At 73.0% G+C, this 55,851-nt stretch carries 51 protein-coding genes and 1 pseudogene (2 of these 52 cut by a window edge); 24 read left to right on the plus strand and 28 right to left on the minus strand.

Annotated features, from left to right (window positions below):
* On the minus strand, positions 1–179 hold the 5' portion of the coding sequence (locus tag ACFYVL_RS02510) for an FAD-dependent monooxygenase (RefSeq protein ID WP_389240903.1). Its footprint begins 982 nt before the window's first position; 179 of the gene's 1,161 nt are visible here — the first part of the coding sequence; the start codon lies at positions 177–179; the stop codon falls past the left edge of the window.
* Positions 180–252: 73 nt separating this feature from the next.
* Between ACFYVL_RS02510 and ACFYVL_RS02515 the strand changes: the two genes are divergently transcribed.
* Together ACFYVL_RS02515 and ACFYVL_RS02520 are read left to right on the plus strand one after the other, a co-directional pair.
* Complete coding sequence (locus ACFYVL_RS02515) at positions 253–810, plus strand: TetR/AcrR family transcriptional regulator (protein WP_389240904.1); 558 nt, start codon at positions 253–255, stop codon at positions 808–810.
* Positions 811–1,313: 503 nt separating this feature from the next.
* Positions 1,314–1,505 carry a hypothetical protein gene (locus ACFYVL_RS02520; protein WP_389240905.1) on the plus strand — a complete coding sequence of 64 codons (192 nt, stop codon included), beginning with the start codon at positions 1,314–1,316 and terminating at the stop codon, positions 1,503–1,505.
* A gap of 107 nt (positions 1,506–1,612) precedes the next feature.
* On the opposite strand, the gene ACFYVL_RS02525 is transcribed toward ACFYVL_RS02520, so the two are convergent.
* Positions 1,613–2,191, minus strand: coding sequence for a dihydrofolate reductase family protein (locus ACFYVL_RS02525; RefSeq protein WP_389240906.1), 579 nt, complete (start codon positions 2,189–2,191; stop codon positions 1,613–1,615).
* A gap of 402 nt (positions 2,192–2,593) precedes the next feature.
* Between ACFYVL_RS02525 and ACFYVL_RS02530 the strand changes: the two genes are divergently transcribed.
* Positions 2,594–3,043 carry an SRPBCC family protein gene (locus ACFYVL_RS02530; RefSeq protein ID WP_389240907.1) on the plus strand — a complete coding sequence of 150 codons (450 nt, stop codon included), beginning with the start codon at positions 2,594–2,596 and terminating at the stop codon, positions 3,041–3,043.
* Positions 3,044–3,142: 99 nt separating this feature from the next.
* Here ACFYVL_RS02530 and ACFYVL_RS02535 read toward each other — a convergent pair whose 3' ends face one another.
* Positions 3,143–3,904: a class I SAM-dependent methyltransferase gene (locus tag ACFYVL_RS02535; RefSeq protein WP_389240908.1), complete on the minus strand. Its 762-nt coding sequence runs from the start codon at positions 3,902–3,904 to the stop codon at positions 3,143–3,145.
* Positions 3,905–4,569: 665 nt separating this feature from the next.
* Between ACFYVL_RS02535 and rho the strand changes: the two genes are divergently transcribed.
* Positions 4,570–5,718, plus strand: a complete 1,149-nt coding sequence (gene rho, locus ACFYVL_RS02540; protein ID WP_389240909.1) for a transcription termination factor Rho — start codon at positions 4,570–4,572, stop codon at positions 5,716–5,718.
* A gap of 121 nt (positions 5,719–5,839) precedes the next feature.
* On the opposite strand, the gene ACFYVL_RS02545 is transcribed toward rho, so the two are convergent.
* From ACFYVL_RS02545 to ACFYVL_RS02555, 3 genes are all read right to left on the minus strand, one after another.
* Positions 5,840–6,148: a MiAMP1 family antimicrobial peptide gene (locus tag ACFYVL_RS02545; RefSeq protein ID WP_389240910.1), complete on the minus strand. Its 309-nt coding sequence runs from the start codon at positions 6,146–6,148 to the stop codon at positions 5,840–5,842.
* A 226-nt stretch (positions 6,149–6,374) separates the two neighbouring features.
* Complete coding sequence (locus ACFYVL_RS02550; protein WP_389240911.1) at positions 6,375–7,100, minus strand: DUF4232 domain-containing protein; 726 nt, start codon at positions 7,098–7,100, stop codon at positions 6,375–6,377.
* 317 nt (positions 7,101–7,417) lie between these two features.
* Complete coding sequence (locus tag ACFYVL_RS02555; protein WP_389240912.1) at positions 7,418–7,807, minus strand: VOC family protein; 390 nt, start codon at positions 7,805–7,807, stop codon at positions 7,418–7,420.
* Between the two features lie 86 nt (positions 7,808–7,893).
* On the opposite strand from ACFYVL_RS02555, the gene ACFYVL_RS02560 reads away from it, so the two are divergent.
* Positions 7,894–8,355, plus strand: coding sequence for a MarR family winged helix-turn-helix transcriptional regulator (locus ACFYVL_RS02560; RefSeq protein ID WP_389240913.1), 462 nt, complete (start codon positions 7,894–7,896; stop codon positions 8,353–8,355).
* A 19-nt stretch (positions 8,356–8,374) separates the two neighbouring features.
* On the opposite strand, the gene ACFYVL_RS02565 is transcribed toward ACFYVL_RS02560, so the two are convergent.
* From ACFYVL_RS02565 to ACFYVL_RS02580, 4 genes are all read right to left on the minus strand, one after another.
* Positions 8,375–9,322, minus strand: a complete 948-nt coding sequence (locus ACFYVL_RS02565) for an SDR family NAD(P)-dependent oxidoreductase (protein WP_389240914.1) — start codon at positions 9,320–9,322, stop codon at positions 8,375–8,377.
* A gap of 142 nt (positions 9,323–9,464) precedes the next feature.
* Positions 9,465–10,001: a hypothetical protein gene (locus ACFYVL_RS02570; RefSeq protein WP_389240915.1), complete on the minus strand. Its 537-nt coding sequence runs from the start codon at positions 9,999–10,001 to the stop codon at positions 9,465–9,467.
* Between the two features lie 101 nt (positions 10,002–10,102).
* On the minus strand, positions 10,103–10,612 hold the full coding sequence (locus ACFYVL_RS02575; RefSeq protein ID WP_389240916.1) for a carboxymuconolactone decarboxylase family protein: 510 nt from the start codon (positions 10,610–10,612) through the stop codon (positions 10,103–10,105).
* A gap of 244 nt (positions 10,613–10,856) precedes the next feature.
* Complete coding sequence (locus ACFYVL_RS02580; protein WP_389240917.1) at positions 10,857–12,656, minus strand: alpha/beta hydrolase; 1,800 nt, start codon at positions 12,654–12,656, stop codon at positions 10,857–10,859.
* A gap of 540 nt (positions 12,657–13,196) precedes the next feature.
* Between ACFYVL_RS02580 and ACFYVL_RS02585 the strand changes: the two genes are divergently transcribed.
* Both ACFYVL_RS02585 and ACFYVL_RS02590 read left to right on the plus strand, forming a co-directional pair.
* The gene (locus tag ACFYVL_RS02585; protein ID WP_389240918.1) at positions 13,197–13,745 is read left to right on the plus strand and encodes a TetR/AcrR family transcriptional regulator; all 549 of its coding nucleotides are present in this window, start codon (positions 13,197–13,199) and stop codon (positions 13,743–13,745) included.
* A gap of 334 nt (positions 13,746–14,079) precedes the next feature.
* Entirely contained in the window at positions 14,080–16,380 is a 2,301-nt protein-coding gene (locus ACFYVL_RS02590) for an MMPL family transporter (protein WP_389240919.1), read from the plus strand.
* A 661-nt stretch (positions 16,381–17,041) separates the two neighbouring features.
* Here the strand turns inward: ACFYVL_RS02590 and ACFYVL_RS02595 are convergent.
* The 3 genes from ACFYVL_RS02595 to ACFYVL_RS02605 form a co-directional block, all read right to left on the minus strand.
* Positions 17,042–19,198: a TerD family protein gene (locus tag ACFYVL_RS02595; protein WP_389240920.1), complete on the minus strand. Its 2,157-nt coding sequence runs from the start codon at positions 19,196–19,198 to the stop codon at positions 17,042–17,044.
* 199 nt (positions 19,199–19,397) lie between these two features.
* Complete coding sequence (locus ACFYVL_RS02600) at positions 19,398–19,988, minus strand: hypothetical protein (protein WP_389240921.1); 591 nt, start codon at positions 19,986–19,988, stop codon at positions 19,398–19,400.
* A gap of 122 nt (positions 19,989–20,110) precedes the next feature.
* The gene (locus ACFYVL_RS02605) at positions 20,111–21,130 is read right to left on the minus strand and encodes an alpha/beta hydrolase family protein (RefSeq protein WP_389240922.1); all 1,020 of its coding nucleotides are present in this window, start codon (positions 21,128–21,130) and stop codon (positions 20,111–20,113) included.
* A 163-nt stretch (positions 21,131–21,293) separates the two neighbouring features.
* Between ACFYVL_RS02605 and ACFYVL_RS02610 the strand changes: the two genes are divergently transcribed.
* Positions 21,294–21,887 carry a TetR/AcrR family transcriptional regulator gene (locus tag ACFYVL_RS02610; protein WP_389240923.1) on the plus strand — a complete coding sequence of 198 codons (594 nt, stop codon included), beginning with the start codon at positions 21,294–21,296 and terminating at the stop codon, positions 21,885–21,887.
* 426 nt (positions 21,888–22,313) lie between these two features.
* The gene (locus tag ACFYVL_RS02615) at positions 22,314–23,426 is read left to right on the plus strand and encodes a PhlD (RefSeq protein WP_389240924.1); all 1,113 of its coding nucleotides are present in this window, start codon (positions 22,314–22,316) and stop codon (positions 23,424–23,426) included.
* A 63-nt stretch (positions 23,427–23,489) separates the two neighbouring features.
* Here the strand turns inward: ACFYVL_RS02615 and ACFYVL_RS02620 are convergent, their stop codons facing one another.
* From ACFYVL_RS02620 to ACFYVL_RS02635, 4 genes and pseudogenes are all read right to left on the minus strand, one after another.
* Positions 23,490–23,909 (minus strand): PLDc N-terminal domain-containing protein, encoded by a 420-nt coding sequence (locus ACFYVL_RS02620; protein WP_389240925.1) that lies wholly within the window; start codon positions 23,907–23,909, stop codon positions 23,490–23,492.
* 97 nt (positions 23,910–24,006) lie between these two features.
* Positions 24,007–24,585 (minus strand): DUF1269 domain-containing protein, encoded by a 579-nt coding sequence (locus ACFYVL_RS02625; RefSeq protein ID WP_389240926.1) that lies wholly within the window; start codon positions 24,583–24,585, stop codon positions 24,007–24,009.
* Between the two features lie 108 nt (positions 24,586–24,693).
* Positions 24,694–24,978: a hypothetical protein gene (locus ACFYVL_RS02630; RefSeq protein WP_389240927.1), complete on the minus strand. Its 285-nt coding sequence runs from the start codon at positions 24,976–24,978 to the stop codon at positions 24,694–24,696.
* 152 nt (positions 24,979–25,130) lie between these two features.
* Positions 25,131–25,517 (minus strand): annotated as a pseudogene (locus ACFYVL_RS02635) (DUF1622 domain-containing protein); the annotation flags it as partial.
* 681 nt (positions 25,518–26,198) lie between these two features.
* Here ACFYVL_RS02635 and ACFYVL_RS02640 point away from each other — a divergent pair.
* The 5 genes from ACFYVL_RS02640 to ACFYVL_RS02660 all read left to right on the plus strand — a co-directional run bounded on the left by ACFYVL_RS02640 (position 26,199) and on the right by ACFYVL_RS02660 (position 32,671).
* On the plus strand, positions 26,199–27,890 hold the full coding sequence (locus ACFYVL_RS02640) for an FAD-dependent oxidoreductase (RefSeq protein ID WP_389240928.1): 1,692 nt from the start codon (positions 26,199–26,201) through the stop codon (positions 27,888–27,890).
* Positions 27,891–27,973: 83 nt separating this feature from the next.
* The gene (locus tag ACFYVL_RS02645; RefSeq protein WP_389240929.1) at positions 27,974–28,543 is read left to right on the plus strand and encodes a rhodanese-like domain-containing protein; all 570 of its coding nucleotides are present in this window, start codon (positions 27,974–27,976) and stop codon (positions 28,541–28,543) included.
* 113 nt (positions 28,544–28,656) lie between these two features.
* Positions 28,657–28,929, plus strand: a complete 273-nt coding sequence (locus tag ACFYVL_RS02650; RefSeq protein ID WP_389240930.1) for a metal-sensitive transcriptional regulator — start codon at positions 28,657–28,659, stop codon at positions 28,927–28,929.
* 288 nt (positions 28,930–29,217) lie between these two features.
* Positions 29,218–32,133 (plus strand): nitrite reductase large subunit NirB, encoded by a 2,916-nt coding sequence (gene nirB, locus ACFYVL_RS02655; protein WP_389240931.1) that lies wholly within the window; start codon positions 29,218–29,220, stop codon positions 32,131–32,133.
* A 109-nt stretch (positions 32,134–32,242) separates the two neighbouring features.
* Positions 32,243–32,671, plus strand: a complete 429-nt coding sequence (locus tag ACFYVL_RS02660) for a DUF4259 domain-containing protein (RefSeq protein ID WP_389241302.1) — start codon at positions 32,243–32,245, stop codon at positions 32,669–32,671.
* Positions 32,672–32,741: 70 nt separating this feature from the next.
* Here ACFYVL_RS02660 and lysA read toward each other — a convergent pair whose 3' ends face one another.
* A complete protein-coding gene (lysA, locus tag ACFYVL_RS02665; RefSeq protein WP_389240932.1) occupies positions 32,742–34,076 on the minus strand; it encodes a diaminopimelate decarboxylase in 1,335 nt (444 codons plus the stop codon).
* On the minus strand, positions 34,073–34,483 hold the full coding sequence (locus tag ACFYVL_RS02670; protein ID WP_389240933.1) for an SAV_915 family protein: 411 nt from the start codon (positions 34,481–34,483) through the stop codon (positions 34,073–34,075). The genes lysA and ACFYVL_RS02670 overlap by 4 nt, the downstream gene beginning before the upstream one ends.
* Positions 34,484–34,919: 436 nt before the next feature.
* Between ACFYVL_RS02670 and ACFYVL_RS02675 the strand changes: the two genes are divergently transcribed.
* Positions 34,920–35,801: an aldo/keto reductase gene (locus ACFYVL_RS02675; RefSeq protein WP_389240934.1), complete on the plus strand. Its 882-nt coding sequence runs from the start codon at positions 34,920–34,922 to the stop codon at positions 35,799–35,801.
* A gap of 77 nt (positions 35,802–35,878) precedes the next feature.
* Entirely contained in the window at positions 35,879–36,115 is a 237-nt protein-coding gene (locus ACFYVL_RS02680; RefSeq protein ID WP_389241303.1) for a DUF6086 family protein, read from the plus strand.
* A 103-nt stretch (positions 36,116–36,218) separates the two neighbouring features.
* On the opposite strand, the gene ACFYVL_RS02685 is transcribed toward ACFYVL_RS02680, so the two are convergent.
* The 3 genes from ACFYVL_RS02685 to ACFYVL_RS02695 all read right to left on the minus strand — a co-directional run bounded on the left by ACFYVL_RS02685 (position 36,219) and on the right by ACFYVL_RS02695 (position 39,190).
* Positions 36,219–37,148: a DUF4436 domain-containing protein gene (locus tag ACFYVL_RS02685; RefSeq protein WP_389240935.1), complete on the minus strand. Its 930-nt coding sequence runs from the start codon at positions 37,146–37,148 to the stop codon at positions 36,219–36,221.
* Between the two features lie 2 nt (positions 37,149–37,150).
* Positions 37,151–38,314: an agmatine/peptidylarginine deiminase gene (locus ACFYVL_RS02690; protein ID WP_389240936.1), complete on the minus strand. Its 1,164-nt coding sequence runs from the start codon at positions 38,312–38,314 to the stop codon at positions 37,151–37,153.
* A 219-nt stretch (positions 38,315–38,533) separates the two neighbouring features.
* Complete coding sequence (locus tag ACFYVL_RS02695; protein WP_389240937.1) at positions 38,534–39,190, minus strand: TetR/AcrR family transcriptional regulator; 657 nt, start codon at positions 39,188–39,190, stop codon at positions 38,534–38,536.
* A 192-nt stretch (positions 39,191–39,382) separates the two neighbouring features.
* Here ACFYVL_RS02695 and ACFYVL_RS02700 point away from each other — a divergent pair, with 192 nt between their 5' ends.
* The 8 genes from ACFYVL_RS02700 (at position 39,383) to ACFYVL_RS02735 (ending at position 47,983) form a co-directional block, all read left to right on the plus strand.
* On the plus strand, positions 39,383–39,964 hold the full coding sequence (locus ACFYVL_RS02700; RefSeq protein WP_389240938.1) for a TetR/AcrR family transcriptional regulator: 582 nt from the start codon (positions 39,383–39,385) through the stop codon (positions 39,962–39,964).
* A gap of 332 nt (positions 39,965–40,296) precedes the next feature.
* Entirely contained in the window at positions 40,297–41,310 is a 1,014-nt protein-coding gene (locus ACFYVL_RS02705; protein WP_389240939.1) for an agmatine/peptidylarginine deiminase, read from the plus strand.
* A gap of 90 nt (positions 41,311–41,400) precedes the next feature.
* Positions 41,401–43,176 (plus strand): ABC transporter substrate-binding protein, encoded by a 1,776-nt coding sequence (locus ACFYVL_RS02710; protein WP_389240940.1) that lies wholly within the window; start codon positions 41,401–41,403, stop codon positions 43,174–43,176.
* Entirely contained in the window at positions 43,173–44,141 is a 969-nt protein-coding gene (locus tag ACFYVL_RS02715; protein ID WP_389240941.1) for an ABC transporter permease, read from the plus strand. Before ACFYVL_RS02710 ends, ACFYVL_RS02715 begins: the two co-directional genes overlap by 4 nt.
* Positions 44,138–44,998, plus strand: a complete 861-nt coding sequence (locus tag ACFYVL_RS02720) for an ABC transporter permease (RefSeq protein ID WP_389240942.1) — start codon at positions 44,138–44,140, stop codon at positions 44,996–44,998. The genes ACFYVL_RS02715 and ACFYVL_RS02720 overlap by 4 nt, the downstream gene beginning before the upstream one ends.
* Positions 44,995–46,002: an ABC transporter ATP-binding protein gene (locus tag ACFYVL_RS02725; protein ID WP_389240943.1), complete on the plus strand. Its 1,008-nt coding sequence runs from the start codon at positions 44,995–44,997 to the stop codon at positions 46,000–46,002. The genes ACFYVL_RS02720 and ACFYVL_RS02725 overlap by 4 nt, the downstream gene beginning before the upstream one ends.
* Complete coding sequence (locus ACFYVL_RS02730; protein ID WP_389240944.1) at positions 45,995–46,825, plus strand: ABC transporter ATP-binding protein; 831 nt, start codon at positions 45,995–45,997, stop codon at positions 46,823–46,825. The genes ACFYVL_RS02725 and ACFYVL_RS02730 overlap by 8 nt, the downstream gene beginning before the upstream one ends.
* The gene (locus ACFYVL_RS02735; RefSeq protein WP_389240945.1) at positions 46,826–47,983 is read left to right on the plus strand and encodes an agmatine/peptidylarginine deiminase; all 1,158 of its coding nucleotides are present in this window, start codon (positions 46,826–46,828) and stop codon (positions 47,981–47,983) included.
* An 11-nt stretch (positions 47,984–47,994) separates the two neighbouring features.
* Here the strand turns inward: ACFYVL_RS02735 and hemG are convergent, their stop codons facing one another.
* The 6 genes from hemG to ACFYVL_RS02765 all read right to left on the minus strand — a co-directional run.
* Positions 47,995–49,377 carry a protoporphyrinogen oxidase gene (gene hemG, locus ACFYVL_RS02740; protein WP_389240946.1) on the minus strand — a complete coding sequence of 461 codons (1,383 nt, stop codon included), beginning with the start codon at positions 49,375–49,377 and terminating at the stop codon, positions 47,995–47,997.
* Positions 49,365–50,621 carry a TIGR04053 family radical SAM/SPASM domain-containing protein gene (locus ACFYVL_RS02745; protein ID WP_389240947.1) on the minus strand — a complete coding sequence of 419 codons (1,257 nt, stop codon included), beginning with the start codon at positions 50,619–50,621 and terminating at the stop codon, positions 49,365–49,367. Before ACFYVL_RS02745 ends, hemG begins: the two co-directional genes overlap by 13 nt.
* On the minus strand, positions 50,618–51,343 hold the full coding sequence (narI, locus tag ACFYVL_RS02750; RefSeq protein ID WP_389240948.1) for a respiratory nitrate reductase subunit gamma: 726 nt from the start codon (positions 51,341–51,343) through the stop codon (positions 50,618–50,620). The genes ACFYVL_RS02745 and narI overlap by 4 nt, the downstream gene beginning before the upstream one ends.
* Positions 51,343–52,026 (minus strand): nitrate reductase molybdenum cofactor assembly chaperone, encoded by a 684-nt coding sequence (gene narJ / locus ACFYVL_RS02755; RefSeq protein ID WP_389241304.1) that lies wholly within the window; start codon positions 52,024–52,026, stop codon positions 51,343–51,345. Before narJ ends, narI begins: the two co-directional genes overlap by 1 nt.
* 68 nt (positions 52,027–52,094) lie before the next feature.
* Positions 52,095–53,648 carry a nitrate reductase subunit beta gene (narH, locus tag ACFYVL_RS02760; protein WP_389240949.1) on the minus strand — a complete coding sequence of 518 codons (1,554 nt, stop codon included), beginning with the start codon at positions 53,646–53,648 and terminating at the stop codon, positions 52,095–52,097.
* Between the two features lies 1 nt (position 53,649).
* Positions 53,650–55,851 carry the 3' portion of a nitrate reductase subunit alpha gene (locus ACFYVL_RS02765; RefSeq protein WP_389240950.1) on the minus strand. Its footprint extends 1,440 nt past the window's final position, so the window shows 2,202 of its 3,642 coding nt (coding positions 1,441–3,642); its start codon lies beyond the right edge, outside the window; it ends in the stop codon at positions 53,650–53,652.

Below are 55,851 nucleotides of genomic sequence, written 5' to 3' on the forward strand. Positions count from 1 at the left end.
CCGACGCCCAGTTCGTCCAGGGCGCGCAGCCCGTTGGCGGCCAGCGAGATGCCCGCTCCGGCGTCCGCGAGGGTGGCCGCGCGCTCGACGACCGTCACGTGCCAGCCGATGCGGTGCAGGCCGATCGCGGCGGCAAGCCCGCCGATGCCGCCGCCGATCACTGTTGCCGAACTGCCCACGCCACGGCCCCTCTCCTTCTACACCTGTAGAAGAAGACCCTAGCCGAGGTTCTACAGGTGTAGAAAGGGAGGCATGGTTTCGGATCGGCGCACCCTCCTCGCGGACACGGCCCTCGACGTACTGGCCGACGAGGGGATCCGCGGGCTGACCCACCGCGCGGTCGACCGCCGTGCGGCGCTGCCGTCCGGCACCACCTCGGCGTACTTCCGCACTCGGGCCGCGCTGCTCACCGGGCTGGTGACCCGGCTGGTCCAGCTCGACCAGGCGGAGTTGCACGCGGCGGCCGGGAGCGCCCCGCCGCTGCGTACCGTCGAGGACCTGGTGGATGGCCTGGTGCTGCTCGCCCGGCAGCGGCTCTCCGGGGAGGGGCGCCGGCGCTCCCTGGCGCGCTACGCCTGCGCGGTCGAGAGCGTGCGTGCCCCGGAGCTGCGCGCGATCCTCCTGCCCCGCGAGAACGCCGGGCGCGCGGCGGTCCGGCACTTCCTCGCCGAGCGGGGTGTGGCGGATGCCGAGAACCGTACGCACACCCTGCTGACCTGCGTCGACGGTCTGGTCTTCGACCGGCTGGTGAGTGGCGGCGACGTCCCGCGCGAAGCCTTCGACGGCCTGATCGCCGCCGCCCTGCGGTAGCCGCGCCCACGACCGCCCCGGCCGGTCACTGCCGGGAAATCGACCGCCGCGGCCCGTTCACTGCCGGGGGATCCGGCAGGACTCCGCCCCTTCCTGCCCCGGTGTCGGAGGCGTCTTCTTCGGCCGGGCCGGGCCGACGAAGGTGGGCTCCTTGCGCGTCGCCCCGGGGTCCGGCCGGAACCACCCCCGTCCGCGGGACATCGGCGCGTCGCACGCCGCACCGCGGGGAAACAACCAGTGGGGAAATGCCTATTGGAACCCCAACCCGTCGACAACGCGGAGGAGTTGACTTGCGAAGAATGGCCGGATACCCGCCCTGCGGCTGGTCCCGTGGCGCACTCGTCGGACAGGAGGGCCGTACGGGTACGGAGAGGAAAGGCCGCCCGAGGTGCGTACGGACGTGCGAACACCGGCACCACGGGCACCCGCACACGGGTGGCGTACCCGGAGGGAGGGAGGGGCAGCCGGGTGACAGGCCGCGAGCGGAGTTGCAGGTTCGGGGGATGAAACGTTTCTCCAGCGATGTCCAGGACCGGATCAACGCCATCATCGAAGCGGTCGCCACCGACGATGTAGAGAACCTGAACGCGCTGATCGACGCCTTCCTCCAGGACGCGGACCTGGACGCGCTGTTCGCCCTGCGGGCCGCCCTGGAGGACTCGCTCCACCCCGGAAGCGCGGGGCCGGAGCTCTGATGCCGGGCGCGCTGGCCCGCAGGGCGAGGAGGGACTCACCCCCCGGCGGGCACGGAAGGCGGCCCCCTCCCCCGGCCGGTGCGGGCGGAGGGGGCCGGACGGCGGCCTCAGACGTGCAGGGTGGGCCGGTAGACGAGCTCCTGGATGTGGCCGTCGAGCGTGCGGTGTTCCAGCAGTTCGAGATCGAAGTCGGGCGCGCCCTGGAAGAGCGGGGCCAGCCCGCTCTTCCCCGTGATCACCGGGAAGAGGGTGACCTGGACGCGGTCCACCAGGCCCGCGGCCATCAGCGCCCGGTTCATCGCCAGGCTGCCGTGCGAGCGCAGCGGCACCTCGGACTCCTCCTTGAGCGCGGCGACGACCTCCACCGCGTCACCGGGCACGACGGTGGCGTCCGGCCAGTCGATGGGTGCCCGCAGCGTGCTCGACACCACCGTGGCCGGCAGGTTCCGCATGCGCGTGACCCACGCGTCGCGCACGTCGTCCTCCTCGGTGCTCGCCGCGAGCATCTGCGCGAACAGCCGGTACGTCCGGGCGCCGATGACCATCCGCTGCTCCTCCTCGTACTGCTTGAGGCGGTGTGCGAGGAGTTCGGGGCCCTGCTTGCCCCAGTAGCCGGTCCAGTTCCCGCCGGCGCCGCCGTAGCCGTCGAGGCTGGAGAAGACGTCGAAGGTGTAGGTGGCGGTCATGCTGTTCCCCTCGGTCGCGGTGGGAGGCGCGCGGCCCCGTGGACCCCGTGGATCACGGGGAACACAGAAATCCCATGGAGCGCTGCCTCGTGGAGCACCTTGCCCAGGGAAGACTGCCGCCGGCGCCAGAACTCATCGCCGCACCCGCCGCCGCCCGCTCCCACGCCGTACGCGGGCGGCTCCGTGCGCCCGGACGGGCACGGATGCGACACGCGGCCCGCCCTCGTACCGGAATTTCCCGGAAGTGTGTGTAAACCGGGCACACACGGTGACCCGACGCCTGCGCAACGCCCCGGCCAGGCCCCCGAACCACCGCACACCGGCGTCCGGCACCGGCCGCCGACACCGGCCCCACCGGCTCCAGAGGCCCCACCGGCCGACCGACACCGCTCCGGAGGATCCATGACAGTCAGGCACCAGCTCATCCGTCGCTCTCCGCGCGCCCTGTGGGAGGTGCTGAACGACGCCTCCCGCTACCACGAGTGGGTCGTGGGGACGCGCTCCCCGCACTCGGGCGAGGGCGTCTGGCCGGCCCGCGGAGCCACCCTGCGCTACACGGTGCGGTGGGGGCCGAAGGCGTTCGAGGCGTACACGGTCGTACGCCGCCACCAGGCGCCGCGCGCCCTGGAGCTGGAGACGCACAGCGGTCCGCTGGGCGCCGCGCGCATCGCGTTCGACATCCGGCCCTGGGGCGAGCACACCCTCGTCCTCCTGGACGAGCACCCGCTGCGCGGGGCGGGCAGTGCTCTGCACCGCGGTGCGGTGGACGCGCTGCGGCAGGTACGGCACCGCCGCATGCTGGCGCGGCTCGCACGGGTGGTGGAGGGGTCGGTTCCGGCACGCGGGGCATGAGCGCGCCGTCCGCGCGCCCACCCGGCCCGCGACGCCTCACTCCCCCTCAAGGAGCCGCACTCCCCCTTGAGGAACCGTTCACCGTCCCCGCCGCCCTCCTCAGCGGCCGGTCGCCACCAGCAGCCGGCAGCGCGGGGAGCCGTCCGGGCGGCGGCCGAGTTCGTCCAGTGCGTACAGCTGGACGTCGAAGCCGGCGGTGGACAGTTCCGCCGTGACGTCGCCGAGGCGGAAGCCCCGGTAGTACATGACGAACGGGGGCCGCCACAGCGCGTTGCGCACCCGCATCGCGGCGTCGAAGCCGAGCATGGCGAGGTGGCCGCGCGAGCCGGGCGCGGCCGGGGCAGGCAGCGGGAAGGCGAACCTGCCGCCGGGCCGCAGCACCGCCCGGACCTGGGAGAAGAGCGCGGGGCGCTGGGCGGGCAGGAAGTGCCCGAAGGCACCGAAGCTCACCACCAGGTCGAAGGCCGGACCGAAGGGCAGCGCGAGCGCGTCCCCGCGCACCCAGTGCGCGGGGACGGCCGACCCGGCTGCGGCAGCCGGAGCCTGGGACGGCGGCCGTACGGGACCCTGCGCCCGGCGGGCCACTTCCAGCATCCCGGCGCTGATGTCCACCCCCGCCACCCGCTCCCGGCACACCTCCTGGAGCACGGCCGCCCCGGCACCGGTGCCGCAGCACAGATCGAGCCCCGTACCGAAGGGACCGAGGTCCCGCAGCACCCGGGTCACCGGAGCGAGAACCGCTTCGGGAGTACGGAAAGGGGTGTGGTCGAACTTCGGGGCGAGCAGGTCGTAGCCGCGCTCGACGGAGGACAGCGCCTGAACGGCCAGTTCTCGGAAGGTGGGTCCCTGGGGTGCGAACATCGCGCCCAGCATAGGCCGCGCGGAGGCCCGGAGACGGCGGGACCGCAGCCGCGCTGCCGCCGAGACGCGTCGAGGGCACGCCGCCGGGCCGGGCTCCGGAACGGTGGGCGCGGCGCCGATGGTGCCCCGGGGCGCTGGGGCCGCAAGCCCCGGCACCACCCCGCGGCAGCTCCCGCAGTCCCCGCACAGCCGTGCCGGTGCACCCCGGTGCCCTGTCCCGCGCCCCTCGTCACCGCACCGCTCCACACCGCTCCACACCGCTCCGCGATCGGGTCGGTACCGTGCGTCCGGTTCGTGTGCTACATTGCTGACAGCACTCGCGTACGCCCCATCTGTGGCGCCGGTGCTCGTCTCCGCTCCGGAAGTCTTCCGGACGCACGTTCATCCTCATGACCGTTCCTCGGTCGCCGGTGAACACATCGCTTTCCGGTTCTGCCCTCGGCTTCCCGGAGCGTCGCACTTCCGAAGTTTCTCGCGCAGCGGTCGTCTCCGCTGCTTCCTTTCGGCACCCGGGCTTCCGGCCGGTCTCGTACGAGTACCAGCCCCCGGGTCCGTCGGCGGTCGCGGGCCCTTCTGCCCGCCCCGCGGGGCCACCGTGCCCCGCCGTGCTGCCGCCCCTCCCCCTCACTTCTTCGTATCCACGTCCTCGAAAGGACCGGTCCACCATGACCGCCACACTCGAAAACCCCCGAAGCACCGCCCCCGCCGACCGCACGGTGGAAGCCATGGGCATCCTCGACCTGGCGGGAGGGGGCGGCCACGGCTTCCTGCGCGGGCCCGCTCTCCTGGCCACGCCCCGCGACGTACAGGTGCCCGCCGCACTGATACGTCAACTCGGTCTGCGCAAGGGCGACTTGGTGAGCGGGGTGTGCGGGAGGCCGCAGGCGCTCGCCCAGGTCGACCTCGTCAACGGCGCCCCGCCGGACGCCGTGCGGCGGCGGCCCCACTTCCGCGATCTGACACCGCTGCACCCGCGTGAGCGGCTGCACCTGGAGAGCCCCGGCGGCGGGCTCGGTCCGCGCGTGGTCGATCTCGTCGCCCCCGTCGGCAAGGGGCAGCGCGGACTGATCGTCGCTCCGCCGAAGACCGGAAAGACGGTACTGCTCCAGCAGCTCGCCGCCTCCGTCACCGCCAACCACCCCGAGACGCACCTCATGGTGGTGCTCCTGGACGAACGGCCCGAGGAGGTCACCGACATGCGCCGCAGCGTGCGGGGCGAGGTGTACGCGTCGACGTTCGACCGGCCCGCCAAGGAGCACATCGCGCTCGCGGAACTCGCCGTGGAGCGCGCCAAGCGGCTGGTCGAGACGGGCCGTGACGTCGTGATCCTGCTCGACTCGCTGACCCGGCTGTGCCGGGCGCACAACAACGCGGCCTCGTCCGGCGGACGCACGCTCAGCGGCGGTGTCGACGCCTCCGCACTGCAGGGGCCGAAGCGGCTGTTCGGCGCGGCCCGGCTCACCGAGGAGGCGGGTTCGCTGACGATCCTGGCAACCGCCCTGGTGGAGACGGGCTCGCGGGCCGACGACTACTACTTCGAGGAGCTGAAGAGCACCGGCAACATGGAACTGCGGCTGGACCGCTCGCTCGCGGACCGGCGCGTCTTCCCCGCCGTCGACATCTCCCCCTCGGGCACCCGACGCGAGGAACTCCTCATGCCCCCTGCCGAGTTGGCCGCCGTGCGCGGTCTGCGCCGGGCCCTGCAGTCGCGCGAGGGCCAGTCCACCCTGGAGGCCGTCCTGACGAAACTGCGGCACACCCCCGACAACGCCGCCTTCCTGCGGCAGGTCCACTCCACGGTGCCGGGTTCCTGAGGACCGGAGGTTCCGCCGCGCGTCGGTCAGGGGTGCGGCGGGAGAGCCGGGCCGGGCGCACCGGAGGGGCGGCCCCGGCGACACCTGCCGGAACCGCCCCTCCGTACACCGCGAGCCGCCGTCAGCAGACGATGAAGATGCTCTGCCAGCCCACCGGGGTGCGCTGCTCGGCGCCGTCGTCCGACGGGAGGGTGAAGTGCGCGACGCCCTGGCCGTTGGGCTGGTTGTACATGCGGCCGGACTGGCCGTCGCCGTACCACTTGTACGAGCCGTGGTAGGGGATGTTGGAGACGCCGCAGGAGGAGATGACCACGCTGCGGCCGGAGAAGCCCTCGCCCTCGTAGGCGACGTACTGGGAGGCGGTGGCCGTGCCCGCGGTGGCGACGACCGCCATGAGGGCGGAGGCGATGGTCAGGGGGATGCGCTTCACGCTGGTACTCCGAACGTAGATCGGCAAGTGCACACAGAGCGTCACCTGTTGTCACGTACCGTATACAACGCGGGAGTGGATCACGAAACGAACACGAACGGATCCCGGCACCCCCTGGTGGGGCTGCCGGGATCCGCTGCGGTGTCCGCCCGCGCCCCGTCGAGGGGGCGGGACTTCTACGGGTCCGTCAAGTTGCTTGCGATGCGAGCGAGTTGAGGTACGACGGTCAGCGTGCGCCGCCCTGGCCCGCGCTGCCGATCGGGCCGACCGTCACCGGCGCACCGGAGCCGTCGGTGACCGGCAGGGTGGCCGCACCGGGCCACTTCAGGGTGACCGACTTGGTCTCGTCCGGCGGGGTCACCACCAGTCCGGTGATGCGGACGCCGGAGCCGCCCGACTTGTTGGCCGGGTAGTGGATGCCGAAGGCCACCGTCTCACCGCTCTTGAGGGTGCCCGGCACGACCGGCTCGCTGCTGCGCTTCGCGGACAGCGCACCCTGGTTCGTCTTCAGGTCGACGCCGGCGAACCCGGAGATCGCGCACTCCTCGCCGCCCCCGTTCTTCAGCTCCACCGCCACGGTGTTCTCCGCGTCGCCGCCGATCGTGGCGTCCATCGCCTTGAACTCCAGCGCGTCGGTACGGCACTTCTCGACCTTCTTGCCCCCCTGGGCGCCGGAGGAGCCCGAATCCTGGCCGCCGGAACCCTTGCCCGCGGAGCCCTGACCCGCCGAGCCCTGACCGGCGGAGTCCTTGCCGGCCGAGTCCTTGCCCGCGGAGTCCTTCCCGCCGTCCTGGCCCGCACTGCCCGCTTCCGAACCGCCGCCCGAAGAGGCCGCGGTGGCCGGGGCCGACGGGTTGTCCTGCGCGGCGCCGTCGTTGCCGTTCTGACAGGCAGTGAGCGAGAGACCGGCGGCGACCGCCAGGGCGGCGAAGGTGAGCTTGTGAACGCGCATGGCTTCTTCCTCGGGGTTGTGGGGGGAATGCCGAACTACTCGGAAAGAGCGAGTACGAGTCGGTAGTTGGCCGTTGTCGATCGATACGAGTCGGTATCGGCGAGCACTTCTGATCAACAAGACCGGTTCGCACCGGCCCACCGTTCCGCCCAACCAGCCCCTAATACATCCCTGTTACACGCGCGACCGGGGCATCGCGCCCGCAAGTGCGCCGCCACAGTGGATCTCCCCCTTCCCCGCACCCGGTCGGCGCGCGTGCCGACCGGGACAGAGCCGTGACCCGGTGGGGCTTGACCGCGCACAGTGCGGTCGGCCGGTCAGGCGCCGTGGGCGGTGAGCACATAGCCCTCGGGGCCCTCGAAGGAGAACATCGGCCCGAACGGGCTCTCCGTGATCGGCGTGAGGATCTTCGTCCCCGCCGCGACGAGCTGGTCGTGGAGCTGCTGCGCGTCGGAGGTGCGGAACCACATGACCACGCCGAGGCCGGGTCGCACGGCGCCACCGAGGTCGGTGCCCGGGATGGGCTCGCGAAGGGCGAACGGGGTCGGCCGGGTGTCGAACACGACCGCGTGGGGCGGCGAGACCTCGGCCCGGCGCAGCCCCAGGTGCTGTTCGCAGAAGGCCGCCGCGGCCTCCAGGTCGCGCACTTGCAGGGCCACGAAGTCGGGGCCGTCGATGGTGGCGGGACGGTCGGTGGCGTCGGACATGGAGCTTCCTCGTTCCTTGCGGCAATGTCAGGACTTTGACATGACTGAGGCTAGGGGTGCGAGGTCTCATATGTCAAAATGCTGACATGGAAGAGCATGTGTCGCCCGAGCCGCCCCATCCCGCGAAGGACGTCACCCAGCACGTGGGGTACCTGCTCAAACGTGCCCAGTCCGCGTTGCGCGGGGCCATGGACAAGGTGCTGCGCGAGCACGGGCTGACCGTGCCGCAGTACTCCACGCTCGAACTCCTCGCGCTGCACCCCGGCATGTCCAACGCCGACCTCGCCCGCGCCACCTTCGTCACCCGGCAGTCCGGCAACGTCGTACTGCGGGGCCTTCAGGACGCGGGCCTGATCTCCCGCCCCGCCACCGCCGAGCACGGCCGCGCGCGCCCCGCCCGACTCACCGAGGAGGGGCGCGCGCGCCTGGCCGCGGTCCAGGCCGCCGTCTACGCCGTGGAGCAGCGGATGGTGGACGCGGTCCCGGCGCAGCGCCTGGGAGCGTTCCTCACCGACCTCGAACGGGTGGCCCGAGCCTTGGAGGAATGACCCGCGCCCGCCCTGCCGGTCAGCGGCCGAGGAGCGGATCGACGCCGGTCAGCGCGCTGCTGACGGCCCACAGCCGGGCGGCGACGGCCCGGTCGGCCATGTGGGCGGGGACCGGTTCGCGCCGCGGTGCGCCGCGCAGGCCGAAGACGCGCGGCCCCCACAGCTGGCCGCCCGCCACCTCCGGGTCCAGGACGGCACGGACGACCGGCCAGGCTCCGGCGTCCTTGCCCTGCACCAGGAGCCCGGCGGGCGCCGCACGCAGACGTGCGCCGGGGCCGGCCACGTGCACCGGCGGGCGGGACGGGGTGAGGGAGTCCAGCGCGCCGCCGGGGTGGGCCACCACACTGAGCACCGTGCTGCCGGCGGCGCGCAGCCTGCGGTCGAGTTCGAAGCCGAAGCTCATCTGTGCCAGCTTCGACCTGCCGTAGGTCCGCTTGGGGCGGTAGTCCCGGCGCGACTGCGGGTCGTCCAGGTCGAGCCGCTCCGAGCGGGCCGCGAAGCTGCCCACGGTCACGACGCGGGCGGCCGGGGCCGCGGACAGCAGCGGGGCCAGCCACCGGGTGAGCGCGAAGTGGCCGAGGTGGTTGGTGCCGAACATCAGCTCGTGGCCGTCCCCGGTCTCCAGGCGCGGCGGGTCGTCGAGCGCGACGCCCGCGTTGTGGACCACCGCGTCGAGACGGTCGACGTCCAGTTCGCCCACGGCCGCCTCCAGCGACGGCAGGTCGGCGAGGTCCAGCCGCAGGTGCTGTACGCGGGCGCCGGGGACGCGCATGCGGATCGTGGCCGCCGCGGCGTCGGCCTTCGCGGGGTCCCGGCTGCCGAGTACGACGACGGCGCCGGTACCGGCCAGCTGTTCCGCGACGAAGTAGCCGATTCCGGCGTTGCCCCCGGTGACCAGGAATGTCCTGCCCTCGGCGGACGGCAGCCGGTGGACGTCCCACGGACGGCTCTGGGATACGGAAGACACGGTGGCGGGCTCCTTGCGCTCGGGGGCGGCGTGCTCATGGGGAGCAGGCCGCCGCCCTCAACGTCGCAGCCGCCACCGACAGACCGCCGACAGCGCGCGCCCGCCGCCGACGGGCCGCCGACAGGCCGCCCGGCGGCGCCGACTACACCTTCCGGCACCAGACTTCGGCGTCCGCGAGGGCCGCCGAGGAGTAGAGGGGGTCCGGCGTGATCAGCGGCAGGCCCTCGACGCGGTGCCCGTCGACCGTGATCGATCCGGTGCGGCACGGCATCCACACCGTGGAGAGCACGTTCGGCTCGCCGCCGAGGTCGTACGCCTCGTTGCGGGCCGGCCGGCGGTCCAGCGGTTCGGCCACCTCCACCACGATCCCGTCGCCCGCGGCCCGCATGCCGGAGTTGAGGTCGAGGGTCAGATCGACCGGTGAGGCCGTCAGTTCGGGCTCGTGCCAGGGCAGACCGGCCGTGACGTCGGCGAAGTACCGGTTGAAGGAGGTCGCCAGCCACAGGCCCAGCTCGGGGTCGGAGGCGACCACCCGGACCTGCTGGGGGTCGCCGTACACAAGGGCACGACCGGGGCCGTGCTCCGACCAGTCCACCCGCCAGACCGACGCGTAGGCGACCGGCTGCCCGCCGTTGTACAGGGTGACGAACGGATTGGCGCCCATCAAGCGAACCTGCATGTGCCGACCCTAGCCCTCGGGCGGTCGGCGCGGGCCGGATCGCATCCACTGGGGTTCGGCGCGGGCCCGATCGGGCCCGCCGGGCGCCGTCGCGTACCCGGTCAGTCCCACTGGGGGTCGGCGAGGGACTCGACCGGTGCGGGCTTGCCGATCACCGCCAGGGCGATGAAGAAGCCGATCTGGCCGATCGCGACGGTCAGGGTCGCCAGGGCCTTCTCGTCGTAGTGCGCGGCGACCCGCGCGTACAGCTCGTCGGTGACCCGCTCCCGGCCGGACGGCGCGGGCGTGAGGGTGGCTTCCACGAGGGCGAGCGCGGCGCGTTCGGCCTCGGTGAAGCACTTGGCGTCCTGCCAGGAGGAGACCGCGGTGATGCGCTCCTCGGACACGCCCCCCTTGCGCAGGAAGCCGGTGTTGAGGACGGTCAGGTAGGTGTTGTGCACGATCTGTCCGGCGCGCAGGTGCACCAGGTTCATCGTGGTGCGCGGCACCGACCGGTTGCCGGTGGCCCGGAAGAGCGCGGCGCTGATCTCGTTCAACTCCGGTACGAAACCGGCCGGGTTGGGCATCCGGGAGATCGAGGTACGGGTGGCGGTGGTCGTGGTCCGTGTCATGGCCGGGCTCCTGTTCGCGGGGCGGCGCCTTCGGTGCGCCGCCGTCATCGGTTTGACGGAGCGCGGCGCGACGATGTGACGGCTTCACGGGATTTCTTTTCCGCGGGGTGCCCGCGCGGTGGTGGGAGGACGCGGAGGAGGACACGGAGGAAGTCGTACGCGGGGGCAGGGCGGCCCCCTCCGCCGGCCTCTCCGACGCCTCCGTCACCTGTCCGTCGCCTCTCCGTTGTCCATCGCCTCTCCGTCAGCCTCCGCGTCTGGCGTCCTGCGCCTTCTTCAGCCGTGCCGTGTCCGCGTCCGTCCAGCCCTGCGGCGGGACGACCGCGGCCCAGCCCTCGACCGCGTTGGTCCCGTAGCGGTGGCCGTGCGGCGGCGGGGCGTCGAAGGACACCGCCAGGTCCACCGTGACCTGCCAGAACGTCGCCAGCGGAACCCAGTCGATCTCGTCCGTGACGTCCGGGCCCAGCGGGTCGCGCAACCAGGCGGGGCGGGAGAAGAGCAGGTCGGGTGTCCACCAGACCACCGGGTCGGAGGCGTTCTGGAGGTAGACGACCCGGGGGCGGTCCCACGGTCCGGTGGGCCTGGCCAGGTCCTCGCGGGGGAACTGCGCGACCCGGACGTGGCGGCCCCGGTCGTACTCGGGGCGCCAGACGGGGCTGCCCTCGTCGCGTCCGGCCGCGATCTCCCGCCGGATCGGGCTCGCGTGCGGCGGTCCGACCAGGAGCGCGCCGTCGGTGCCGGCCAGCAGGTCGTCGAGGTTCCCGAAGCTCGCCTCGACGGCGTACGCCCCCAGGCTCTCGCCCGACACCACCAGCTTCGGCCGGGAATCGGCGGGCAGCGTCGCCCACTTGGCGTGGACGGCCTCGTACAGGGCGCGGGAGGCGCGGGCCGCCTTCTCCTTGTCGACGAGGAAGGAGATCCAGGACGGGAGGTACGAGTACTGGACCGCGGCGATCGCCGTGTCACCGCCGTACATGTACTCCAGCGGCTCGACCACCCAGCGGTCCACCCATCCGCTGCCGGTGGTGCCGACCAGGGCGATCACCCGCCGGTCGAAGGCCCCGGTGCGCTCCAGTTCGCGTACGGCGATGTCGGCGGCGGCCCGGAAGTCCTCCGGTCCGACGGCCTCGCCGACGTACACCCGCACCGGTTCCTCGGCGGGGCGTCCGGTGAACGCGGCGATGTCCTGCCGGGTCGGGGTCTCGCTGATGAACTTGCGCCCCTCCGCGCCCAGTTCCTTCCAGCGGACCAGCGAGCGCGGGCTGCCGGAGAGGGCGGCGGAGTCCGGGGGCCGCTCGTGGTCCGCCATGCTCAGGTTCACGGTGCGGGAAATGCGGTCGACGGCGCCGATGAACCCGCGTTCGTACAGCACGTTCTTGGAGAAGACGACGACGAGGAGCGTGGTCGCCAGCAGGCCCGCGGTGTACGCGACCGGCTGCGGCACCCAGCGGGCGCACCAGCGGATGAGGGTACGGGCGAGCAGCCGCACGCTCCGCGCGACGAGCACCAGGAGCGTGCACACCACGATCGCGATCAGCATGATCATCGGGGTGTGCCAGACCAGCGAGGGCTCCAGCCCCTGGAGGGTGCGCAGCCTGCGCTGGGCGTGGGCGCTCCAGGAGACGGCGGCCGTCGACACGACGAGGGCGGCCGGGTAGTAGACCTGCCAGCAGCGGACCCGCGCACGGTCGGAGAACCGCCGCGCGACGACGGGGCGCAGCAGCCGTCCCGCGACGGCCCCGAGCGCGTAGCCCGTCGCCGCCGTGATGCCGCCGATCAGCCCCTGGAAGTACCAGGGCCGGGGCAGCAGCGAGGGCGTGAGGGAGAACCAGAAGAAGGCCGTGGCGGACAGGACACCGGCCAGGGTGGGCCAGCGGCGCACGACCCAGGACGCGTCCGGCGCCTCCCAGAAGGGCCGGCGGGCCCAGCGGGTCAGGGTGCCGAGGAAGGCAGCGGAGGGCGGCGGGGTGGGGCTCTGGCGGGAACCCGGCGTGGGCCGAGGGGGCTGGGGTGCCGACTGCGGGGCGGAGTACGAGGAGGGCATTGTGGGGCGATGCTCGCATATCGACCGAGCAGATCGGGGGGTGGGGCGGGGTCCGCGCGTCCGGGTGGGGGGTGCGCGGGTGCGGGCGGGGGGCGTGTGCGGGCGGGGGTGCGCGTGCACGGGCAGGGGCGGGATGGGCGCGGGTCGGGGTGAGGTGGGTGCGGGCCGGGGAGAGGCGGGCGCGGGGGGGGGCGCACTCCTACGGGGCGGGCGCCCGGCGGCGCGGCGAGTGCCCGCACTCCGCCCTGTTGCTCACTCCGGAATCCGACGCACCACCTGCGCTCACCTCACTGCCTAACGCACCACCCGCGCTCACGCCGATGCCCGACGCACGACCCGCACTCACCTCGCGATACCCGACGCACCACCCGCGCTCACACCGATGCCCGACGCATCGCCCGCACTCACGCCGATATCCACCACACCTCTTGTCCGGATCTGCCCGTACCCGGGATTCGGTCACCCACTCGATGACGCACCTCACACCGATTCCCTGTCCGATCGGTCAGTTCTGACCGATCGGACAGTTACGGTGGAGGAATGGCACGCCCAGCGTCCGCGATGCGCGGACAGATCCTCGACTCAGCGCTCCGGCTGTTCGCCACGAGTGGCTTCAACGGCACCTCCCTGCACGCCATCGCCGTCGACGCGGGCTGCTCGAAGGCGTCGTTGATCTACCACTTCAGTACGAAGGAAGCGATCCTCACCGAGTTGCTCACGCCCGCGGGAGAAGGGCTGGCCGCCCTCGACGCGCGGCTGGCCGGTCTGTCCGAGGAGCAGCAGGTGGAGGAGGCCGTCACCGGATACGTGGACCTCGCCCTGCGCTACCGGCGCGAGGTGAAGATCCTCTTCGAGGACACTCCGACGATGATCTGCAACCCCGCGATGGGCGACATCACGGCATTGGCGGAGCGTCTCATCGAGGCCATGAGTGGCGGATCGGGGGACGCGAGACGGATCGTCAGCGCGCACATGGTGCTCGGGGCGGTGTTCGTCACCTGTGCCAGTGAGATCGACGTACCCGACGAACTGCTGCGGGACGAACTGGTCGAGGGCGCGCTGCGCACGCTCGGCCACCGCGCGGGGTAGCCGCCCGCGGTGGCCGCGCGGGGGCGGTCACGGCGGTGTCCGGCCGGGCTCGCGGTACGGGAGACAGGCCACCCGTACCGGATACCGGAAGGGCCGCACCGGCTACCGGGCGCCACCCGGTCCCGTACCGGAGGAACCGCCCTCACCCGGCGCGGCACACCCCGCACCCCGCGACCCCCACGCCCCCCCGCACACACGACCCACCGGCGTCCTTCCCACCTCCCCGGCGAAACGGGCGCCTCCCCCGAACCGACCTGCGAACCGACCCGCGAACCGACCTTCGAACCGACCTCCAGATCGATCTTCGAACCGACCGAGGAGACACACCCTCCGCATGGCTTCCCTGCTCTACCGGCTCGGCCGGTTCTCGTTCCGCCGCCGCGGTCGCATAGCCGCCGGCTGGCTGGTCCTGCTCGCCCTGCTCGGCACTCTGGCACTCGTCTTCCAGGGGCCGACGACCGACAAGTTCACCATGCCCGGCACCGAGTCACAGCGTGCCCTGACCGCCCTCAAGGAGGAGTTCCCCGAGGCCAGCGGTACCACCGGCACCGTCGTGGTGGCGGCTCCCGAGGGTGAGAAGCTGACTCCCGCCCGGGTCGCCCCGATCGTGCGCGACGCCGCGGCGGTGCCCGGCGTACTGGGCGCGATCGACCCCTTCCAGGCGAAGTCCCTCTCGCCCGACCTCCGCTACGCCCTGGTCCAGGTGCAGTTCGACAAGAGCGCCGAGGACGTCACGGACGACCAGCGCGCCGCGTTCGAGAAGGCCGGTGCGTCCGCGAAGGGCCTGACCGTCGAGCACGGCGGCGAGGTGATGACGGCCAAGGTCGAGGTGGGTTCCACCGAGGCGATCGGCGTCGCGGTCGCCGCGGTCGTACTCGTCGTCACCTTCGGCTCCCTGGTCGCCGCCGGAATGACCCTCCTGAACGCGCTGATCGGCGTCGCCGCGGGCATGGCCGGGCTGTTCGCGCTGAGCAGCACCGTCGAGCTGACCAGCACCGCCCCGGTCCTCGCGCTGATGCTGGGCCTGGCGGTCGGCATCGACTACTCCCTCTTCATCACCTCCCGCTACCGGCAGTACCTCGCCGAGGGCATGGACGGCGAGGAGGCCGTCGGCCGGGCCACCGGAACAGCCGGCTCCGCGGTTGTCTTCGCGGGTGCCACGGTGGTCATCGCCCTGGTGGGCCTGTCGGTGGTCGGGATTCCGTTCCTGAGCGTGATGGGTCTGGCCGCCGCCGGGACCGTGCTGGTGGCCGTCCTGGTCGCGCTCACCCTGCTGCCCGCCGCGCTCGGCTTCGCGGGCGACCGGGTGCTGCCGCGCCGCCTCCGGAAGGAGCGCAGGCAGGGCAACGGCGAGGCCGCGACCGGAGCGCAGGCCCCGACCGCCACGGCCAGGACGTCGGCAGGAGCGGACAAGGCCGGAACGAACGGGACCGGAACGTACGGGACCGGTACCGACAGGACCGGGGCGGACAAGGCCCGCGAGCCGTTCGGCTTCCGCTGGGGCCGGTTCGTAGCCAAGCTGCGCATCCCGCTGCTGCTCGTCGGCATCGTGGGTCTCGGCGCGCTCGCGCTGCCGGCCCAGAACATGCGGCTCGCCCTGCCCGACGCGGGCACCGCCGCCGTCGACTCCTCGGCCCGCAAGGCGTACGACCTGACCAGCGAGGGGTTCGGCCCCGGCTTCAACGGACGGCTGCTCGCCGTCGTCACGTCCGACGACCCGACGCAGACCAAGGAGGCGACCACCCAGGCCGCCGGCCTCATCCAGAAGACGGAGGGTGTCCTCGCGGTCGCCCCGCCGCAGTTCAACAAGGAGGGCACCACCGCGCTGCTCGCCGTCATCCCGAAGGACGGCCCGACGGCCGTGGCCACCGAGAACGCGGTCCACGACATCCGCGACAAGGTGGAGCAGGTCAAGGGCGCGGACATCGCGCTGACGGGCGTCACCGCGCTCGGCATCGACGTGTCGGAGAAGCTCGCCGACGCCATGCCCATCTACCTCGCACTCGTCGTCGGCCTGTCCGTGCTGCTGCTCATGCTGGTGTTCCGCTCGGTGCTGGTGCCGCTGAAGGCGGCGCTGGGCTTCCTGCTCACCGTCGGCGCGACGTTCGGCATCACGGTGGCGATCTTCCAGGAGGGCCACCTCGCGGAGTTCCTCGGGATCGACACCCCGGGGCCGCTGGTCAGCTTCCTGCCGATCCTGCTGATCGGCATCCTCTTCGGGCTGGCGATGGACTACGAGGTCTTCCTCGTCTCCCGCATGCGCGAGGACTTCGTGCACGGCACCCCGGCACGGGACGCCGTGGTGGCCGGCGTCGGGCACAACGCGCGGGTGGTGAGCGCTGCCGCGCTCATCATGACCGCGGTGTTCGGCGGGTTCGTCCTGCTGGACGACCCGATCATCAAGTCGATCGGGTTCGCACTGGCGGTGGGTGTGGTCGTCGACGCGTTCGTCGTACGCATGACGCTCGTACCGGCCGTGATGACCCTGCTCGGCCGGGCCGCCTGGTGGCTGCCGCGACCGCTGGAGAAGGCCCTGCCGGACCTGGACATCGAGGGCGCGAGCCTGGACGCGCACGGCGCGGACCGGGACGGCCTGGACAAGGACGGCCGGGAGCGCGACTCGGTGCCCGCCTGATCGGCCCCGTACGGCCCGGCTGCGGTACGGAGCCCGGAAGTACGTGACCCAGCACCAGCGAACCCAGAAGGGGGGCGACCGGAATTCTCCGGTCGCCCCCCTTCTGGGTCTTGGCCACTTCACGTACGGGCCCACCGCGCCGACGCGGGAAGGGCCCCGGCCGGTTCACGAAACCGGCCTCTGGGCCAGCAGGTTTCGCGTTCTCCACCAGGCGTGCCAGCCCCGTCGCGGGGCTCGGGCCGAGGACGTGCGCGACAGCGCGGCGCAGCGGCTCGTGTGCAGGTGGCGGAGACTCTCGTGGTGCAGAGTGTTCATTTTTGATGTGCTCCTGACATGACGCACCGCCTGCCCGAGGGCAGACGCGAGCGCCTGGAAACGATCTTTGGGAAGGAGCCCACCGTAGGCAGGGCGCGGAGAGCGGCGCGAGGGAATTAATCCGGCCAGAGGATTTCCGGACGCCCGCAGCTGGAGGGGGAGTTCACCCGCAAAAGGGTCCGCCGGGGCCGCTCCTGCGACATCGACCGGCCTCGACGTCCACCGTCACGGCGGGTTCACCGTCCGTGTCACGCCACCGCAGCGACCCACGCCCACTCAGGTTGACGGGCACGCCGCACGGGGCGGCGTGCCCGTCAGGAGGCTGTCGGCCTCTCGTACCGAATTCCTAGGCCGGTACCCGGCCGGCCGCCGGCGCGGCCTTCGCGCGTCCGCCCGCGCTCCGCGTCACCTTGTCCACCACGCTCACGTAGAAGTGGGCGACGGCAGCATCCACGGAGCGAATGAATCCGGTTTCGGCGTTGCCGCGCGTGCTGCCCACCCCCTTGGAGAGGGACAGCCGGAAACCCACGATCGAGGCGGCGTCCTTGGGCAGCAGGTCGCCCGGCTCCCGCCGCAGCTTCTCCATGGTGCCGCGAGGGCCCGTGCCCTCACCGTCGACGAGCGTCTGCACATGGAGATCCGCCGGAGCGTCCTCCAACTGCTTGACCAGACGCTTCGCCCAGCTCAACGGGTAGCCCTGCTCCGGAGCGGGCACGTCGACAGAGGTACGCAGCCTGCCGAGCCTCAGGTCGGCCGTCAGGGAGAGGATGCCGACGGCTCCCTCAACCCGGATCTCCGCCTGCAAGCGCCCGTCCTCACAGAACCGGTCGGCCAGTTCGACCCGTCGCGCCTGGGGGTCGGCACCCCGCTTGGCACGCTGAACCGGGATGACCTTGACCCCGAGTTCGCCGCCGAGCCGCAGACAGACCTGCCGGACGAGCCGCTCCCAGCTCTCCACCACGTGGACGGTGCGGGCATCGCCCGGACACAGGGTCTCCTCGTCGATGCCCTTGCGCACCGGCACCCAGGAGGAGCCCATGTTCTGGAATCCGTGGCAGCCGGAGTTCTCGTGCTGGAGGTAGTGCAGAAGTTCCTGGAGGAGCCAGGCGTGCGCTTCGTGACGTACGCCCTCGTGCCGGATCAGCATCTGCGCCTGGTGCGCCACTTCGGCCCAGGAGAGGTGCCACAGGGCGACCTTGTTCTTGCGCCGGCCGTCGATCTTCACGTCGACGAGCGGGCTGCCTTCGAGCGCGACGTCGTTGGAGAGGGTGATGACTGCCTCGTACCCGCGCCGGGCGGCGATGTCGGCGTACGCCTGAATCTGCTCGCTCTTGAGCGGGTTCCCGTTGGTCTTCGTCTCCACCAGTGCGGTCCACAGCTTTCCGGCCCGCTCGACGCGAATGACCCCGTCGGGACGCTTCGGGCTGTCGCCGTGCGGCAGTGACACCTCGGTGAAGGTCTCCATACGGCCCGCGGGAGCACCGAAGCCGGCCGTCAGTCTGCGTCCGAGTTCCGGCACCTGGGCCATGACGGAGAGCAGGACGGAGGTCGCCCGCATCTCGCGCTCGCGGTCGCTCTTGAGCGTGGAGGCGGGGAAGAGACGCGAGGGCCGCCAGGCGTCGTTCTCGGCCAGCGACGGTTTGGCGACCTTGGGAAGAGTGACCTTCTTCTTGGCGGTACGCAGACGTCGCGGCGGAGCGGCAGCAGCGCCCGGAGCGGCAGCCGTGGCGGCGGTGTCCGGGGCAACGGCCTCTGCGGAGGCGGTCTCCGAAGGCGCCGTTCCGTGGGCACCGCGCGGCGGTTCCGGTGCTGCCGCCTGGGCGGGAACGGCCGGCAGGGGCGACTCCGGCAGTACGGCCGGGCGCGGCACGGAGGCTGCCTCGGGCGATCCCGGTGCCGCTGCCTGGTCCGCCTCTGCGCGAGTTCCCTCGTCGTCGGGCCCCTCTCCCTGGTCGTCGTCCTCCTCGATGTCGATCCCGTAGTCGGTGGCCAGCCCGGCCAGCCCGGTGTCGTATCCCTGGCCCACCGCGCGGAACTTCCATTCCTCGCCCCTGCGGTAGACCTCGCCGAAGACGAACGCGCTCTCGGTGGTGGCGTCGGTGATGGCGAAGCGAAGGATCTTCTCCCCCGCGCCGTCGGCGAGTTCGAGTCCGAGGCTCTCGAACTCACCGAATTCCGCCCGCTGATGACGACTGGCCGCGACGACCAGACGGGCCACGTCGGCGGGGATCGCGGAGAGGGAGAGCTGGATGCGGTCCTCGGTGCCGTCGTCGGTCGGGGTGAGACCGAGGAGTTGGACGCTGCCGTCCGCCGCGGCCGGGTTGTTGTAGAAGTAGAAGTCGTCGTTGCTGCGTACCTTGCCGTCCTCGCCGAGCAGGAGAACGGACACGTCCGCATCGCCCTCTCCGCTGCTGCTGTTCCAGCGCAGGCTCACGGCGATGGACTCGTGGTCTTCCGTCAGCGCGGAGAGCGGAACGTTGGCGCCTTTGGTGATGTCGTGCACGAGGTTCCCCCCACGGGACTGGAAAACCGCGCCCCTCGCAGGGCACGGCGGTATGAGAATGTGCGTGGAGCCAGATGAGAGCTCCTCCCCAAGGAGCGTGCAGGGAGCCTAGCCCGGTCCATCGGCGCTCGGGGGCGAAACGCCTGACGGACCCCGTCCCGCTCACACGTCCCGGTGGGTGAATGGCACCTCTCCGGCGTCAGACGCCGGGTGGCAGGATCTCGGTGATCGTGGCCGTGCCGACTGCGGGGCGGCCCTCGTGCATGGTGATCGTGTCGCCCGGTTTCAGGTCGCGTTTTCTCCAGTGCTCGGGACGCAGGGGTGCCAGGCGGATGTCGGCGGTTTCGCCGGGGCCGAGTTCCCGGGCGGATTCGACCCAGATCACGGCGACGTGGAGGGCCTGTTCGGCGTTGGGCTCCCCCGGCGCCAGGTCCCACAGGGGGCGGAGTCTGCCGTCGCCGGCGAAGGGGGTCCGCCGTCCGCCCTCTTCCGTGCTCCGCAGGGTCAGTCGCGCGCGGACCGTGCCGTGGACGGTCTCCTGGCGGCGCCACTCGCACCAGCGGCGCGTGCGGCCGAGTGCCATCTGCCGTGCTGCTTCGGCCAGCATTTCCCAGCAGGACTCGGGGAGTCGGCAGACGTCCGCGACGTCGAGGAGGAGGGCGAGCGCCGTCTCCCACTCCTGGTGCTCGATGTACTCGTCGACGTCGTCGGCCGTCGCGCCGCTCTCTGCCACCGCGCTGCGGGGCAGCAGGTCAGCGGCGTGCCGCAGGAGTGTGAACGCATCGTCCATGGAGAGGACGGTAGGCGCACGGAGTACGGCCCCGGAGCCGCGGGGTGCCGGGGCGTGTGCCGAACGGGTGCGGCGGTGTTCGGCGGCAGTCCGGTTGCCAGGGCTCGGTTGCTTGGAATCGGTTACTTGGACTCGATGCGTCCCAGTGGGGCCGGGGAGGCGGCCAGTTCTTCGTGGGCGCGCTGCCAGGCGGGGTCCTTCGGGTGGAGGGCGCTGCGCAGGTATGCGCAGGTCAGCCGGGCGACCGTGGTGACGCGTTCGGGGTTCTCGTCCGTGGTCTCGGCGACGTCGTACCCGGAGATGCCGCCGAGGCAGTGTTCCGCGCCGAACAGGGTGAGGAGGGACTTGGGGCCCGGCGCGAGGGTGTAGGGGTCGGCGTGCCAGTCCGGTCCCCGGACGGTCAGGAAGGCGGAGTCGTCCTTGTCGCCGGCGACCACCAGCGCGGGCGTCGTCATCCGGGAGAAGTCCGTGGTGAGGAGGAAGGGGTAGTTCTCGGCGGTGAAGTCGGTGAGGGCGTCGCCGCCCCTGCCGGTCGCGGCGAGCAGGACTCCCGCCTTGATCCGGGGGTCGGCGAGGGCCACCTCCGTGCCGTCGTGCGGGTCGGTGAGCCTCGCGCCCAGCAGCAGGCTCGCGGTGTGGCCGCCCATCGAGTGCCCCGCCACGGCGACCCTGCTCCGGTCCAGGCGCCCGCGGAGCTGGGGCACTGCGTCCTCGATCGCGTCCAGCTCGTCGAGGACGCGCGACATGTCCTGCGCCCTCGTCCGCCAGTGACGCGGCCCTCCCGGAGTGTCGTCCGTGTCGGGGGCCGGGGCCGTCGGCGCCTTGAGGGACGCGGAGTCCAGGTGGGTCGGCTGGATCACGACGAAGCCGTGTGCCGCCCAGTAGTGGGCGAGGGGGGCGTAGCCGTTCAGCGAGGAGAGGTGGTGGGAGTGGCCGAGGCCGTGGGAGAGCAGGACCACCGGCAGGTCGCTGCCGGTGGTCGGCGCGGAGACCCGTACCTCCAGGTCCACGGCACGGCCGGGGGCGGGCAGCCGCACCGGACTGACCGAGAGGACGGGGGCGGGCCGGGGCCCGGCCGGGGCGGAGGGTGCCTCGGCCGGAAGGACTGCGTGGGGGTTGTCCGGGTACGTGGGTTCAGTCATGGCGGGATGTCCCTTCATCGGCCTCCGCCGCCCGCCGCGGTCGTCCGCGGGGCAGCGGGGCAGTACGGAGCGACCGGCTCGGCTATCCTGAAACGGATCGCTGCTCCATTTAATATATGGAGCACTGTTCCGTTTAGTCAACGGACATTGGAAGGAGAGCGTGGTGTCCACTGCGGACCAGCCCGGAGGAGAGCGGCTCAAGGGCAAGCGGGCCGATGCCCTGCGCAACCGGCAGACGGTGCTCGCCGCGGCCGCCGAGGTGTTCGTCACCTCCGGCGTCGATGCGCCGATCCGCCGGATCGCGGCACAGGCGGGCGTCGGGATGGCCACGATCTACCGCCACTACCCGACCCGGGCGGACCTCGTCACCGCCGTCTACCGCCACCAGATCGAGGCGTGCGCCGAAGCCGGCCCGAAGCTGCTGGCCGAGGCCGGCTCGCCGTTCGACGCGCTCCGCCGGTGGATCGACCTCTTCGTCGACTTCCTGGTCACCAAGCACGGGCTGGCCGACGCGCTCCAGTCGGACAGCGAACGGTTCGCGGCACTGCACAGCCAGTTCCTGGACCGCCTGATGCCGGTCTGCGCCCAGCTGCTGGACGCGGCGGCCGAATCGGGTGAGATCGAGCCCGGCACCGAGCCCTACGAGCTGATGCGCGGCATCGGCAACCTCTGCGTCGGCAGCGACAACGACCCGCGGTACGAACCGCGCAGGCTGATCGCACTGCTCCTCCAGGGGCTGCGGAGGCCGGCCGGCTGACGGCGGAATGCGGCCTGGGCGCGCGTACCCGGGGCCGGGCGTCCGGAGCAAGCGTCCTGGGTGCGCACCCAGGTGTCCGTCCCGGGTGCGCGTTCCGGGTGCACATTCCGGGGTGCGCGTCCCGGATGCGCGTTCCGGGTACGCGTTCCGGGTGCGCGCCCAGGCGCCCGTCCCGGGTACGGGACCCAAGCGCCCGTTCCGGGTGCCCGTCCCGGCCGCGCGGCCCCGGCAGGGGCGTCCGGCCCGCGCCCCTGGTGCACGCTCGCGGCCGGGACGCGAGCCCGGAACGGGCACCCCATCGAGCCCTGGCACACCGCCCCCCGCCCCGGACTCGCCCCTTCCGCCCGGACGTGCGGACTCCGTATGATTTTGTGGTCAACTCGCCACATTCATAAGCCAGTTGGCCTCGTTCCTTCACGTAGGTTTGTGCCACCCCCGCATGTCATCCGCCCCTTCCACAAGTGGGAGCAGTACATGTCCGGCGCCTACGTCACCCGTCCCGCCGTCGTCCTGGCCGACCATCGCATCACCACCGAGGAGATCCTCGACGACCTCCGCCTCCAGTTCGCCGACCACCCCCGCCTCGGCGCGTTCCTGCGGGTCGTCGCGAACTGCGGGGTGGACGCCCGGCACTTCACCCGCCCCCTGGACCACCCCAGCCTCAGCGCTTCGGCCACCGTCTCCGAGCGCACCCGTACCGCCTTCGAGGACGCCCTCGCCATGGCGGAACGGGCGTCCCGTACCGTCCTCGCCGAGCACCGCGTCGACCCGTGGGACGTCGACGCCGTCATCACCAGCCACACCACCAGCTGGGGCCTGCCCCACATGGACGTACGCCTCGCGAACGCGCTGGGCCTGCGCCCGGACGTGCGTCACCTCGCGATGACGACCCTGGCCTGCGTCGGCGGCGCCCAGTCGTTGATCCGGGCGGCCGACCTGGTCGCCGCGCACCCCGGCAGCACCGTTCTGGTCGTCGTCACCGAGGCGATATCCAGCGTCTGCGCCAACCCGCACGACACCTCGATCGAGGCGATCATCTACCGGGCGCTGTTCGGGGATTCGGCCGGTGCGGTCCTGGTCACCGACCGGCCGCTCGGGACCGGGCTGCGCATCGAGGACAGCTGGGAGCACACCCTCCCGGAGTCCACCGACCGCTACTACGGGCGGCTGGAGCACACCGGCCTCCACTTCAGGAGCACGAAGGCGGCGGTCCGGGCCGCCGGGGACGTGCTGCCGCACCTGCGGGACTGGCTGGGCGCCCCCGAGGTACTGGACTGGGCGGTCATCCACCCGGGCAGTCCCCGCATCATCACGGACGTGGCCGACGGGCTGGGCCTCGGCCACCAGGACACCCATCACTCGCGCACGTCCCTCGCGGAGAACGGCAACCTCGGCGGGATCGCGGTGCTCGACGTCCTGCGCCGCACCCACGACGCACCGCCCGCGGACAACTCCCCCGGGGTGCTGACCGCGTTCGGTCCCGGCTTCTCCACCGCGGCTCTGCGCGGCACGTGGACGAAGGCGGCGGCCGGCCGGTGAGAACGGCGCCGCGGGCCGGGGCGGCCCGGCCCGCGGCGCCCGCGGCCGTTGCCGCCCCCGCGTTCAGGACAGGACGTTGCTCTTGGCCCGCTGGTACTCCTCCTCGGAGATGTCGCCGTGCTCCCGGAGCCGGGACAGTTTCGTCAGCTCGTCGGCCTGGCTGGCTTGGGGCGTCTCGCTCGCCGCGGTCCGCCGTACGTAGTCGTCGAACGCCTCCTGCTGCGCCTGCGCCGCGCCCATTTCGCGCCGGCCCATGCTGCGGCCGCGGACGAGGACGTACACGAAAACGCCGAGGAAGGGCAGCAGCACCACGAAGAGGATCCAGGCCGCCTTGACCCATCCGTTCAGCTCGTGGTCGCGGAAGAGGTCGCTGATGATGCGGAACAGCAGGAAGAACCACAGGACCCACATGAACAGCCAGAACGTGGTCCAGAAGACGCCGAGCAGCGGATAGTCGTACGCGAGGGTGACGGAATCGCTCACAATCCTCTCCTTCCTCGCGCCGTTCGGCCGGAACGGCGCGGCCGGGTGGGCCTGCGGCGTGCGCGGGAACGCGGTGGCTGCGCCGCGCACGGCCGCCTCAGCGGTCGGTGTCCTTCGCCGACCTCTTGGTCTGCTTGGCCGACCTCTCGGTCTCCTTCACCGACTTCTCCGCCAGTTCCGCGTCGCGCTCCGCGGCGATGGCGAGCAGTTCGGCGGCGACGGGCGCGAGTACTTCCTCGGTGAGGAACCCCTCGGCCACGGGCACACCGCCCTGTTCGCGGATCGCGCGGCGCAGCTTCCGCGCCCAGCGGTGTTCGAGCAGCAGGAAACCGGTCGTGGTGCCCGGCTCCAGTGCGTCGGCGATCTCCCGGACGTCGTCGGCGTCGAGGCCGAAGGCACGTCCCGGGGCCAGTGACGGGACCGCCGCTTCCACGTCCCGCAGGCTTCCCGGGCTCAGTCCGAGCAATGCGCTGACCGTCTCGCCCATGCCTTCCATCTGGTAGCCGACGGAGACGAGGTCGCCATCGGTCTGCTTGTGCACGACCAGCAGGTCCAGCACGAGGATCTGGCCCGTGACCATGAGCTCTTCCAGCTCCTCGACGATCCGCCCCTCGAACTTCGTCTCCGGTCCGAACGCGATGGTCAGCATCTGGATGGGGCCGGTCTCGGTCGTCATTGCGGCCTCCTTCTGCCTCTGGGAGTTACCGTCATTGAGCGACGTGCCGGACCGGACGGCATCCCCCGCAGGGGGTGAGTGGGGCAGGGCCCTCGGACGGTACGACCGTCAACGGCCCGCCCGTCCGCAGGAGTCGGCTCTGCCTCGGGCACCCCGGTCAGGCCCGGCGAGGGCCGGGCCGAGAATCCCGCGCAGCGCGACCACCGCGGCTGCCAGGGCGACGGCGTACCAGGAGGGCTGCCCGGCCAGCCGGAGCAGGGCGGCGGCGGTGAGGAAGTCCAGCAGTACGGCCAGGGCCCGGCGCACGGTGCGGGTCAGGCGCCAGGCCGCCGCCGCGGCGACGGCGCCGAGTACGGCGACCAGTACGGCCGCCGTCTGCGGCCAGGTACTCATCCGGGCAGTCCCTCGGTGCCGTGGTCGCCCCGGGGGCCGTCGGTGCCGGGCGGGCTGTCCGGGCTGTCCGGGCTTCGCGGGGCGTGGGTGCCGGGCGGGCTGTCCGTGCCGTGGGGGCCATGAGTGCCGTGGGTGCCGTGGGGGCCGTGCGGGGGTGCCGTCTCGCCGCGTTCGATCTCGGCCCGTTCCTGGGCGATCTCGCGTCCGAGGAAGTAGTTCAGCGCGGTCCGGATGGCCGCGATGGCCGCCAGCTGGCCGATCTCGACGAAACTCGGTGCGACCGCCGTGCGCAGCACGTCACCGGCGAGCTGGAACTCCAGGCCGAGGACGAGGTACCGCCCCAGGTTCAGCCGGATCCGGTTGAACTCCGCCACCTTGCCGCGCCCGCGTGCACCCGCCCGCAGGAACTGCGCGAACGCCCACACCGCACCGACGAAGATGATCACCGCGCCCGCGCACTCGACCAGCCGGACCAGCAGCCCGATCACTTCGTGCAGGGTCGACTCGGGCAGAACTTCCGCCAACGCCAACAGGGTCATGCGGTCGCCGATACCCCCGGGCACGGTGGGCGACGCGCCTCGCGCACCGGGTTGCCGCCCCGGGGGACGATTTCCGGCAACGCGGCGAGGCCGCCGGGGCGCGGCGCGATGGAGGCGGATCCTCCGGGTCGAGGCGCGGCGGTGGACGCGGATCCTCCGGGTCGAGGTGCGGCGCGGCGCGGCGGAGGCGGATTTCCCGGCCAGGGCATCCCGCGGTGAAGGCGTCGCGTCCCCCCGGCCACGCCCGGTGGCGTCGGTCGCCCGTACCCCGGGCCACCGCGGGTGATCTCGTGCCGGCGGACTGTCGGCGGCCGACGGCAGGAGTCGGCGTGCCGTTAGTGATCTGTCGTCTCCTGCCCGGAGATTGGAGCCCGTCGGGGCCGGGACGGACGCTCCGCCGCTCCGGCCGACTCCCGCACCACGGCCGTCCGCCGACGCGGCGCACCCGGCGCGAACCGCCCCCGGTGTCTGCCCGGCACGGGCCACGACCACCCAGCAGATGCAGTCACCGTGAGGGCTCGCCGACCCGGCCCGCTCTCCCCTCCGAGAGCCCCGCAGCTCCCTCACAGCACTCCGGCCGTCCCCTTCCCGTGTGCCTCCGCCGCATTCCGCCATACCCCCACCCGTATGCTTCAATACCCCTGGGGGTAAATTGGCAGCAGTGGTATTCCAGGAGGAGTCATGAAGGTCGTCATCGTGGGAGGTGTGGCCGGCGGAATGTCGGCGGCCACCCGGCTGCGCCGCCTCAAGGACGACGCGGAGATCGTCGTCCTTGAACGCGGCGCCCACGTGAGCTACGCGAACTGCGGGCTGCCCTACTACCTCGGCGGGGTCATCGAGGAGCGCGACCGGCTCCTCGTGCAGACGCCGGAGGCGCTGCGGGCCCGGTTCGAGCTGGACGTGCGGGTGCGCAGCGAGGTCGTGGCGATCGACCGGGCGGCGCGCACCGTCCGGGTCCGCGACCTGGACGGCGGACGGGAGTACGACGAGACGTACGACCGGCTCGTCCTCAGCCCCGGCGCCCGGCCCTTCGTGCCCGAGCTGCCCGGAGTCTCCCGGGCCCGTACGCTGCGCGACGTCACCGACGTGGACCGGGTCGCCGCCGATCTGGACGCAGGTGCCCGGACGGCGGTGGTGGTCGGGGGCGGTTTCATCGGCGTGGAGGCCGCCGAGAACCTGCGCGAGCGCGGCCTCGCGGTGACGCTGGTCGAACTGGCCGACCAGGTGCTGCCGCCGCTGGACCCGGAGATGGCCGCCCCGGTCGCCGACGAGCTGCGGGCCCATGGCGTACGGATCGAACTCGGCGCCGAACTGGCCGCCGTCGGTACGGACGACGTCACACTGGCCGACGGCCGTACGCTGCCCGCCGACCTCGTCCTCATGGCCATCGGCGTACGCCCGGACACCCGTCTCGCCTCCGACGCCGGACTGGTGCTCGGAGTGCGCGGCGGCATCGCCGTCGACGACCGGCAGCGCACCAGCGACCCATACGTGTACGCGGTCGGCGACGCGGCGGAGAAGCGGGACGCGCTGTCCGGCGAGCCCACGCTGATCCCGTTGGCCAACCTCGCCAACCGGCACGGCCGCCTGGTCGCCGACGCCCTCGCGGGCCGCCCGGTCAGGGCGCGCGAAGCGGCCGGCACCGCCGTCGTCAAGGTCTTCGGGCGCACCGCCGCAGCGACCGGGTGGAACGAGAAGCGGCTGCGCGGCGCCGGACGCCCCTACCAGGCCGTACACCTGCACCCGGGCTCGCACGCCAGCTACTACCCGGGCGCGTCACCGATCGCACTCAAGCTCCTCTTCGACCCCACCGACCTGCGCATCCTGGGTGCCCAGGCGGTCGGTGCCGCCGGTGTGGACAAGCGCATCGACGTGATCGCCACGGCGATGGCGGGCGGGCTGAGCGCGGCGGACCTGGCCGACCTGGAACTGGCCTACGCCCCTCCGTACGGCTCGGCCAAGGATCCGGTGAACATGGCCGGAACGATCGCCGAGAACCTCGCCACCGGCATCAGCGTCTCCGTGCAGTGGCACGAGGTGGCGGGGCTGGTCGCCGACGGTGCCGCCCTGATCGACGTACGGGGCAGGGACGAGCACGCCCGGGGCGCGATCCCCGGCGCGCTGAACATCCCCGTCGACGAACTGCGCGCTCGGATCGCAGAGGTCCCCGCCGGCCGGCCGCTCGTCGTGCACTGCCAGGTGGGACTGCGCGGGCACACCGCCGCCCGGCTCCTCACCCAGCTCACCGGCCGGCCGGTCGCCAACCTCGACGGGGGCTACGCGACCTGGGCCGCCACGGCGGACGCCCGGCCGCACGCCGCCGGGCCCGTACAACCCCGTACCCCCGTCGAAGCCGCGCCCCGCGCCGCCTGACCTGCCCCGACCCGCCCGAGCGCACCCACCACCCGCCACCCGCTCGATCACCATCACGCTCACGAAAGAGAAGTGCACCTCGTATGAACGCCCCGCTCGACCCCGCCCAGTTGGAGTCCCGGATCGCCGACGGCGCTCTTGTCGTCGATGTCCGCTCCGCCGACGAGTACGCCCAGGGCCACGTCCCCGGCGCCGTCAACGTCCCCCTCGACTCCGTGGCGCACCTGCTGCCCGAACTGCGCGAGGCCGCCGAGCGGCGCGGGCTGGCCGTGGTCTGCGCCTCCGGGGTCCGTTCCAGGACCGCCTGCGAGCAGCTCGACAGGGCGGGCGTCGCGGCGGGCGCCCTGGAGGGCGGCACCGCCGCGTGGCAGGCGGCCGGTCTGCCCGTCGAGCGCTCCGAGCGTCCCGCGCGGCGCGGTGTGTGGGCCATGGACCGCCAGGTCCGCTTCACCGCGGGCGCCCTGGTACTGACCGGCCTCACCCTGGGCGGACGGATGCCCCGCGCCCGGCTGCTGTCCGCCGGGATCGCCGCCGGGCTCGTCTACTCGGGCGTCAGCGGCAGTTGCGGCATGGCCGCCGCCCTGGCCAAACTGCCGCACAACCGCCCCCGCCCGCAGAACCTGGACGCCACCCGCGCCGCACTGCGTGCCTGACACCCCGCACACTGGACGTGGTCCCGGGCCGCGTGCCCTGCGGACCACGTCCGACCCCGCACTTCCCACCCACCGCGTCCCCTCCCACGACGACGAGAACAGGAGCCGCCGTCATGGCCGCCCAGAACAACGAAGAGACGATGGCCGCCGTCCTGAACCGGCTGCGCCGCGCCCAGGGCCAACTCACCGGCGTCATCGCGATGATCGAGGCGGGGCGGGACTGCAAGGACGTGGTGACTCAGCTCGCCGCGGTCTCCCGGGCCCTGGACCGGGCCGGATTCAAGATCATCGCCAGTGGGATGCGCGAGTGCCTCGCCGCGACCGACGGCGAACGCCCGCCGCTCACCGAGGCCGAGCTGGAGAAGCTCTTCCTCAGCCTGGCCTGACCCCCACAGCCGGTCCGGACCCGAACGCGCGTGCCTCGCGGCGCCCCTGGACCGCGCCTCCCGGCCCGGTTCCGGTCCGGGGTCCTCGGCCGGAGAGGGCCGAGGGGCCGGGCGACGGCCAGACGGCAACGAGTTCTTCGCCCGGAGGGAGTCGTAGCGAGGCAGCCGGGGCAGTTGGTCCCCGTAGCGCGGGACCTTTGCCAGCCCGCCGCACGTCCGGGCGGTCCTATCGTCGGCCTGTGGGCCGGTGCTTCACCGCCCCGTACGGCGTGATGAGGCGAGGCACGGATGACTTCCACCCCCCACGGTGAGCTGCTGCTCGTCGGCCACGGCATGGCGGGCCAGCACCTGCTGGAGATGCTGGCCGAGCGCGGCGCGCTGGCGGACGGCGGGCCCGGAGCACCGCGCGGCTGGCGGGTGACCGTACTCGCCGAGGAGGCCGTGCCCGCGTACGACCGGGTCAACCTCTCCTCGTTGTTCACCGGCACCCCGCCCGAGCAACTGCGGCTGGGCGCACCCGGGTTCTTCGACCGGTACGGGGTGCGGCTCCTGCTGGGGGAAGCGGCGGACCGCATCGACACCGCCGCGCGCACCGTGCACACCTCGCGGGGCCGTGCCCTGCGGTACGACGCCCTGGTCCTGGCCACCGGCTCCACCCCCCTCGTGCCGCCGCTCCCGGGCAGCGACGCCGAGGGCTGCTTCACCTACCGGACGCTCGGCGACGCCGACGCGATACGTGGCTACGCGCGGAGTGTCCACGCGCAGGCCCCGGCCCGGCGTGAAGAGGGGCGGGACGGGCCCGGTGGGGTGGTGATCGGCGGTGGGCTGCTCGGGCTGGAGGCGGCGGGTGCGCTGCGTTCGCTCGGCCTGTCCGCCCGGGTCGTGGAGTCCGCGCCCCGGCTGCTGCCCGCGCACCTCGACGACGGCGGCGCGCAGGCACTGCGCGCCGTTCTTGAGTCGCCCGGTACGGGTGTGCGGGTGCACACCGGGGTCGGCGCCGAGCGGATCGCGGTGGACGCGACGGGCCGGGTGTGCGCGGTCGAACTGGCCGACGGGCGGCGCGTCCCCGCCGACCTGGTGGTGATCGCGGCCGGGATCCGGCCGCGGGACACGCTGGCCCGCGCGGCGGGACTGGCGGTCGGGAAGCGCGGCGGTGTCGCGGTCGACGGCCACTGCCGGGCCTCGGCGCCCTCGGTGTACGCGGTCGGCGAGTGCGCGGCACTCGCCGACGGGTCCACGTACGGGATGCTGGCCCCGTCGTACCGGATGGCCGAGACGGCCGCGGCGGTACTCGCGGAGTCGGTACGGGCCGAGCCCCCGGGCTCCGCGCCGGCGAACGCCGGGCCGCCCGCGCCCAGGCCGTTCGACCCGAGCGCCGTCTCCCCCAGGCTCCAGGTGCTGGGGGTCGACGTGGCCTCCCTCGGCGACCCCTTCGCCCTGGACGGCGCGGTGACGACGGTGCACTCCGACGCGCTTACGGGTGTGTACGGCAAGCTCGTGACCGGCGCCGAGGGCGTGCTGCTGGGCGGGGTGCTGGTCGGCGACACCTCGGCGTACGCGGGTCTCCAGCCGTACGTCGGCAGGGTGCTGCCCGCCCGGCCCGCCGACTACCTCGCGCCCGCCTCCGTCGAACGTCCGGTGACCAGCTGGAACCCGCCCGACGACGCGGTGGTGTGCAGTTGCCACCACGTGACCGCGGGCCAGGTCAAGACCGCTGTCGTCCAGCACGGGCTGACCACTCTCGACGGGATCGAGCGGCACACCAGGGCTGGATCGAGCTGCGGCGGGTGCGCCGCCACGTTGGAATCGGTACTGGAATCGGCGTTGCGGGGCGAGGCGCCCCGAGCGCGTCCGGACGCGGGACCGCGCCCGTTGTGCGAGCACTTCGCACTGTCCCGGCCGCAGATCTACGCCCTGGTCCGGGACGAGCGGATCCGTACCTTCGGCGAACTGATCGGGCGGTACGGACGCGGCGAGGGCTGCGCCGTGTGCAAGCCGGTGGTCGCCGGCGTACTGGCCACGCTGGCACCGGAGTTGGGGCTCTCGCACATCCTCGACGGCGAGCAGGCCACGCTGCAGGACTCCAACGACCTGTTCCTGGCCAACCTCCAGCGCGACGGTACGTACTCGGTGGTGCCGCGCATTCCCGCCGGTGTCCTCGGCGCGGACAAGCTGGTCGTCCTGGGGCAGGTGGCCGAGGACTTCGGCCTCTTCGTGAAGATCACCGGCGGGCAGCGGATCAACCTCCTCGGCGCGCGGGCCGAGCAGCTGCCGCGGATCTGGCAGCGCCTGGTGGCCGCGGGCTTCGAGTCGGGGCACGCCTACGGACGCTCGCTGCGCACGGTGAAGGCGTGCGTGGGGGCCCGGTTCTGCCGGTTCGGGCAGGGCGAGACGATGGATCTCGCCACCGAACTGGAGCTCCGCTACCGGGGGTTGCGTGCCCCGCACAAGATCAAGGGCGGGGTGTCCGGCTGTCTGCGCGAGTGCGCCGAGGCCCGCGCCAAGGACATCGGCGTCATCGCCACCGCGACCGGCTGGAACCTGTACGTCGGCGGCAACGGCGGCTCCCGCCCGCGCCGGGCGGACCTGCTCGCCAAGGGGCTCTCGCCCGCGGAACTGGTCAGGCTGCTCGACCGGTTCCTGATGTACTACGTCCGCACCGGGGAGCGCCTGCACCGCACGGCGACCTGGATCGACCGGCTGGACGGCGGGGCGGCGCACCTGCGGGAGGTACTGGTCGAGGACTCGCTGGGCATCTGTGCCGAGCTGGAGGCCCAGATGCAGCGGCACGTGGACGCCTACTGCGACGAGTGGCAGGCGGTACTGGACGACCCCGCAGCGCTCGCCAGGTTCGCCACCGTGGACTTCGGGGCGTCCGGGCCCGGTGCGGCGGACCTCGACGCCGAGTCCGTCGGGGAACTGCTGGAGCCGGGCCGCGGCCGGGCCGTGGTGCTTCCGGACGGCCGGGAGACCGCCGTGTTCAAGACCCGGGACGGGCAGGTGTACTCGATGGACAACACCGACCCGGTGTCCGGTGCGCGGGTGATGGCGAACGGGATCGTCGGCGACAAGGACGGGGTGCCCGTGGTGACCTCCCCGATGTACAAGCAGGTCTACGAGCTGCGTACGGGCCGGGAGTTCCACGTCGGCCGCAGGATGCTGCCGGTCGTCCCCCTGGACGCGCGCCCCGGCGACCGCTCCTGAGGGCGGGCGCAGGGGGGCGCGCGGGCGTCGGCGGCCATTGTCAGTGGTGCCTGTCACCCTTTCCGGACACGACCACGACTGGCACGACTGGTACGAACCGGAGAGACACATGGGCAGCTGGGACATCGGCCCCTTCGACAACGACACCGCCGCCGACTGGTGCGGCGGCCTCGACGACGCCGCCGCGGACGCCCGCCACGGCATCGTCCGGGAGGCGCTCGCCGGTGCGGCAGGCAGCACCGGCCATCTGGATGCGGACGAGGCCCAGGAGGCGCTCGCCGCCGCCGCTCTGGTCGCCGCGCAGTGCCCCGGCGGTGCGCCCGCCGACCCCCACTACGGGCCGCGGGAGGCGCTCCCCGCGCTCGGTGATCTGCGTCCGCTCGCCCTGGCGGCGCTCGACCGCGTGCTGAGCGAACCCTCCGAACTCGTCGAGCTGTGGGACGAGTCGGACGAAGGCGGCCCGTGGAAGGAGCGGCTGGAGCAGCTCCGCACGGCGCTCGCGCCCCGGCCGGCGGGCGAACCGGTCGGCCGGGGCTGACGACGGAGCGCGGGCGCCCGGCGGCCGGGCGACGGTGCGCCGCACCGGTTCCTCGTACGCGCCGGGCCGCTCAGAGCCCGACGTCGCGCCGCCGGTAGTCGTCCAGGGACTCGCGCCGCACCAGCAGGCGGGCGCGCCCGGAGTCGACGGCGACCACCGGCGGGCGGCCCACCAGGTTGTAGCCGGAGGCCATGGACAGCTGGTAGGCGCCTGCCACCGGTACGGCGAGGAGGTCGCCCGGGTGGACGTCGGCGGGCAGCTCGACGTCCGTGGCCAGGACGTCGCCCGCCTCGCAGTGCCGTCCGACCACGGTCGCCGGGCACAGCTCCGCGGTGGAGTGGCGGCCCGCCAGCCGGGGTGCGTACCGGACCCCGTACAGCGCGGGTCTGGGGTTGTCGCTCATGCCGCCGTCCACCGCGACGAACAGCGTGTCGCCGGTGCGCTTGACGGCGAGCACCCGGTAGAGCGCCACCCCGGCCGGTCCGGCGACGGCGCGCCCGGGTTCGATCAGCAGCCGGGGCACGGGCAGCCGGGCCACGGCGCAGCTCCTGTCGAGTTCACCGCGCATCCGGCGGGCCAGCGCGGTGAGGTCCATGGCGGGTTCGCCGGGCCGGTAGGCGATGCCGTGCCCGCCGCCCATGTCCAGCTCCGGGAGGACCACCCCGTGGCTGTCGCGGACGTGCGCCATCAGCGCGACCATCCGGCGCACGGCGGTGAGGTACGGCTCGACCTCGGTCACCTGCGATCCCAAGTGGCAGTGCAGACCGACCAGTTCGAGCTGGGGCTGGTCGAGTATCCGGGCGATGGCGTGCTCGGCGTGGCCGTCGTTGAGGGACAGGCCGAACTTCTGGTCGTCGGTGCCGGTGCGGATCTTGTCGTGGCCGCCCGCGGCGACACCGGGCACGATCCGCACCATCACCTTCTGGTGTCCGCGCGGGCCGACCGCCGCGGCGAGCCGGGCGATCTCGGAGGGGCTGTCGATGACGATGCGGCCGACGCCGAGCCGGAGCGCGGCCTCGATGTCGTGCGGCGACTTGGCGTTGCCGTGCAGCAGGATCTTCTCGACGGGGAAGCCCGCGGTGACCGCGAGTTCGAGTTCGCCCGCGGAGCACACGTCCAGGCCAAGCCCCTCCTCCTCGATCCAGCGGACCATGGCCCGCGAGAGGAACGCCTTGGCCGCGTACAGCACTTCGGCGTCGGGGAACGCGGTGCGGTAGGTGCGGCAGCGGTCGCGCACCTCCGCCTCGTCCAGGACGTAGGCGGGCGTCTCGAACCGTTCGGCGATCTCGGCCAGGTCCACGCCGCCGACGGCGAGCCCGCCGTGCGGCCGGCGGGTGGCGGACGCGGGCCAGACGGACAGGTCGTCACGGGCGGCCGGGACGGGTGTGACGGGTGTGGTGGTCATGACGTACGCACGTCCCTTCGCAGGGGCTGTGACGGGGGGCAGGGTCCGACGGCGACGGCGGGCCCGGCGGCAGGAGCGGCACATCCGGCGGGTGTGGCGCAGCGGGCGGGCCGGGCGGCGGTGGCCGGGGCCGAGAGCGACGGGTCGAGGGTGAGCGTGGTGACGCCCAGCGGTTCGACCAGTGCCCGCAGCGCGGGCTCGCCCAGCCTGATCCACGGCTGGGCGGCGCCGAGCGTCGCCGTCAGCCGGGCCTCGCCGGTGAAGGCGACGGCGGTGCGCTCACCGAGCGCCGTGCGGAACATGCGGGCCGCACACCCCGAGGGTCCCGGCCGGACGGGTACGTAGAGCGGTCCGGCCGGGACGCGTTCGGCGGGCTCCGGGTCTTCGCCGTACAACGGATCGTGCATGGGACTCCCCCTGGAGAATCCTCGAAACGGGCAGGTGGGCCCCGGTCGTCACCAGAGGACCGGGGCGTACGGACGACGCTATGCCCCGGAGCGGAGGGATCGGCTCCTCGTGACGCGATGCTGACGGCGAGCGGCCGGTCGCTGACGGGCCCTTGACGACGTCCGGGGCCGGTCACCGGCAGACCCCGGACCGCGACCGGCCCCGGACACCGACGGCCCCGGACCGCGACCGGCCCCGGACACCGACGGCCCCGGACCGCGACCGGGCCCGGTCACCGACGGCCCTGGACGGCGGCCCCGCCGGGGAGCCACCGGGGAGCCGCCCTGAACCCGCCGGGGAACCACTTCCCCGACGGCCGCACCCCACCGCCCCCAAACACCCCCCGCACCCCAACCCCCCTGCTAGCTTTGCCACTTGACCGGGAGGGAAGGGCACATGACGGCGACGGTGTTTCGCATCGGCGGGGATCTGGAAGTACGGCGGCTCGGATTCGGGGCCATGCACCTGACGACGGAGCCGGGCCCGGCCCGGACGACCTCGCTCGCGGTCGCGCGGCGAGCCGTCGAGCTCGGCGTCAACCTGATCGACACCGCGTTCCTGTACGGCGGCGGGGCCAACGAGGAGCTTCTGGTCGAGGCGCTGCACCCGTACCCGGCCGGTCTGCTCGTCACCACCAAGGTCGGCGTCGCCCAGTCCGGCCCCGACCGGGAGTGGCAGCTCGACGGACGGCCGGCCGTACTGCGCGACCAGGTGGAAAGCGCCCTGCGCCGGCTGCGCGTCGAGCGGCTCGAACTGCTCCAGCTGCACCGCATCGACCCGGAGACACCGCTGGCCGACCAGATCGGCACCCTGCGGGAGCTGCGCGACGAGGGCAAGATCGGCCGGATCGGACTGTCCGAGGTGACCGTCGGCGAACTCGACGAGGCACGGGCGATCGTCGACATCGCGACCGTGCAGAACCGCTACAACCTGCTCGACCGCGAGCACGAGCCGGTGCTTGAGGCGTGCGAGGCGGCCGGGATCGGATTCCTGCCGTGGCGGCCGGTGGCCTGGGGGGACTCGGGGGCACGGGCGGAGGTGGCCGCCGTGGCGACCGAACTCGACGCCTCCCCCACCCAGGTGGCGCTCGCCTGGCTGCTCGGCCGCTCCCCGGTGGTCCTCCCCATCCCGGGCACCTCCCGGACCGCCCACCTGGAGGAGAACCTCGCCGCGGCGGACCTCCACCTGCCCGCACCCCTCCGCGACCGGCTCGACCTGCTGGCCGCGCCCCCGCGCACCGGGGCGGCGGGCGAGGAAGCCCGGCAGGAACAGCCGTGAGCGTGTAGGTCGACGCGGCGGACACGACGCTGTGGAATCCGTCGTCCGGCACCGGGCGGCACGGGGACGCCCCGGACATCCCTGAGGTGCGCCCGGCGGTGCACGAGGAGTGCGTACGCGACCTGGTCGCCCGGCACCGCCACACGCGGAACGCCGTGTTCCCAACCCTCCGGGAGGGGCTCGCGGCCACCGCGGCGGCACTCGCCCGGCGCGCGGGAACGGGCCCCGACATGGCAACGGACGGGTCCGGATCGGCCGCCGTCGCCGCGCCGGACACGCGGGCCCGCGATGTGCAGCGCCGGATGCCCGGCTGAGACGGCGGCACCCCGGCGGACCGGCCCGTAGGACCGCAGGGCACCCGGTCGGCGAGGCCCAGCAGGACCCGGCCATCCATCGCCGCGGGCCCTTTGCCGGGCCTTACGGAACGGAAACCGACGCTCCCGGGGCCGGCGGTCCCGTGGCCGGCGGTTCCGGAACCGCCGTTTCCGGGACCGGTGGGCCCTCCGCCCTGACCGCGCTGACGACCACCACGGTCAGGCAGAACGCGATCAGCGTCTCCGCCCAGAAGAACGCGAGGTAGTCGAGCAGGCTGCCGATCGGCGGCGCGCCCGGCGCGGTGTTGCGGAACGCGGCCAGGGCGAACAGCGTGGCCGCCATCCAGCCCAGCGCCGGCCAGGTCAGGCCCCTGCGGCGGCGTACCAGGAACCAGCCGCCCAGCAGTACGGCGACGGCCAGCGCCCACATCGCCGCCATCATGAACACCGCGAAGACGAGGGCGCCGCCGGAGCGGGCCACCTCCGCCGAGAACACGGCGGCACCGCGGGACTCCGTCGCGTCCGCGCCGAACGAGAACAGCGCGTCCCGGTTGGTCAGCGTCATCCGGACGGGCACGCTCTCGCCGCCCTGGACCGCGGCGAACTCCAGGTCCGTCTCGTAGCTGTCGAAGGGGTAGTCCGTGATCGAGCCGCCGCTCAGCGCGACCGGCACGTCGACGGAGGCGATCCGGCTGTGGGCACGGAAGGACAGGTCGCCGCGGACCGACGGCGAGGTCTGCAGCGTGAGGTCCTCGGCCGGGGAGAGTCCGCCCGCCTCGGCGAGCGCGCCGCGCGGGGTGACCAGGACCCGCAGCACCAGCTCCCGGCCGGTCGCGTCGACGCGCTGGACGGTGGCGTCGATGTCGATCCGGTCGGCGGCGGCGCCGCCCGCCGTGTAGCGGGTGTCCAGGTCCTGGCGTTCGCCGTACTGGAGCCAGAGCCCGGCCAGGACGGCCGCCGCCACGGCCAGGAGCACGAGCGCGACGTGCAGGACGGTTCGGTGGGCCGGCCGGGTGCGGGGTTCGCCGGTCACGGTCAGGCCGCGGGCTTTCCGGGCTGGTCGTGCGTGGAGCAGTGGATTCCGCCACCGCCGGAGGCAATGGTGTCGATCTTCACCGGTACGATCTCCCGCTTCGGGAAGTGGTCCTGGAGGATGCCCTTGGCCCGTGCGTCGGCCTTGCGGTCGCCGAACTGGGGCATGAAGACGGCGCCGTTGGCGATGTAGAAGTTGGCGTAGGTGGAGACGAAGTCGTCGCCCTCGCCGGTGATCCGGTCCAGGTCGGGCTGCGGCAGGTCGACGATCTCGAAGCGCCGGCCGCGCGCGTCGGTCGCCTTGCTCAGCACCGAACGGGCCTGGTCGGCCGAGCGGGACCAGGAGTCCGGGGGCGAGCCGGGGAACGCCTGGTCGAGCAGGACGACGCCGGGGGCGGTGAACCGTACGAGGCTGTCCACGTGCGCGTCGGTGATGTCCTGGCCGCGCACGCCCGCGAGCCAGACCACCTTCTGCAGACCGAGGGTCTCCAGCAGCTCGTCCTCGATCTCGTCCCGGGTCTTCCCGCGGTTGCGGTTGTCGTTGACGATCGAGCTCTCGGTGATGAGGAGGGTGCCCTCGCCGTCGGTCTCGAAGGAGCCGCCCTCGGCGACGAGCGGCGCCTGCTCGCGGGGGATGCCGTACTTGGCGAGGAGCTTGCGGCCCACCCGGCCGTCGTTGGTGTGCTCCTGCTTGTTGCCCCAGCCGTTGAAGTTGAAGTCGACACCGACCACGTTCCCGTCGTCCTCGACGAAGACGGGGACGGTGTCGCGGGCCCACAGGTCGTCGACGGCGAGCGGGATGACCTCGACCTGCGAACCGCAGGCCCGCTGGGCGGCCTTGACCTGGTCCGGGCGGGCCATCATCACCACCGCCTCGAACTCCCCGACGGCGCGCGCGATCCGCGCGATGTCCTCGCGCACGTAGGGCAGGTCGTCCTCCCAGACGGAGGCGAGGGCGGGCCAGGACATGTACGTACGGGTGTGGCTCTCCCACTCGGCGCCGAACCGGCGGTCGTCCGGGGCCGGGGAGCGCCCGGCGGCCGCGGTCGAGTCGCCCGGTGCGGGTTCGTCGCCGTTGCAGGCGGCGGTGGCCCCGAGGGCGAGCGCGCCGCCGATACCGGCGAAGGCGCGCAGGGCGGTGCGGCGGGAGAAAGGCAGGAGGGACACGGTGTCTCCGTTCGTGAGCTGGTGAAACTACCCGGCGGCGGCGGACGGATCTCGACGACGCGGCGCGGCACGGGGATCACCGGCGTGGGCTTCACGCGGTTGGCGGCCTCGGAGGAGGCCGCGCGGCGGCGTGAGTGGGGTGGCCGTGACGCCACTGTGGCACTGACTGAATTTTCAGTCAAATTGTGGGAGCCTCGGCCGCCGTGCCGTTGCGCCTGTTCAGGCGGCCGGGCAGGCGGTGCGCACGGCGGCCCGGCGCAGCCCCTCCGCCTCCGCGGCGACGGCGCCCCGCAGCAGCTCGGCGGCGTGGCCGGCCGGCAGCAGCCCGACCAGCCACCGGGTGCTCAGCCCCTCCACGAGCACGGTGAGCCGCTCGGCGGCGGAGACCAGGGCCGCGTCCGGGACCGCAGGGCCGACCGGGCCCAGCAGGTCCGCGATCTCCCGGACCCATTCACGCCCGGCCCGCGCCAGTTCCTCGCGCAGCTCCGGCTCGAAGACGGCGCTGGCCCGCAGCTCGCCCCAGGCCGTGCTGTTCTCCCGCACCTCGGGGAGGTCCTGGAACTCCAGCAGCAGTCTGCGCTCCAGCTCCCGCAGCGGATCGCCGGGAACGCGCGCCCCCGGGGCAAGGTCACCGGGCCCCGGCCCGCGGGGAGCCGCGTCGCCCGGCCCGCCGCCGCGGGTGTACCGCTCCGCCCGGTCGCCGACGAAGCGCAGCGTGCGGCGCAGCAGTCCGGCCCGGTCCTTGAAGTGGTAGTAGACGAGCGCCTTGGAGACCCGCGCCTCGGCCGCCACTTCCTCCACCCGCAACCCCCGCACCCCGCGGCACGCGATCACCCGGGCGGCGGCTTCGAGGATCACCGTCTTCCGGTCCTTCACCTGTGCTCCTTCGCGCGGCCCCGTACGGCCGCGCATCGACTGCGTGCCAGTATCCTGTACTGACTGAAACTTCTGTCAATGGATTCGCGGGCGCGGCCCGTTCCCGTCGTTCCGGCGGTGGCGCGGACGGGGGGCGCCGTGCTCGGCGAACCGGCGCGTGGCGCGCCCGGTGATCCGGATAGGGTTCGCGACATGGCGTCTCGCAGTACTCAGATCCTGGAAGCGGCCGCGCGGGTGATCGCCCGGCGCGGGGTCCGCGGCCTCCGCGTGGAGGAACTGGCCGAGGAGGCGGGAGTCTCCACCGGCCTGATCTACTACCACTTCAAGGACCGCACCGGGATCCTGCGGCACACGCTGGAGTTCATCAACGACCGCGCCGAGCGGTACACCACCGTGGAGACCGCGGACGGCGAGCCGCTGGACGCGCGCGAGGAACTGGACCAGGTGCTGCTCCTGGAGCTCCAGGACGTCCCGGAGGTTCGGGAGAACAGCATCGCCTGGGGCGAACTGCGGGCCAGCGCCGTCTTCGACCCCGTACTGCGCGAGGACCTCGCGCGGGCGACGCTGGTGTGGGTCCAGGAGGTGGCGGCGCTGCTCGGCCAGGTCCACCCGATGGCGCCGGCGGCCCGGCTCGCCTCCGCCGCCGAGCGGCTCACGGCCCTGCTCGAAGGGCTGAGCATGCGGATGCTGAGCGGCGGCCTCACGTTGGACCACGCGCGCACGCTCCTGCGGGAGGCCGTCGAGGTGGAGCTGACCGGACTGCGGCAGCGGTAGCCGCCGCACCGCGCTCCGCCCCGGGTCCGCCGCACCTCGGCGCGGGTCCGGGCACGGACGGCTCCACGGCCGCGCAGCCATGATTCCTCCCTGCTCAAGGTCTTGACCGAATTTTCAGTCAGTGCCACTCTGTGCTCACCGCAGGGCTCCCCGCCCCGCCGCAACCAGGTCACGCGCCGTACCGAGCCAGCACGAGTCGTCACGCGCCGCACCAGGCCAGTCCCCCCGCATGTGTCGCCCTCGCGGGCCTTCAACATGCTGAATCTTGACTGAATTTTCAGTTGGGGACATGACCTCCTCCCGTCTCCCGCCGAACGAAATGAGTGCCTCCGATGACCGGTTTCCGTATGCCCGCCGAGTGGGCCGAGCACGAGGGCTGCCTGATGGCCTGGCCCACCCGCACGGACCTGTGGGACGGCGTCCTGGACGCCGTGCAGAAGGAGTACGCCGACGTCGCCCGCGCCGTCGCCCGCTTCGAACCGGTCACCATGGTCGCCCCGCCCGGCTCCGGCGACGACGCCCGTGCCCACTGCGGCGCCGGCATCACTGTCGTCGAACTGCCGCTGGACGACTCCTGGTTCCGCGACTCGGCCCCGCTGTTCGTCCGGGACGGCGAAGGACGCCGCGCCGGAGTGGACTTCCGCTTCAACGCCTGGGGCCGCAAGCACCACCCGTACGACTCCGACGACCGGATCAGCGCCCTGCTCCTGGACCACCTCGGCATCGAGCGCATCGCCTCCGACATGATCCTGGAGGGCGGGGCGATCACCGTCGACGGCGAAGGCACCCTCATCACCACCGAGCAGTGCCTCCTGCACCCCAACCGCAACCCGGACCTGGACCGGGAGCGGATCGAGGCCGAGCTGAAGGCGCGGCTCGGCGTGGAGAAGGTGATCTGGCTGCCGTACGGCGGGCTGCTCGACACCGAGACCGACGGGCACGTCGACGGGGTGTGCGCCTTCGCCGCGCCCGGCAAGGTCGTCGTGTCCCTGCCCGACGACCCCGCGCACCCCGACCACGCGCGGATGCGCGCCAACCGCGCCGTGCTGGAGGTCTCCACCGACGCCCGGGGCCGCGCCCTGGAGATCGTCGACGTCCCCCAGACCGCCTTCGCCGAGGTCGCGGGCGCCCGCGTCGAGGTGTCGTACCTGAACTACTACCTCGCCAACGGCGGACTCGTCGTCCCGGTCGCCGGGGTGCCCCAGGACGAGGCCGCCCTGAAGGTGCTCGCCGCCGCCCACCCGGACCGCGAGGTCGTCGGCGTACCGGCGCCGGTGATCGCGTACGGCGGCGGCGGTGTCCACTGCATCACCCAGCAGATCCCGGCGGCCCGCCCCGGCGCGTAGCCGCTCCCGCCAGGGGCCCGCCGGCCCGCCCGCCGCCCCACCCGTCGTACCAGCACACCCGTCACCGCCGTACCGGAAGAGAGCGCGACGATGAGCACCGCACCTCCCCCGCCCCGGGCCTCGGGACCGCCCCGCGCTCCCGGCCCGCCCCGGACCCGGGGGCACCGCTCCCGCAGGGCCGCACGCGCGGCCGTCGGTTCGGTCGCCGTACTCGCCGTACTCACGGCCTGTGCCGGACCGCCCCGCGGCGCGGCCGACGGCACGGACCCCTCGTTCGCGCTCTCGGCCGGTACGCCGCGGCCCAAGGGGGAGATCGACTCCTTCACCTGGGCCGTCTACGCGGAGCCGCCGACGCTGGACTACACGGTGGCGTTCGACTACCCGCAGAACACCATCCTGTCCAACGTCTGCGAGAGCCTGATGCGCTGGACGCCCGGACTCACCCTCGAACCGGGGCTGGCCCGCCGGGCGAGCAACCCCGACCCGAAGACCTGGGTGTACGACCTGCGGTCCGGGGTGCGGTTCCACGACGGGCGGACCATGACGGCGGACGACGTCGTCTTCAGCCTCGGCCGTCAGCGCGACCCGAAGAACGCCGCGGCCTGGGCGCAGAACTTCGAGAACGTCGACTCGGTCACCCGGACCGGTCCCCTCCAGGTCACCGTCCGGCTGAAGAAGCCCGACTCGCAGTTCCCGCAGTACATGGCGACCGCGGCGGGCGTCGTCGCCTCCCGCGCCGGGGTGCGGGAGGCGGGCGCCGACTACGGCACCTCGGGCAGCCTCGCCTGCACCGGGCCGTTCACCCTCGGCTCCTGGCAGAAGGGGCAGTCCCTCGAACTGCGGCGCTTCGACGGCTACTGGGGCACCCGCGCCAAGGCCGGCCGGGTCGTCTTCCGCTTCCTCACCGACGCCTCGTCCCGGACCAACGCCCTGCTCAGCGGCGAGGCCGACGGCGGCTACCTCATCCCGACCGAGAGCTACGAACGGCTCAGGAACAGTGGCGTCGGCACCCTGCGCTTCGGCGAGGGACTCAGCACGGTCAACCTCGGCATCACCGACATGAAGGGCCCGCTCGGCGACGTGAGGGTGCGCCGGGCGCTCTCCCTCGCACTGGACCGGCCCGGCTTCGTACGGGCCGGCCTGGGCGGGGCCGGCTCCCCCACCAGCTCCCTGACCAGCCGCGCCGCCTGGGCGGGCGCCTCGCCCGAGGTGCGCGGGGCGGCCTTCGCCGGGCTGCCGCCGACGACCAGGGACATCGCCAAGGCGAAAGCACTGGTCAAGGAGGCGGGCGCGAGCGGCAGTTCGCTGACCGTCGCCACCAGTTCCATCGGCCAGGACGTCTCGCTGCTCGCCACCGCCGTACAGGCGGCCGGCAGCGAGATCGGACTCGACATCAAGCTGAAGTCCGTCGCGCCCAACGCCTTCACCGCGCTGTTCACCGACCCGGAGGCCCGCGTGGGCATCGACGCCTTCCCGCTCACCTACTACGACTCGATCACCGACCCGCTCGACCTGCTGACCAACTTCAGGACCGGCGCGTACCTCAACCTCGGCGGGTACAGCGACAAGCGGTACGACGCCCTCGTCGAACAGGCCACCGGCGTCTACGACAAGGACCGCCGGCTGCGCGTCGAGAGCGAGCTCCAGCGGCACGCCGCCACGCAGCTACCGTGGATCCCGGTCGCGGAGTGGCCCACCGCGCTCTTCCTCAACAAGAGGATCACCGGGGCGCCCACCACCATCTCGTACATGTACTACCCGTGGGCCGCCGACGTCGGCGCCGCGGACACCTCCGGTGCCGGTGGTGGCAGCAGTACCCGTGGTGCGGGTGGTGCCGGTGGTGCGGACCGGGGGTCAGCGCCGTGAACCCCGTCGCCTTCCTGAGATTCACCGTGCGGCGGATCGCCGAGATGGCGGCCACCCTCCTCGTCGCCTCGTTCGTCGTGTTCGGCGCGATGTACCTGGCGCCCGGCAGCCCGGCGAGCTTCCTGCTCTCCGGCCGCTCGGCCTCGCCCGAGGCGCTCGCCGCCGTCACCGCCAAGTACCACCTCGACGACCCGTTCGCGGTGCGCTACCTGCGCTGGCTGGGCGATGTCGTACAGGGCGACTTCGGCCGCTCGCTCACCTACCGCACCGACGTCTCCGAACTGCTCGCCGACCGGCTGCCCACCACCCTGCTGCTGATCGCCATGGCGCTCGTCGTGGTCGGTGTGCTCGGGCTGCTGCTCGGCCGCGTCGCCGCCGTACGGGGCGGGAGGACCGACTCCGCCGTCCTGGTCACCACCGCCCTCGCCGTCGGCACCCCGTCCTTCGTCGCCGCCGTACTGCTGCAAGGACTCTTCGCCATCGAACTGGGCTGGTTCCCCAGCAGCGGCGCGGGCGAGGGCTTCCTCGACATGGTGTGGCACCTGACGCTGCCCGCGACCGCCCTCGCGCTCTACCTGGTCGGCATGCTCGCCCGGGTCACCCGCACGGCCATGCTCGAAGCGCTCGACAGCGAACACGTCACCGTGGCCCGCAGCCGGGGCGTCCCCGAACGCCTGGTGATCCGCCGTCATGTGCTGCGCAACTCGCTGGGCACCGTGCTCACCACCACGGGCCTGATCGTCGCCACCCTGCTGGTCTGCACGGTCCTCGTGGAGACGGCGTTCAGCATCGGCGGCATCGGCCAGCTCCTCGAACTGTCCACCACCACGAAGGACTTCCCGACCGTGCAGGCCGTCTCACTGATCGTCGTGGCGCTGTTCATGGCCGTGAACCTGGTCGTGGACCTGCTGCTGCCCCTGGTCGACCCCCGGATCGTCCTCGGTACGAGAGGGGCCGCCGCATGACCGCCGTCCTCACCCGGCGCCCCGGTCTGGCGAAGCTCGGCACCGCCGCCGGCCGTTCGCCACTGCGCCTGGCCTGTCTGGTCCTCGTCGGGGCCGTCGTCCTCGCGGCGCTCTGCGCGCCGCTCCTCGCGCCCCACGACCCCAACGCGGTCAACCTCGGCGACTCGCTCGCCGGACCGTCCGCCGACCACCCGCTCGGTGCCGACACCGCGGGCCGCGACACCCTCTCGCGGCTCCTGGTCGGCGCCCGCACCTCGCTGCTGGGCCCGCTCGGCGTCGTCGTGTTCTCCACCCTGGTGGGCGTGGCCGTCGGCGCCACCGCCGCCTGGCGCGGCGGCTGGCTGGACTCGGTGCTCTCCCGGTCCACCGAACTCGTCTTCGCGTTCCCCGGGATGCTCCTGGCGATCCTGGTGATCTCGGTGTACGGGGAGGGACTGCTGGCACCCGTCGCGGCACTGGGCCTGGCCTACCTGCCGTACGTCAGCCGGCTCACCCGCTCCCTGGTGCTCGCCGAACGCTCCCGGCCGTACGTCAGCGCCTACCGGGTGCAGGGCCACTCCGCGGCGTACATCTGCCTGCGCCACGTACTGCCCAACATCGCGCCCGTCGTCCTCGCCCAGTCCACCATCAACTTCGGGTACGCCCTCATGGACCTGGCGGGACTCTCCTTCCTCGGGCTCGGCGTGCCGCCGCTCACCCCGGACTGGGGCCGCATGATCTTCGACGGCCAGACCGCCATCCAGCACGGCTACCCGCTCTCCGCGATCCTGCCGTGCGTCCTCGTCGTGCTCACCGTGGTCGCGTTCAACGTGGTCGGTGAAGGCTGGGCCGACCGCGTCGCCAGGAGGGACCGATGAACACGACCACCTCGGCGCCGCCGATCCCCGCCCTCGACGTCCGGGGCCTGCGGCTGACGCTGCCCGGCGGCGCCCGCCCCGTGCTGGACGGGGTGGACCTGACGGTCGGCCCCGGCGAGACGGTCGCCCTGGTCGGCGAGTCCGGCTCCGGGAAGTCCCTCACCTCGCGCAGTGCCCTGGGGCTGCTGCCGACCGGCGCCGCCGTCGAGGGCGGTGTCCTGGTCGAGGGGCAGGACGTCCTCACCGCGTCTGCACAGCGGCTGCGCGCCCTGCGCGCGGGCACCGTCGCCATGGTCTTCCAGGACCCGCGGGCCACCCTCAACCCGCTGCGCCGCATCGGGGACTTCCTCACCGAGGGCGTCCGGTCCACCGGCGGCACCGCCGGGGCCGCCGCCGCCCGCGCGGCCGAACTGCTGGAGGCCGTCGGTCTGGACGAGGGCGTGCTGCGCAAGTACCCGGGCCAGGTGTCGGGCGGCATGCTCCAACGGGTCGTCATCGCGGCGGCGCTGATGGGCGACCCGGCGCTGCTGCTCGCGGACGAACCGACCACCGCGCTCGACGTCACCACCCAGGCCGAGGTGATCGCGCTGCTCGCCCGGCTGCGCGCGAGCTTCCGCACCGGCCTGCTGTTCGTCACCCACGACCTGGACCTCGCCGCGGCGATCAGCGACCGGGTGTACGTCATGTACGCCGGGCGCATCGCCGAGACGGGCCCCGCCGAGGTGCTGTTCGCGCGTCCCCGGCACCCGTACACCGCGGCACTGCTCGCCTCCACGCCCCGGCTCGGCGCACCGGACGGCCGGCTCGCCGCGATCCCCGGGCAGCCGCCGGACCCGCGCACCCCGCTGGCGGGCTGCGCGTTCGCGGCCCGCTGCCCGCTGGCCACCCCCCAGTGCGTGGAGGTGGTGCCGGTGGCGCTGCCCGACCCCGGCCGGGCGGACCATCTGGCCGCCTGCCACCACAGCGACGCACTCCTGCGAGAAGGCGGGGCCCCCGATGCCTGAACCCCTGCTGGAAGCCGTCGGCCTGAGCCGCACCTTCGGGACCGTACGGGCCGTGGACGACGTGTCGCTGGCGCTGGCGGAGGGCGGTTCGCTGGGCATCGTCGGCGGGTCCGGCTCCGGGAAGACCACCACCGCCCGGATCCTGGTCGGCCTGGAGCGGGCCGACGCGGGCGAGGTACGGGTCCGGGGCACGGTCCGGCCGTCCCGGGTACGCGGCCGCAGGCAGCGGCTGGCCAGGGCCCGTGAAGTGCAGATGGTCTTCCAGGACCCCTACCTCTCCCTCGACCCGCGGACCGGTGTGGAGCGCGCGCTGCGCGAGACCCTGCGGCTGCACTTCCCCGACCGGGACCCGGGCCCCCGTACCCGGGAACTCCTCGACCAGGTGGGCCTGGGGTCGCGGGCCGCCGGTGCGCTGCCCCGGGAGCTGTCCGGCGGCCAGCGCCAGCGCGTGGCCATCGCCCGCGCGCTCGCGGTGGAGCCGGCCGTGCTCGTCCTCGACGAGGCGGTCGCCGCCCTCGACGTGTCGGTGCAGGCGCAGATCCTCAACCTGCTCGCCGACATCCGTGCCGAGACCCCGATCGGCTACCTGTTCATCACCCACGATCTCGGCGTCGTCCGGTGCGTCACCGACGAGGTACTCGTCATGCGCCACGGCCGCGTCGTCGAGGCGGGCGGCACCGCCGAGGTGCTCGCCGCGCCGCAACACCCCTACACCCGGCTGCTCCTGGACTCCGTACCGCGGCCGGGCTGGGACCCGGACCGGATCGCGGCGGCCCGCCAGGAACTCACGGCCGTCCAGGCAAGTCCCCCACAGGAGGCATGAATGACGCGCGACACGCACGCTTCGGGCACGAACAACCCGGGCAGGCACCGGCGGACCATGAACAGGCGGGGATTCCTCATCGCCGCCGGAGCGACCGCCGCGGGCGCCGCCGTGGCCACCACCGCCCAGAGCTGGGCCCGCGGCACCGCGGGCACCTTCCAGGTGCCCGTCGAGGACGTCCGGCACACCCGCACCTGGATGGCCTGGCCGGACAGCTCCGCCATCTGGGGCGGCAAGCTGAGCGGCGTCCAGGCGGACATCGCCCTGATCGCCCGGACGATCGCGAAGTACGAGCCGGTGGTGCTGTGCGCGAACTCCGCCAGTGCCGCGAAGGCCCGCTCGATGTGCGGTACGACGGTCACGGTGCTCGACTCGATACCCGTCGACGACTGCTGGATGCGCGACTCGGGGCCGGTCTTCCGCACCGACGGGGCCGGCGGGCTCGACACGGTGGGGCTGAACTTCAACGGCTGGGGCAACAAGCAGGCCCACGCCAAGGACGCCCTGGTCGCCGAGCGGGTGGCCGCCTGGGCGAAGGTTCCCTTCGGCTACGCCGACCTGGTCGGTGAGGGCGGGGCCGTCGAGCAGGACGGTGCGGGCACCCTGATGGCCACCCGGAGCAGTCTGGTCAACCGCAACCGCAACCCCGGGGTCTCCGAGCAGGATCTGGCGGCGGCGCTGTGCGACGCGTACGGCGCCTCCAAGGTCATCTGGTTCGACGGGGTGCGCGGGCAGGACATCACCGACGACCACGTGGACGCCACGTCCCGGTTCCTCGCGCCCGGCAAGGCCCTGGTCCAGATGCCGCTGGCCACCGACACCGACGCCTACGCCCGGGACGCCCGGCAGCAGTACGCCGTCCTGTCCGCCTCGACGACCGCCGCCGGGAACCGGATGAACGTGCAGCGCCTCCAGGGCCCGGACTACAACAAGATCCGCTCCACCAACCGGGACTTCCTCGCCTCGTACGCCAACTACTACGTCTGCAACGGCGCGGTGATCAGCGCCCACTTCGGGGACTCCGCCGCCGACGCGGCGGCCCGGTCGACGCTGGCCCGGCTCTACCCGGGCCGGGTCGTCGAGCAGCTGAACATCGACCGGCTCGGCACGGGCGGTGGCGGCATCCACTGCGTGACCCAGCAGCAGCCCGCGGCGTAGCCGCCCGCCGGTCAGCCGGAGTGGAGGCGTGCGGCGGCGGCGCGGCCGGTGGCCACGCAGGCGGCGACGCCGACGCCCTCGTAGAGGGCGCCGCACACCTCCAGGCCGGGCAGCTTGGCGACCGCGTCGCGGATGGTGGCGACGCGGTCGGCATGGCCGGGTTCGTACTGCGGCAGGCCGTCCCGCCAGCGGGTGACCTTCGAGCCCAGCAGGTCTCCCAACGGGCCGACCGCCTCGGTGAGTTCGGCCAGGGCTAGGCCGGTCAGGCGTTTGTCGTCGAGGGCGAGCAGGTGTTCCTCGCCGGCCCGGCCCACGGAGGCGCGCAGCACGAGCGCGGAGGGCGCGGTGTCGTGCTGCCAGGCCCACTTGTGGGAGAGGAAGGTCGCGGCCTTGACGGTGCGGCCGTCCACGGGCGGTACGAGGAAGCCGTTGAGGGCGGGCGGGGGGCCCGCCGCGGTGCGGGCGAACGCCATGGTGATGACGGCGGAGCCCGCGTAGCGCATCGCCGCCAGTTCGGTGTGCGCGGCGGCCGAGTGCGGGCGCAGCAGGGGCGCCGCGGCGTGCGCGGGCAGTGCGAGGACGACGGCTTCGGCCTCCAGGGTCAGCGGGCCGTTGCCGGTGACGGTGTGCACCCGCCAGCGGCCGGGGAGGCGTTCGAGGCCGAGTGCGGTGCAGCGGTGCAGGATGTGCGCGCCGCACGCGGTGGCGACGGCGAGCGGCAGCCGGCCGGTGCCGCCGGTGATGCCGCGTACCGGGCTGGGCCGGGTGCCGGTGCGCGGCGGCTGGGCGCGGCGGCGCAGGGAGGCGAGGAGCGAGTCTCCGGTGGCGGCGATGCCGGCGACGGCGGGCATGGTGGAGCGCAGCGAGAGCTGTTCGGTGCGGCCGGCGTAGATGCCGCCGAGGAGGGGTTCGACCAGGCGGTCGACGGCTTCCCGGCCGAGGCGGGGCACCAGGTAGTCGGCGACGGTGATGTCGGGGTCCTCGGTGCCCAGCGGGCGGGCGGGGACGGCTTCCTCCTGGGCGAGGCGGGCGATTCCGGCGGCGGAGAGCAGTCCGGTGCCTTCCAGGGCGCCGGGGTCCGGTGGGATGCCGAGGACGTGTCCGGCGGGCAGGGGGCGCAGGGCGCCGCGGGTCCACAGGGTGACGGGGGCGGGTGCCGGTTCGCGCAGGGCGTCGCCGAGGCCGACCTCCTCCGCGAGGCGAACGGCTTCGGGGCGCAGCGCCATGACGGACTCGGCGCCCTCGTCGACGGGGATGCCGGCCAGGGAGCCGGTGCGCAGTTTGCCGCCGATGCGGTCGGTGGCCTCCAGGACGGTGACTTCGGCCCGGCCGCGGAGTTCCCAGGCGGCGGCGAGTCCGCTGATGCCGCCGCCGATCACGATCACTGAGCGCATGGGGGCGCCCCCTTGTTCTTCTTGTCCTTCGGTTGGAACGCCGCTTGGTACGCCGGCTGGTACGCGCACCACGGGTCGGCCGCGAGCGGGTCGCCGGTGACGGCGTAGGCCCGGGAACGGGAGCCGCCGCAGACGGAGCGGTACTCGCAGGCGCCGCACTTGCCGCGGAGCAGAGTGGGGTCGCGGAGCACCCGAAACAGGGGTGATTCGCGGTAAATGTCCGTCAATGGGCGGTGCTTGGTGTTGTCCGCGGACAACGGCAGGAACCCGCTGGGGGTCACCTCGCCGGTGTGCGACACGAACACGAAGCCCCGTCCGGAGGAGACGTCCATGGGCGGGCGGCGGACCGTGCGCCGCTCCCCCGCGAAGAGGCCGAGGGCGGTCGCGCGGGCGGTGAGCCGGGCGTGGAGGTCGCCGGTGCGGGGCGCTTCGCCGCGCTCCGCGAGTGCGGCCCGTTGCAGCACGACGCGCCGGAAGTGGTGGCCTTCGGTGGTCTTGGTGGCCATGAACGCGCCGCAGTCGTACAGGAAGTGCAGGACGTCCTCGGTCTCCTCCGCGGTGAGCGAGTCGAGTTCGGCGCCCCGCCCGGTGGGCACCAGCAGGAAGCCCGACCAGAGCATGGCCCGCTCCCGGCGCACCAGGGCGGCGATGTCGGCGAGGTCCTCCAGGCTGTACCGGGAGACGGTGGTGTTGATCTGCACCTTGAGCCCGAGGTCGCGGGCGGCCCGCCAGCCGTCGAGGGTCAGGTCGAAGACGCCGTCGACGCCCCGGAAGGTGTCGTGGCGGGCGGCGGTCGACCCGTCGACGCTGAGCGACAGCGCGACGGCACCGGCGTCCCGCACGGCGGTCAGGTTCTCCCGGGTGAGGGTCGGTGTGCCGGAGGGCGAGACCGCGACGCGCAGCCCGATGGAGGTGCCGTACGCGACGAGTTCGACGAGGTCGGGCCGTTGGAAGGGGTCGCCGCCGGTGATGACGAACAGCGGGTGGGGCCGCCCGAAGGCGGCGATCTGGTCCATCAGGGAGCGGGCCTGCGCCCCGTCGAGTTCGTGCGGGCTGCGCAGCGGATCGGCCTCGGCCCGGCAGTGGGCGCAGGCCAGCGGGCAGGCCCGGGTGGCTTCCCAGATGACGAGGAAGGGCCGGTCGGCAACGGCGTGGCGCGGGGTGCGGACGAGACGCGGCGCGGCGGCCTTCCCGGCGCCGCCGGGCCGGGGCTCCCCGGCCCCGCGCCGCGGTGCGGGGCTCACCGGACCCGCTCCCAGCCGCGGCGCTCCGCACGGGTGGCCGTCGCCTTCGGGTCCCGGCTGCGGTAGACGACGTACGGCCGGAAGAGGTACTTCACCGGGGCGCTGAACATGTGCACCAGCCGCGAGTACGGGATCAGCGCGAACAGCGCGAAGCCGAAGAGGATGTGCAGCTTGAAGGCGAGCGGCGCGCCCGCCATCAGCCCGTAGTCCGGCGCGAGCGTGAACAGGGAGCGGAACCACGGGGCGATGCCCTCGCGGTAGTTGTAGCCGTCCGTCGCGCCGGTGGAGTTGAGGACGGTGGCGGCCAGGCCCAGGAGCATCGCGCCGAGCAGGCAGCTGTACATCACGTGGTCGCTGCGCAGGGTCGCCCGGCGCACGGCCGGCACCTTGAAGCGGCGGTACACCAGCAGGCCGATGCCGAAGGCGGCGGCGAGGCCCGCGACCGTGCCGATTCCTACGGCGACCAGGTGGTACGTGTGCTCGCTGACGCCGATGGCGTCGGTCCAGGACTTGGGTATGAGCAGTCCCACGACGTGGCCGAGCACGACGAAGAGCATGCCGAAGTGGAAGAGCGGGGAGCCGATGCGCAGCAGTTTCGACTCGTGGAGCTGGGAGGAGTGGGAGGTCCGGCCGAACCTGTCGTAGCGGGCGCGCCAGACGGTGCCCGCGATCAGCAGGACGAGCGAGACATAGGGCACGACACCCCACAGGAGCAGGTCCATCAGTCCGACGTCCTTTCGGGGAGCGCGGGCGCGCCACTGGTGGCGGCGGTCGGGCGGACGGCCGGCCAGGGCAGGTCGATGCCGGGCCCGAAGGGCTCCAGCGGGGAGCCGACGCCGACGAGTTCCCGGGGCGGGCCGTTGCGGGCCAGCGCCCTGGCCTCCTCCCTGGTGCGCGGGGAGGGGCCGGGGAGGGTGCTGCACAGGGCTTCGAGCACGGCCGTGTACGGGGTGTTCGCCGCGCTCACCGCGAGGCGCAGCAGTTCCAGGCCGACCCGGTGCTCCTCCAGGAGTGCGGTGCCGGCCTCCGGGTGGCGGGCGGCGAAGTCGAGGGCGACGGGGAGGAAGTCGGGCAGTTCCTCGTCCGCGTACTCCAGGCCGTGGTCCCGGTAGAGCTGTTTGACGCGGACCAGGGAGAGGCCGCGGCGGCGGGTGTCGCCGTCGGCCCACCAGGTGAGGTAGAGGCAGCGCCGGTTGCGGGTGTCGAAGGTGGCCGTGTAGTGCGCGCACAGGTCGAGCGGTTCGGTGGCCGCGACATGGTCGAGGAAGCCCGCGAGGAGCGGGGCCGCCTCGGGCCGGGTGGCGCCGAGGGCGGCGCGGAGCCGGGGCAGGTCCGCGTACAGCCGGGAGTCGGGGTACTCCAGGCAGCGGCCCGCGACCAGCCGGGTGACGGCGTCGGGGCCCATCGGCGGGGGCGGCCCGCCGGTTTCGGTGGGCGGCGGCGGGCCGGTGCGGCCGAGTACGGGGGTCGTGGTCATGAGCTCCTCCGGGTCCTGCCGAGGTTGAGCATCACGCGGGCGGGGGCCGGCGCGGGCACGTCGGCCACCGGGCAGCCGCTGTCCGGGCCCTCGCCGGGCGGGCCGTCGAGGGGGTGGGCGTCGGCGAGGGCCGCCGCGTCGGCGCGGGCCGCGGTGGGCACCACGAAGCGGTCCTCCAGCTTGGCGACGGCCAGCAGCCGGAACATGTCCTCCAGCTCGACCGGGGTGAGGCCGACCGCGCGGGCGATGTCCTCGCCGGGGTCCTCGCCGAGGTTGACGTGCCGCATGTGGGCGCGCATGGCGGCCATCCGGTGCAGCACCGCGTCCACCACGCCGGTGTCCCCCGCGGTGAGGATCTCCGCGAGGTACTCGACGGGGATGCGCATCGCGTCGATCGCGCCGAAGAGGTTGCCGGCGTCCTCGCCGTCGCGACCGGTGGCGGCGACCGCCTCGACGACCGGGGAGAGCGGCGGCACGTACCAGACCATGGGCATGGTGCGGTACTCCGGGTGCAGCGGGAGGGCGACCTGGTAGGTGGCGATGAGGTCGTACACCGAGGAGCGGCGGGCCGCGTCGAGCCATTCGTCGGTGATGCCCGCGGCCCGTGCGGCGGCCCGCACCGCCGGGTCGTGCGGGTCGAGGAAGGCTTCCAACTGGCTCGGGTAGAGGTCGTGTTCGTCCTCGACGGCAGCCGCTTCGGCGACCTTGTCGGCGTCGTACAGCAGGACCCCGAGGTAGCGCATCCGGCCCACGCACGTCTCGGAGCAGACCGTCGGCAGGCCGACCTCGACGCGCGGGAAGCAGAAGGTGCACTTCTCGGCCTTGCCGGTGGCGTGGTTGAAGTAGACCTTCTTGTACGGGCAGGCGCTGACGCACATCCGCCAGCCCCGGCACTGGTCCTGGTCGACGAGCACGATGCCGTCCTCGGTGCGCTTGTACATCGCCCCGGACGGGCACGCGGAGACGCACGCGGGGTTGAGGCAGTGCTCGCAGATCCTCGGCAGGTAGAACATGAAGGACTGCTCGAACTCGAACCTGATCCGCTCGCCGACCTCGTCGCGGATCTTCTCCACGACCGGGTCGCGCGGCCCGTGCTCGACGGCGCCGCCGAGGTTGTCGTCCCAGTTGGGGCCCCACTCGATGGTGTCCATGGGGGCGCCGGTGACGGAGTCGACGGGGCGGGCGGTGGGCAGGTCGTCGCCCGCCGGGGCCTCGGTGAGGTTCTTGTACTCGTACGTCCAGGGCTGGTAGTAGTCCTCGATCCCGGGGAGGTCGGGGTTGGCGAAGAGGGTGCCCAGGCGTTTGAGCCTGCTGCCGGAACGCAGCCGCAGCTTGCCGGAGCGGGTGCGCTCCCAGCCGCCCTTCCACTTCTCCTGGTCCTCCCAGCGGCGGGGGTAGCCCTGGCCGGGGAGGGTCTCGACGTTGTTGAACCAGACGTACTCGGTGCCCTGCCGGTTGCTCCACGCCTGCTTGCAGGTGACGGAGCAGGTGTGGCAGCCGATGCACTTGTCGAGGTTCATCACCATGGCGACCTGGGCCATGACGCGCATGTCAGTACTCCACGTTCTGGCTGCGGCGGCGGATCACGGTGACCTCGTCGCGCTGGTTGCCGGTCGGGCCGAGGTAGTTGAAGGCCCAGGTCAGCTGGGCGTAGCCGCCGACGAGGTGGGTGGGCTTGAGCATCACGCGGGTGAGCGAGTTGTGGATGCCGCCGCGCCTGCCGGTCTTCTCGGTGCGGGGGACGCCGACGGTGCGCTCCTGGGCGTGGTTCATGTAGACGGTGCCGGCCGGCATCTTGTGGGAGACGATCGCGCGGGCGGTGATGACGCCGTTGCGGTTGACCGCCTCGATCCAGTCGTTGTCGGCGACGCCGATGGCTTCGGCGTCCTGCGGGGACATCCACACCGTCTGGCCGCCCCGGCCGAGCGACATCATGTACTGGTTGTCCTGGTACATGGAGTGGATGGCCCACTTGTTGTGCGGGGTGAGGTAGCGGACGGCGACCGTCTTCTCCTCGACCCGGCCGAGTTCGGGCTCCCCGTACAGCCGGTGCATGTTGAGCGGGGGCTTGTAGACGGGGAGTGCCTCGCCCACCTCGTGCAGCCAGTCGTGGTCGATGAAGAAGTGCTGACGGCCTGTCAAAGTGTGCCAGGGCTTCAGGTGTTCGGTGTTGACGGTGAACGCGGTGTAGCGCCGTCCGCCGGACTCGCTGCCGGACCACTCGGGCGAGGTGATCACCGGGACGGGGCGGGCCTGGGTGTCGGCGAAGGTGACCCGCTTGCCCTCGGCCTCGGCGGCCAGGTGGGCCATCTCGGTGCCGACCTTCTTCTCCAGGGTCGTGAAGCCCTGGGTGGCGAGGCGGCCGTTGGAGGTGCCGGAGAGGGAGAGGATCGCCTCGCAGGCGCGCTGCGCGGTGTCCAGCCGGGGGCGGCCGTCGGCGATTCCGCCGCGCACGGTGCCGTTCTTGGCGCCCAGGTAGTCGACCTCCTCCCCGACGTCGAAGGTGATGGCCTTGGTGGTGACGCCGAGCGTGTCGACCAGCGGGCCGAGGGCGGCGAACTTGTCCCCGACCGCGCCGTAGTCGCGTTCCACGACGGCCAGGTTGTACATGGTGCGCCCGGGTATCGGCTCGCACTCGCCCTTCGACCAGTCCAGGGCGACACCGCCGGGCTGGGCCATCTCGCCGCCGGGGGTGTCGTGCTGGAGGGCGGTGGCCACCAGGTCCTTGCGCACCCCGAGGTGTTCGGCGGCCAGTTCGCCGAAGCGGCGGGCCAGGGCGTGGAAGGCGTCGTAGTCGGAACGGGCCTGCCAGGGCGGGTCGACGGCCGGGGTGAAGGCGTGCAGGAAGGGATGCATGTCCGTGGAGGACAGGTCGTGCTTCTCGTACCAGGTGGCGGCCGGGAGGACAATGTCGGCGAGCAGGGTGGTGGACGTCATCCGGAAGTCCATGGCCATCAAGAGGTCGAGCTTGCCCTCGACGTCCTCCTCCTGCCAGGTCACGTCGCGGGGTGCGCAACGCGAGCCGTCGTCGGGGAGGTTGTGGTGGGTGCCCAGGAGGTGCTTGAGGAAGTACTCGTTGCCCTTGGAGCTGGAGCCGAGCAGGTTGGCCCGCCAGACGTTGAGCACGCGCGGCCAGTTGGCGGGTGCGTCGGGGTCCTCGCCCGCGAAGCCCAGGGTGCCCGCCTTCAGCTCCTCGACGGCCGCCCGGACCGGGTCCTCGGCCGCGCCGAGCTCCAGGGGGTTGCGGTCGAAGGTGGGGTACGAGGGCATCCAGCCCATCCGGGCGGACGCGGCCAGGCAGTCCGCACCCGACATGCCCGCGAAGGCGCCCTCCGCGAGGGGCGAGGCGAGGGCCTCGGCCGGCAGGGTGTCGTACCGCCACTGGTCGGTGTGCAGGTAGAACCAGCCCGCGCCGATCATGTGGCGCGGCGGTCTGGCCCAGTCGGAGGCACTGGCGAGGGTGGCCCAGCCGGTGACCGGGCGGCACTTCTCCTGGCCGACGTAGTGGCCCCAGCCGCCGCCGTTGCGGCCCTGGCAGCCGGTGAGGGTGAGCAGGGCGAGGAAGGCGCGGTAGATGGTCTCGGAGTGGAACCAGTGGTTGGTGCCCGCGCCCATCAGGATCATGCAGCGGCCCCGGGACTTCTCGGCGGTCTCGCCGAACTCCCGTGCCACGCGCGCCGCCTGGGCCGCCGGGACCGAGGTCAGGGTCTCCTGCCAGGCGGGGGTGCCGGGCTGCGAGGCGTCGTCGTACGA

Origin of the sequence: Streptomyces sp. NPDC004111 (assembly GCF_042874215.1) — a bacterium.
Taxonomy (GTDB): Bacteria; Actinomycetota; Actinomycetes; order Streptomycetales; family Streptomycetaceae; genus Streptomyces.

What these genes read in the sequence shown, in the direction of transcription:
- nirB (WP_389240931.1), top strand. Translation starts at nt 29,218, where the DNA reads ATGACTTCCACCCCCCACGGTGAGCTGCTGCTCGTCGGCCACGGCATG.
- narI (WP_389240948.1), bottom strand. Translation starts at nt 51,343, where the DNA reads ATGGACCTGCTCCTGTGGGGTGTCGTGCCCTATGTCTCGCTCGTCCTG.
- ACFYVL_RS02670 (WP_389240933.1), bottom strand. Translation starts at nt 34,483, where the DNA reads ATGCACGATCCGTTGTACGGCGAAGACCCGGAGCCCGCCGAACGCGTC.
- narH (WP_389240949.1), bottom strand. Translation starts at nt 53,648, where the DNA reads ATGCGCGTCATGGCCCAGGTCGCCATGGTGATGAACCTCGACAAGTGC.
- ACFYVL_RS02605 (WP_389240922.1), bottom strand. Translation starts at nt 21,130, where the DNA reads ATGACTGAACCCACGTACCCGGACAACCCCCACGCAGTCCTTCCGGCC.
- hemG (WP_389240946.1), bottom strand. Translation starts at nt 49,377, where the DNA reads ATGCGCTCAGTGATCGTGATCGGCGGCGGCATCAGCGGACTCGCCGCC.
- ACFYVL_RS02720 (WP_389240942.1), top strand. Translation starts at nt 44,138, where the DNA reads ATGACCGCCGTCCTCACCCGGCGCCCCGGTCTGGCGAAGCTCGGCACC.
- ACFYVL_RS02585 (WP_389240918.1), top strand. Translation starts at nt 13,197, where the DNA reads ATGGCACGCCCAGCGTCCGCGATGCGCGGACAGATCCTCGACTCAGCG.
- ACFYVL_RS02525 (WP_389240906.1), bottom strand. Translation starts at nt 2,191, where the DNA reads ATGACCGCCACCTACACCTTCGACGTCTTCTCCAGCCTCGACGGCTAC.
- ACFYVL_RS02650 (WP_389240930.1), top strand. Translation starts at nt 28,657, where the DNA reads ATGGCCGCCCAGAACAACGAAGAGACGATGGCCGCCGTCCTGAACCGG.
- ACFYVL_RS02735 (WP_389240945.1), top strand. Translation starts at nt 46,826, where the DNA reads ATGACGCGCGACACGCACGCTTCGGGCACGAACAACCCGGGCAGGCAC.
- ACFYVL_RS02515 (WP_389240904.1), top strand. Translation starts at nt 253, where the DNA reads ATGGTTTCGGATCGGCGCACCCTCCTCGCGGACACGGCCCTCGACGTA.
- ACFYVL_RS02645 (WP_389240929.1), top strand. Translation starts at nt 27,974, where the DNA reads ATGAACGCCCCGCTCGACCCCGCCCAGTTGGAGTCCCGGATCGCCGAC.
- ACFYVL_RS02520 (WP_389240905.1), top strand. Translation starts at nt 1,314, where the DNA reads ATGAAACGTTTCTCCAGCGATGTCCAGGACCGGATCAACGCCATCATC.
- ACFYVL_RS02710 (WP_389240940.1), top strand. Translation starts at nt 41,401, where the DNA reads ATGAGCACCGCACCTCCCCCGCCCCGGGCCTCGGGACCGCCCCGCGCT.
- ACFYVL_RS02570 (WP_389240915.1), bottom strand. Translation starts at nt 10,001, where the DNA reads ATGCAGGTTCGCTTGATGGGCGCCAATCCGTTCGTCACCCTGTACAAC.
- ACFYVL_RS02590 (WP_389240919.1), top strand. Translation starts at nt 14,080, where the DNA reads ATGGCTTCCCTGCTCTACCGGCTCGGCCGGTTCTCGTTCCGCCGCCGC.
- ACFYVL_RS02730 (WP_389240944.1), top strand. Translation starts at nt 45,995, where the DNA reads ATGCCTGAACCCCTGCTGGAAGCCGTCGGCCTGAGCCGCACCTTCGGG.
- ACFYVL_RS02550 (WP_389240911.1), bottom strand. Translation starts at nt 7,100, where the DNA reads ATGCGCGTTCACAAGCTCACCTTCGCCGCCCTGGCGGTCGCCGCCGGT.
- ACFYVL_RS02600 (WP_389240921.1), bottom strand. Translation starts at nt 19,988, where the DNA reads ATGGACGATGCGTTCACACTCCTGCGGCACGCCGCTGACCTGCTGCCC.
- ACFYVL_RS02725 (WP_389240943.1), top strand. Translation starts at nt 44,995, where the DNA reads ATGAACACGACCACCTCGGCGCCGCCGATCCCCGCCCTCGACGTCCGG.
- ACFYVL_RS02700 (WP_389240938.1), top strand. Translation starts at nt 39,383, where the DNA reads ATGGCGTCTCGCAGTACTCAGATCCTGGAAGCGGCCGCGCGGGTGATC.
- ACFYVL_RS02535 (WP_389240908.1), bottom strand. Translation starts at nt 3,904, where the DNA reads ATGTTCGCACCCCAGGGACCCACCTTCCGAGAACTGGCCGTTCAGGCG.
- ACFYVL_RS02640 (WP_389240928.1), top strand. Translation starts at nt 26,199, where the DNA reads ATGAAGGTCGTCATCGTGGGAGGTGTGGCCGGCGGAATGTCGGCGGCC.
- ACFYVL_RS02555 (WP_389240912.1), bottom strand. Translation starts at nt 7,807, where the DNA reads ATGTCCGACGCCACCGACCGTCCCGCCACCATCGACGGCCCCGACTTC.
- ACFYVL_RS02660 (WP_389241302.1), top strand. Translation starts at nt 32,243, where the DNA reads ATGGGCAGCTGGGACATCGGCCCCTTCGACAACGACACCGCCGCCGAC.
- rho (WP_389240909.1), top strand. Translation starts at nt 4,570, where the DNA reads ATGACCGCCACACTCGAAAACCCCCGAAGCACCGCCCCCGCCGACCGC.
- ACFYVL_RS02630 (WP_389240927.1), bottom strand. Translation starts at nt 24,978, where the DNA reads ATGAGTACCTGGCCGCAGACGGCGGCCGTACTGGTCGCCGTACTCGGC.
- ACFYVL_RS02580 (WP_389240917.1), bottom strand. Translation starts at nt 12,656, where the DNA reads ATGCCCTCCTCGTACTCCGCCCCGCAGTCGGCACCCCAGCCCCCTCGG.
- ACFYVL_RS02560 (WP_389240913.1), top strand. Translation starts at nt 7,894, where the DNA reads ATGGAAGAGCATGTGTCGCCCGAGCCGCCCCATCCCGCGAAGGACGTC.
- ACFYVL_RS02705 (WP_389240939.1), top strand. Translation starts at nt 40,297, where the DNA reads ATGACCGGTTTCCGTATGCCCGCCGAGTGGGCCGAGCACGAGGGCTGC.
- ACFYVL_RS02625 (WP_389240926.1), bottom strand. Translation starts at nt 24,585, where the DNA reads ATGACGACCGAGACCGGCCCCATCCAGATGCTGACCATCGCGTTCGGA.
- lysA (WP_389240932.1), bottom strand. Translation starts at nt 34,076, where the DNA reads ATGACCACCACACCCGTCACACCCGTCCCGGCCGCCCGTGACGACCTG.
- ACFYVL_RS02530 (WP_389240907.1), top strand. Translation starts at nt 2,594, where the DNA reads ATGACAGTCAGGCACCAGCTCATCCGTCGCTCTCCGCGCGCCCTGTGG.
- ACFYVL_RS02575 (WP_389240916.1), bottom strand. Translation starts at nt 10,612, where the DNA reads ATGACACGGACCACGACCACCGCCACCCGTACCTCGATCTCCCGGATG.
- narJ (WP_389241304.1), bottom strand. Translation starts at nt 52,026, where the DNA reads ATGGGCCCCGACGCCGTCACCCGGCTGGTCGCGGGCCGCTGCCTGGAG.
- ACFYVL_RS02675 (WP_389240934.1), top strand. Translation starts at nt 34,920, where the DNA reads ATGACGGCGACGGTGTTTCGCATCGGCGGGGATCTGGAAGTACGGCGG.